We start from the raw sequence: 57671 nt of genomic DNA on the forward strand, positions 1-57671 counted from the left end.
ACTTTAGGCGGTGGATTAAAAGCCCCACGCGGAACGGTTAACAGATAATCAGTATCACAATAATACTGCATAATCACGGACAAGCGTCCATAAGTCTTACTACCGACGTCAGCAGTGATACGCTCAACGACTTCTTTTTGAAGCATAAAATGCATATCTTCAATAACATCAGCATAGCTAAGTAAATGGAACAGTATCGGCGTAGAGATATTATAAGGTAAGTTTCCTACTACTCTTAGCTTGCCACGCTCACTGCTATATAACTCACGATAATCTACATGCATAGCATTAGCTTTGATGATCTCAAAGTTAGGGTGGCTATTGGCACCAATACGTATGCGCAAGCTATCGGCTAAATCACGATCCAGCTCAACCACAGTCATCGCATCGACTTCAGCTAATAAGGGCTCAGTCAACGCTCCCATACCGGGACCGATTTCGATTAAATTATCATCACGCTCAAGACGTATGCTATCGACGATTTGACGAATAACACTAGCATCATGCAAGAAATTCTGCCCAAAGCGCTTGCGAGGTTGGTGTTTAGCAGCACGTAGACTATTGGCAAGGGTTTTGGCATCAAACGAAGGTTTAGACATAAAGGTTTCTTACTTAATATAATAAAATGGTTTTTGCACTAACTTGCCTTCAAAAGCTTAGCAGTTATCGGTGTCAAATTATAACACAGCTCGAAAGCTGCCTGCATTGTAGCGAAACTATTGATTTATATATATCAAAAAATAACTATTAATGCAGCGCTAAGGCTTTATTTGCCATCTCATCAGCCATCACCAGCGCTTGATAAAGACTAGTAGAACTAGCACCGACACCACCAGCCAAATCAAGCGCAGTACCATGATCGACCGAAGTACGAATATAAGGCAGACCTAAAGTCAAATTGACGGTATCACCAAAGCCGTGCGACTTAAGTACAGGCAGTCCCTGATCATGGAACATGGCAATAACAGCATCACACTCAGCTAGATGTCTAGGCGTAAATAAAGTATCTGCCGGCATCGCCTGTGAGATATTAACCCCAGCAGCTATAAACTCTTGCAATACCGGATTGATAATTTCAATCTCTTCCATACCTAAATGTCCACCCTCGCCAGCATGTGGATTAAGGCCACAGACTAAAATACGTGGCGCTGCCAAACCAAATTTTGTGCGCATATCATCGAGAACGATTTGTACGGTTTGCCTGACATTTTGGCTAGTAATAGCAGCCGGTACATCTTTGAGCGCTAAATGGGTAGTCACTAAAGCGACTTTCATCGATTGATTGGCTAGCATCATAACGACTTTATCACAGCCACTTTGCTGCATAAAAAACTCAGTGTGACCGCTAAACATCGTACCGTCTAATAGCTTGATACCAGCATCGATCAAGGCTGATTTTTGCAACGGCCCTGTAACGATAGCCGCTACCGTATTGTTGATAGCCAGCTGATGCGCTATCTCTAACTGCCGTGCGACCATAATCGCATTATTAATATCAATTTGACCCGCAACAACTGGGGCACCGCAAGCGATGTCGAGTAAGATGAATGCACTATCAGTAGTCGGCTGCTGCGCTATCTGCGCTATCAGTTCCTCAGTATCTAATTTAGTGTTGCCTTCTGCCGCTACTGTCTGCCAAGACGGACAACGGCTTAGTACCCCAGCAGCTAGCAACTTGTCGGCACGGGCTTGCATAGCTTCCGCTTCGGCTGTTACCCAAATAGGTCGATCAAAATCTTGCAGCTTACCCTCTTCTGCTAATAACAGTACTACATCCATACCAATACCGGCAGGCTCGCCAGTGGTAATGAGTAACGGCAATTTTCTCATAAAAATAATCCTTATTTTTGCTATGTATAGTATTTTTTTAACTGGTTTTTATTCTTCTATATCATGATAGGCTTTAGAGTTTTGCCTTGAATAGCGAATCGCTGACCTATATAAACTTACTAACAGCAGGCTTTAAAATGGCATAATGTGTTAAGCTTTCGCTTTTGATTGTATCATCTATTAACAGCATACTAAGCGCTGTTTTGGTACAGCTATTATTGGTTTTTTAGAGTGACGTACTGCTTATTCTCTATAGTTCTAGCCGTACTTCAGCGCTAATAATGTTGCGAACGACTCTAAAAACCAACTATAAAAACTGAATTTAAAAACCGAGTCTAAAACTGACTCTAACAACTGGGCACTCATGGCAGACACTGATAAAACCGACGACTTACTCAATCAACAACCGCCACACAATATTGATATCGAAAAGGCGTTGTTAGCCTCACTGATGAGCATTGAAGAGGCTTATGACAAGATTGCAGATATCGTCACCAAAGACGACTTCTATGCTGGCCGCCATCAGCATATTTTTGCGGCAATTGCTCACTTAGCAGCGGTAAACGAGCCTTATGACACAGTGATGGTGCATGACTGGTTAGAAGCTCAAAAGCTACTCAAAAGTGCCGGTGGCGATAGCTATTTGGCCGATATATTGAGTCAAAGCCCAGCGACCCTATTTAACTTGACCGCCTATGCCCAGCGAGTTCGTGAGCTGTCCACTTTGCGCCAGCTGATAACCACTGGTAACGAGATGCTTAGCCTAGCGTACAATCCAAAAGATCAATCGGTTAGTGATATCTTAGATAGCGTTGAAGCCACTATCTTTAGTATTAACGAGCAACATAATAAACGCGCAGAACAGCGCGGACCAGTCGGTATAACCGCCGTATTGACCAACGTTATTGACAAGATTCAAGAGCTTAAGTCCAATCCTGATGGCATGATTGGCTTACAGACTCCTTTTACTGAGCTCAATAATAAGACTCAAGGCTTGCAGGCTGGTGACTTAGTGATTGTTGCTGCCCGCCCATCTATGGGTAAGACTACTTTTGCAATGAACTTAGCCGAAGGGGTATTATTTAACGAGAATCTACCCGTAGTAGTGTTCTCGATGGAGATGCCTGCCGAGTCTATCGTCATGCGTTTACTGTCCTCATGGGGTGCGATCAATCAGACTCATTTGCGTTCAGGACAGATGAACGAGGACGAATGGGCAAAGATGATGAACGCTATTCAACATCTACAATCCAAACACTTATACATCGATGACAGTACAGCGCTCCCTCCTTCGGAACTACGCTCACGCTGTCGCCGTATCGCCAAAAACCATGATGGCAAGTTAGGCGCCATCATTGTCGATTATTTACAATTAATGAAAGTCCCTAATCTAGACGGTAACCGTGTAGGAGAAATCTCGGAGATCTCACGGAGTCTTAAAGCCTTAGCACGTGAGCTTGAATGTCCGGTTATTGCCTTATCGCAGCTCAACCGTAGCCTCGAAAACCGTCCAAACAAACGCCCAATCATGTCAGATTTGCGTGAGTCTGGTGCTATTGAGCAGGATGCCGATTTGATTATGTTTATTTATCGCGATGAAGTCTATAACGAAAATACAGATCATAAAGGTGTCGCTGAAGTCATTATCGGTAAACAACGTAATGGTCCTATCGGTACTCTACGCTTAGCTTTTGAAGGTCAATACACACGCTTTACCAACCTTACTCCCGAGTACTATCAAGGGGTTGCTTTTGACGATGAATAATCATTAAAAGAAATAGTTTTGATCATAATTTATGGTCAAAACAAACAGCCATGATGATAGAGTTAGCTTTAGCGACACTCCATTTATAAACTCCATCTACCACCAGCAGTTGCTATCGAAAGTAAATCGCTGTCAACGAGAACAGCTTTGACTACCCGCTAGGTTAAAATACTGCAATACAAGAAGTCTACTATGCGTACTGCTACCGTAACGATCAAGCCTGATGCCCTAACCCACAACCTAAGGCAAGTGAGGAAACTAGCGCCAAAATCTAAAGTGTTAGCGATGGTAAAAGCTAATGCTTATGGTCATGGTATTGCGGTGGCACTGCCTGCATTACAGCAGGCAGACGGTATCGGCGTTGCTAGCTTTACTGAAGCATTAGAGGCTAGAGAGTTAGGCTGGCAAAAGACTATAGGCTTAATCGAAGGAGTGTTTAGCGCTGATGAATGGCAGCAGGCTATTGATAATGACTTTAGTTGCGTGATACATCATTTGCCTCAGCTTCAATGGGCACTAGAGAATGTGCCTGATGCCGATAGTCCTACGCGCACAGTATGGTTGAAATACAATACTGGGATGAACCGTTTAGGCTTCGCTGACGATACAATCGTTGAGATCGCAAAACAGTTGCACAGTGCAGGTTACCAGCTCATTTTGACTACTCACTTCGCCAATGCTGACAACAACGAGCATCCATTAAATGCTAAGCAAATACAGTGTTTTTCAGCAGTATTAGCAGGGTTAAAGCAGACCGTAAGCGCTGATATCAAAGCCTCATTATGTAACTCAGCTGGGATAATAAACTTCCCTGAGTATCACTATGATTGGGTACGTCCGGGCATCATGTTATATGGTAGCTCACCCGTAATTGATAAACGCGCTGATGAGCTTAGCTTGCAACCAGCTATGGATTTTAGCGCAAGAATTATGGCGATGCAAATTGTCAAAGCTGGCAGCGCTATTGGCTATGGTAGCCACTGGCTCGCCGAGCAGGATACTAAGACGGCGCTAGTCAGCATTGGCTACGGCGACGGCTATCCGCGCGTAGTGGCTGACTGTGCTGAGGTCTGCGTAATAGATGCCAGCAGCGGCAAAAGCTATCGCTGTGCTATACGAGGGCGAGTAGCTATGGATATGATCACTATCGATATCAGTGCTCTTCCTGAAAACATCGCTTTGGACAGTCGAGTGGTACTTTGGGGTGACGCTCCCCACGTCGATGAAGTAGCAGCATACGCTGGCACGATTGGCTACGAGCTACTATGTAGGCTTAGTTTACGTCCGGAACGACAAGTCTGTTCAAGCTTATAAATTGGATGTAAATTGGGCGTTTACATTAAAAGTAATTCCGCTATACTAAAAGTTTGTTATCGTTATAGTCCGGCTATATATTCTATGGCCACTTACCTGCAAAATGCTTAGGTTACAGGCTGACAGCTGCCGTAATTATTGACTACTGATAACCTTTTATTTCACTGACCGTGTTCGACTGCTAGGATTGCTATGAGCTTGCGCCATTTTTTGACCTTATCTGATTTGAGTAAACAAGAACTAGAAAATCTAATCATACGTGCCAGCGAACTGCGAAAAATGCAGCATGCTGGTGAGATTTATCAACCTTTCGTTGGTCGTACTCTAGGGATGATCTTTGAGAAATCCTCTACTCGTACTCGTATCTCATTTGAGACTGGTATGGGTCAATTCGGCGGTAGTGCGATATTTTTATCACCCAATGATACTCAGTTGGGCCGTGGTGAGCCGCTTGAGGACTCAGCTCGAGTCATCTCTAGTATGGTCGATATTATTATGATTCGTACCTTTGGCCATCAAAAAGTTGAAACCTTTGCTAAATACTCAAGTGTGCCCATTATCAATGCTTTGACCGATGAGTTTCATCCTTGCCAGTTGCTGGCTGACATGCAGACTTATTATGAGCATCGCGGTAGTATTGAGAACAAAATCGTCACTTGGGTTGGTGATGGCAATAATATGTGCGCCTCATTTATGCAAGCTGCCAATCAATTCGGTTTTGAGCTAAGAATAGCAGCGCCTTATGGTTTTGAACCTGATGCTGTGCTTATGAAACGCTTTTCACATTGCGTCAGCTTAGTCGAGAACGTACAAGATGCGGCAAAAGATTCCAATTTAATTGTGACGGATGTCTGGGCTAGTATGGGTCAAGAGTCAGAACAGAATACTCGCGCCCGTAGATTCGCCCCTTACCAAGTTACCCCGTCATTATTAGACAAAGCCGATCCTGAGGTGTTGTTTATGCATTGCTTGCCAGCCCATCGTGGCGAAGAGATTTCTCATGATATGCTCGATGACCCACGCTCAGTAGTTTGGGATGAGGCTGAAAACCGTCTACACGCCCAAAAAGCTTTGATGGAATTTTTATTAAAAGATAAGATTAAGTTGTCGGTATAAAGTGACCGACTAATACTGACAGCCTATAGATTAGTATTGGCACCCTATAAAAGTCCCAAGACAATATTTCAAGATAATGTTTCAAGACAATAATCTAGTCCAAAAATCCAGTACCATAAATAAAAAGGCAGACTATTGCTATAGTCTGCCTTTTTATGGTTTGAAAATTTTATATAAGACGTTTATTTTTATAAAATACTTAATGCCTTGTAGCCATAAAATACACAGCTTTAACGCGTTAAGACTTGTACCCCATTGCTACTGGCTTTTAATAAAACATCGGCTTGATTGGCCGCAAAGATACCGTTGCAGACTACTCCCACGATATTGTTTAGTTGCTGTTCAAGTGCGCTTGGATCACTGACATCTAAGTCATAAGTATCCAATATCACATTGCCATAATCGGTAACAAAGTCTTCACGATATACCGGTTCTGCACCCATCTGCACTAACTGCCTAGCGACATAAGAGCGTGCTTGTGGCAGTACTTCGATAGGGACTGGGAACTCGCGCCCTAGTATCTCAACGCTCTTACTGTCATCAACCATACAGATGAATTTTTTTGAGGCGGCGGCGACTATTTTTTCACGAGTCAATGCGCCACCTCCACCTTTAATCAATTGCAAATTGGCATTAACTTCATCGGCACCATCAATATAGACATCTAAAGTACCGGCAAAGTTTAAGTCAATAATATCAATACCAAGCGCACGCAGCTTGTCTTCGGTCACTTGCGAGCTGGCAACCGCACCGGCCAGCCTGATTGTAGGTAATAATTCAATCAGACAATTGACCGTACTACCTGTCCCTACACCCAATATCATATCTTCTTCGATGTATTGTAGTGCGGCTTTGGCAGCGGCTTGCTTTTGTGCGTGCTGATCACTCATGATAAGTCCTTGGCGGAATAGAAGGGGGATGAATGCTGTTGGCGAATTCTTGGCTATTATAACTGATAGCGATAAACGATGGCTACGCTTGATGTCAGCTCAATCTTCTAACGAACCCGCTATGATAAATAATTTTGTGCGCAAACCTTGCAACATGATAGGAATCAGCATAATCTAATCTATTTATTTTTTATACTAACTTATCGCCTGTTAATTCATCACTGAGATTAGGAACCACTATGCTGTCACATTGGGTACGAGCTATTTTACAAGCCACTGTTTATGATGTTGCCATCCAAACCCCACTTGAGGCTGCACCTAAGCTGACCCAGCGCTATAACAATGACATTCGCCTAAAGCGTGAAGACTTGCAGCCGGTTTTTTCCTTCAAATTACGGGGTGCTTATAACCGTATCAGTCAGTTGAGTGAACAACAAAAAGCGCGCGGCGTTATTTGTGCTTCAGCCGGCAACCATGCTCAAGGCGTCGCCTACTCTGCTCGCAAGCTTAATTTAAAAAATATTATTGTGATGCCAACCACTACTCCTGATATCAAAGTCGATGCCGTTAGAGCACTTGGCGGTAATGTCGACTTATATGGTGACAGCTTTGATGAAGCTAATCGCTATGCCATTGACCGTGCTGAGAGAGAGGGACTGACCTTTGTACCACCCTACGATGACGAGCTAGTGATCGCTGGACAAGGTACTATTGGCCTTGAGCTGACTCAACAATGGCGTAATATGGATTATGTCTTCGTAGCAGTAGGTGGTGGTGGTCTTATCTCAGGTATTGCCGCCTTTTTGGGCGAAGTAGCGCCACATGTCAAAGTTATTGCTGTAGAAGCTGAGCAATCCGCTTGTCTAAAAGCTGCTTTGGAAGCTGGTAGCCGAGTAAAACTCGAACAAGTCGGCTTATTCGTCGATGGAGTAGCAGTCGCTCAAATCGGTGAACTGCCTTTTGATGTTGTGCGTATGCAAAAGAGCGATAACTCAGGGCCAGTAGTAGAGCCTGAAGTGATTACTTGTACTAATGATGAAGTCTGCGCGGCTATCAAAGATGTATTTGAAGAAAACCGCAGTATCGTCGAGCCAGCTGGTGCATTATCTGTTGCTGGCATGAAGAAATATATCAAAGCTCATTACCTACAACATAAAAACTGCGTAGGCATTATCTGCGGCGCTAATATGAATTTCGATCGCTTGCGCTATATCGCTGAGCGTACTGAAATCGGTGAGAAAAAAGAAGCTATCTTTGCGGTCACTATTCCCGAAAAAACAGGGGCATTTTTAGATTTCTGCCGTAGCTTGCATGGTCGTAACATCACTGAATTCAATTACCGTGCTGATAATAGACAGTCACCAGACTCAATGGACCCTGCAGCAATCTTCGTCGGCATCGCTTTAAAAGAAGGCGAAAAAGAGCAGCAAATTATCAGAGCGCAATTTTTGGAAGATGGTTATAGCGCTCATGACTTAACCGATGATGATATCGCTAAATCTCATATTCGCCATCTGATTGGTGGCCATGCTCATGTAGAGAATGAGCAACTATTAAAGATTTCTTTTCCTGAGCGTCCGGGAGCTTTGCTTAGCTTTTTAGAAAAGCTGGGCAACGATTTTAATATTACTTTATTCCATTATCGCAATCATGGCGCTGCCGAAGGTCGGGTGTTAGTAGGCTTGCAAGCTTCAGAGAGTAACTCACGCCAGCTACAAGACGCCCTTCTCGATATCGGCTACGACTGCACTTTGCTTAACGATAACATCGGCTATCAACTATTCTTAAAATAGTCTTTGAAAATAGCTATTTATCTAAATATCTGAAGTGTTAATAAGTCTAGTGGATATATTTTTTATAAATTCTCTAGGCTTATTTTTGAGTTATCAATGCTAAGAGCTTAGATTAGTAATAATTCATCATTATTTTTAATAAAATGGATTTTTGAAAAGCGGTCCCTCTTTTAATTGCTAAATAAAACACCATTATGAATATAGTCTATTGATATCAATGAGGTTTTGATGAAAAAACATAATAAAAATCATGATCAGCCTAGTCATAGTCAACCTAATGAAGTACGCATGCGTATCGATAAGTGGCTATGGGCAGCGCGTTTTTATCGTACTCGTAACCTTGCTAAAGAAGCTATTGAAAGCGGGCGCGTACATTATGCAGGCAGCCGAGTCAAAACCAGTAAAGAGATTGCTGTTGGTGATGAGCTCCAGATTCGTCAAGGCTCTGCGACAGCTATGACTGAAAAGACGATAATCGTCGAAGCCTTAACCTTGCAACGTGGCAATGCAACTGCGGCGCAAGTGTTATATTCAGAAACCGAAGAGAGTGAAGAGCGCCGTGCCTATTATGCTGAACAGCGTAAGCTTGCTAACCTTGCTCGTCCTGACAATAAGCCCAACAAAAAGCAACGTCGTGATTTGCAGCGCTTCAGAAATGATCAAGACTAGCTTAATATCTGTTATTGACACTTTGTGTAGTTAATCCATTAGATTTTTAATAGGTTATCTATTAGCACCACCTGTTTTAGTAGACGTCATTTTTTAAGCAATAGCTTTTTTAATTAACAATACTAACGGTCTGAGTAGTTCAGGGCAGTCATCATTGAATACTATTGACTATTAAAGCGGTAACTTTGCACTCTCAACAAGCGCTATAAGTGACGCAATTGATTGCTAGCTACCCTTGCCATTGTTAGTATTAACCGTTACGCTAGGCATTCAATTTTAGGTAGGCAAACCACCTTGTAGATCTCGATTGTTTGCCGCCTATTTTTTATATGATTAGGGCTGGTTAAACATGCCTAAGTTTCAATAGGTTACTCTATGCTGATTAAAGCTTCTGCCCCCTCTTCTGTACTATTGGTTTGTTTAGGGAACATTTGCCGCTCACCTACCGCCGAAGAGATATTTCGTCAGCAGACGGCGATTGCTGGGCTGGATATGAAAGTTGATTCTGCTGGCACAGGCGATTGGCATATAGGTCACTCACCTGACATACGTGCGCAGCGTCATGCTAAGTCTAATGGCTATAACATTAGCAAGCTAGTGGCACGTCAAGTGACTAATGAGGACTTCACTAACTTCGATCTTATCTTAGCTATGGATACGCAAAACTTAACAGATTTGCAGCTAATAAAAGATAGCATTGAAGCCAGTAATAGCGCATTAAAAAAGCCACTAGCACGCCTCGCTTTATTTAGTGAAGAAGACCCTATTTATAGTGGCGATGATGTTCCAGACCCCTATCAAGGTGATGCCGATGCCTTTGAAGAGGTTATCAGACGTATTGAGTCGAGTTCTCAAGCTTGGATTGAGAGTTGGAAAACCAGTTAAATCCAATCCTGTTCAGCACTGATGCATTGATCATTAATAAGTAAGCGCTTATTGAAGTAAGTGCTTATAACCATAAATATCTGTTGTCACTGCATTTAACACTCGAGTGCTATAGTTGTTCTATCAGCGCTCTATTTTTTGCGGCATATATGCGCTATAACAGGCTGGAAAACTTACCACGATAGCCCATCTTTATAAATGGCGCTATTTTACTTTAGATCGTCTGTATAATACTCGACGTTAGCGTTTTTACTTATCGAACAGGTCGCCTTATGATCACTGCTTTGTGCTCTGACTCTACTGCTCAAAACATCAGCACCGATGCTGACTTGTCACAGCTCAATACTATGGCATTAGCTTGTGTGGCTGATACTGCGGTGCTTCTCCACACTGAAACTCAACTCGACCAGTTTATGGCCAGCTATACTGTAAATAACCAAGCAGCGCAATCGCTATTCGTGTTGTCTGGTGGCAGCAACGTACTGTTGCCTGATCGACTCAATGCTATTGTATTACGGCCTTTAATGACTGGCATTACTGTACGGCACAGCAACGCAGAATATGTCGATATCGAAGTAATGGCTGGTGAGAACTGGCATGACTTAGTCGTTTATACTGTCGATAAAGGCTGGTATGGACTGGAGAATTTGGCCTTAATACCAGGCTTAACTGGGGCGGCCCCAGTACAGAATATTGGCGCTTATGGCGTACAGTTAGAAGACTGCATGCTGTCTGTACGCGCGTATCATCTACCCACTCAAACTTGGCATGATTTGTCAGCAGCTGACTGCCAGTTTGGCTATCGCGACAGCATATTTAAACGCGCCCCCAACACTTGGCTTATCAGTCGGGTAAACTTTCGACTGCATACTGATGCGACTAAGGTTTCTGCTAGCTATGGCGATGTAAAAACTGTCGCACAAGATTATGCTCAGCAGCAAGGACGACTGCATCCTTCGCCACTAGATGTGATGAAGGCTATCATCGATATTCGTCAGTTAAAGCTTCCAGATCCTAAACAACTCCCCAATTGTGGCAGCTTTTTTCAAAATCCAGTCATTGGGCAAGCCCAATTTACTGAGCTAAAAGCTAGCTATCCTACTATCGTTGGCTACTCATTACCTGATGACAAAGTGAAAGTAGCTGCCGGTTGGTTGATCGAGCAAGCAGGGCTAAAAGGTGGCGGTATCGAGCCTATCCTTACTCATCAGAAGCAAGCCTTAGTACTAACCAATCACCGCCCCTATCTGGCTACTCAGACTGAGGTAGCTCAAGCTCAGGCTTATATCGCCGACTCTATCTATCAAAAATTTGCTATAACTTTAGCGCGTGAGCCTGTCTGGGTTGAGGCTGATGGGTCAATTGGATCTAGCGATCATGAGGTCTAAATCCCTTTGGTCGCTGCGTTTATGGCGCTATTATCTGCGTTCAGCTGAGCGTACTATCAAGATATTTCGTATTATTAATATCACCTTTGTGCTCGGCTCTACTATTATCATTATTGTCCTAATCAGCTTATTTACTCCTTTGTTCTCAAGAGCCGTGGTTTATCTATTGCAGCATTTACCACTGCCTACTATGAAGGGAGCCGCGATGAGCTCACCTCCGACTGCCTATGTAATACTTGGTGGCGGCCTGACCAACGATGCCGATAACGACATTATATTGAATCGTTATAGTCTTAATCGGGTACGTACATTAGCTAGCGCTTATCATGACTTGCCTCTGCCTGTAGTGCTTAGCGGTGCTGAATCACCTTGGATGGGACAGTGGCTTATAGAGCATGGTATTGATGGTTTAATCAGTGAAAATGCTAGTATGAATACTTGCGAAAATGCTCGCTTTACCGCCAAACGCATCCCGCTAAATCATATTTATCTGATCACCGATAGCTATCATATGGCACGTGCACGACGTCAGTTTGCGCTCAATAATATAAATAGTACGCCGATCAATGCGCCCCTACCTTTGCCTCGTGATTGGATGCAACCGGCACAGAACTTAAGTCATTCAAGACGTGCTGTCTATGAAATTGCCGCTTATTTACGTGACTTATTACGTCCACAGTCTAACTGCCGTAGCGCTGAAGAAGTCAGTATTCAGCAGCTACTAACCCCTAGAGGCAAGGCTACCAAACCTCTGTCTGAAACTCTACTCTAGGCAAGAGACTTCTTTTACTTAGCTCATTTCATCAATCAGCAGATAATAGGCGTATAATACAGATTATCACTTATAGCTGAATGGCTATCCAAAAGGACTATTATGCTCAGTATATTCTTGTTAATACCTTTGAGCTTGATGCTATTTGTAGTGGCTATTTGGGCAGTGCGCTATGCGGTCAAATCCAATCAGTTCGAGGATTTAGACAATGCCTCGCAGCGTATTATCCTAGATGATCGTCAAGAGCGTCGCCAGACTATGCAAATGCATACAGCAACTACTGATAAAGATGTTGACTCTAATACTCAACAACCCACATTGCAACACAACGATATTCAGCCAAAAAAAGCTGATAATGATAACGATTAGCTGCAATATTACTCCTACCACCCTAGTTTATGATAAGAGATATGCCCTATGACTACTGCTTTACTGATCGCGGCATTATTTATGGGGTTTTTTGGTTCGCCCCATTGTTTAGGTATGTGCGGCGGACTAGTCGCTGCTTTTAGTTTGTCCATGAAAGAGGTCAGCCCTGCCAAGCGCCGAGCTTTGATTGCCACTTATCATATTGGTCGTCTGCTCAGTTATGCCTCTTTAGGATTGATTGCTGGTCTTTTAGGTACTGCCGTATTACAGCCGTTAATGGTAGGTAATAATATTCCCCGTATTCTACTAGGGTTAGTCTTAGTTTTCGTTGGCATGACTATGCTTGGCTTGCCCTTCTTGACTAAGCTTGAACGCTTTGGCATGCGCTTTTGGCAGGCCCTAGCCCCCCTACGCAAAAAGGTCTTCCCTCTGACTACTTTCCCACGAGCTTTGACTGCTGGTCTATTGTGGGGGTTCTTACCTTGTGGTTTAGTATATGGCGCTCTACTCATCGCGGTTGTCGGTCATGACCCGTTGACTGGGGCGGTATTGATGTTTGTCTTTGGTTTAGGCACCGTCCCTATGTTGGTGGCTACTCATAAAACCGTAGGCTGGATGCGCAACCAAATTGGTCGTTTGCGTTTGCGTCAGTTGAATGGTGCTATCATGGTAATATCAGGATTGGCAGTCGTCGTGATACCTTTGGCTATGACTACTATGCATGGAGGCCATGATATGTCTTCTATGTCTGACTCACAAATGGCAGATATGCCTATGCATGATGGTATGGATATGCATGAGGGCATGGATGCGACTATGGATCATAGTAACCATAATATGCCAGCCACTGCTGATGCTAAGCAAGATATGGACCCGAATATGGATCACAGCATGCACGATATGCCTGATGACAGTATGACTCACGACCATATGAATAATGAAAAATAAACCCTTTAACTTCTATTGCTGCTCTCATAAACAATAGCTGCAAAAAGCAATATCTCGCAAAACCACAAATTTAAAAAATAATTTTAAAAAAAGCCGTCAACGTCATCAGCAACGTTGAGGGCTTTTTATTAAGTTAGCGACTGGATTTAGTTTTCAGTATCCATAGATTACTATTCTTGCCACTGCTCAAGAGTGAACTTAGTATCCAAGTGCTTTTCAAGGGCTGGAATATTAAAAGCATCATCTTCACTAACGAAACTGATACTAATACCTGTCTGCCCAGCTCGACCAGTACGACCAATACGATGGACATAGTCGTCCGGCTGATCAGGTAGAGTGTAGTTCACTACATGACTAACATCATCAACGTGGATACCACGTCCAGCCACGTCGGTAGCTACTAAAACTGTGGCGTGACCATCTTTAAAACGCTGTAAATACTTTTCACGCTTTTGTTGAATCACATCCCCTGATAGCATCACTATATTATAGGCTTGACGCAGCTTATGATATAAGCGCTTAACTTGATCCTTACGATTGGCAAAAACGATTACTTTTTCCACATCTTGGTCATTAATAATCCGTTCTAGGGCGGCCAATTTCTCACTCTCTGCCAGCAAATAAAAGTGCTGTTCAACTAGCTCGCTAGTCTTATGTTCAGGCTCAATCTCCACGAACTGTGGTTCGTGTAACCAGCGATAAGCCAAGTTCATCACATCTTGATTAAAAGTGGCGGAAAACAATAAGCTTTGACGCTCAGTATTGGCAGGCATACGCCCTACTAAACGCTTGATATCAGGAATGAAGCCCATATCGAGCATACGATCTGCTTCATCAAGCACTAGAACTTCTACTCGATCTAGGTAAACCATACCTTTATTCATCAGATCAATAAGGCGTCCAGGAGTGGCAATTAAAATATCAACATAGTCACGCTCTAGCTCGTGCTGTTGAGTCTCATAATTAGTGCCACCCATAATACAGATACTGTGTAGAGAAGTGTATTTGGTTAGCTGCATACAGTCATCAAAGATTTGCTGAGCCAGCTCACGCGTAGGAGCCATAACCACAGCACGCGGCTCACCTAGATAGCGTTGCTCATCACTAGTAAATGGGCGGTTGAGCAGCGCTTCCATGATAGTAATCAAGAACGTGGCGGTCTTACCAGTACCTGTTTGCGCTTGTCCAATGGCATCCTGATGAGCCAGTGTGTGTGGCAATATTTGCGCTTGAATAGACGTCAATTCAGTAAAGCCCAAATCACTAACAGCACGTAATGTTGCATTTGAGAGTGGCAAATCGGTGAATGTGGTAAAATTACTCAAAAGTTTTCCTTATTTATTCAATAGGCTCAGCCCTAGTAGCACTTATCTAACGTAGCGCTTACCTAAAGCCAAAAAAAAGCCGAGCCCAACTGTCTGTAGATCATTAAAAAGGCAGCAATTATTGCTACCTTTCTAAACTAAGACAGGCTCGACTCAGTAGTATAGCAGTAGTTTGGGCCAATATTAGGGCAAAACGGCTATGACCACTAAATAGATTATTCTTCTACTTTTCTAACTTCTTCAGCTTGTAAGCCTTTTTGACCTTCGACTACATTGAACTCAACTTTTTCGCCATCTTTTAAAGAGCGATAACCATCACCTTGAATAGCGCGGAAATGGACAAAGATATCTTCACCGCTATTGCGCTGAATGAAACCAAAACCTTTTGAGTCATTAAACCACTTGACGATACCTTGTTCGCGATCTGACATAATATTACTTCCTAAAACAGTGCTTAGCCCCAAATTCCTTTGCAACATTGCATATAAACGGGGTCCAAGATTATAAGATAAAAATTAGGAATGCTTACTTAAAAATAACTGACTTTGAGTAAACACTTTAAAAACTATACTGACACCTGCTTTTATTGTTAATAAATCAACGTAAACAGCTTCTCAATGATGAGAGGGTATGTTCTACCGCCTTTATTAATGACCACTTAACCCTTTATATAAAGGCCTGCAGCTTATCAGTAACAAACTTGCAATATTTATTGCATAAAAAATATCATAGCACGGGTTTTTAGTAACATAAAGTCTTTTAACATGATTTAAGATGAGTTAGTAAATTTTCCTGTAATCTTTTTATGCTTGGCTAATTGAGCTGTTATTATAAGCAGTCAAAAACGTAAATAGCCCTTACACCACTCTGTAACCCGTTTATTTATCTATTGAGTGCTAGCAATAACCATTATCTCCCTATTGCTTTTTTTTAACACTGTTGTAATTGTCTTGAGCACAGCTGAAGCATTAATAAGCGCTTTTAAATAGCGAACTTACTTATAACCTCCTCGATATCACTGTATGGATACTGATATGCCCAAACTGAACCAAAAACTACTATTAATCAACGGCGTCAACCTCAATCTATTAGGCAAACGTGAGCCTGAAATTTATGGTCATACCACTTTGGCGCAGATTGAAACAGCTTTAACAAGCCTTGCTGCAGAGCATAATATTGAGCTCATTTGTATTCAGTCTAATCACGAAGGTAAGCTAGTCGATGATATCCAACATCATGGCTTACTTACTGATGCTAAGATGCAAGTGGATGCCATTATTATCAATCCTGCCGCTTTTACTCATACTTCTGTTGCTATACGAGATGCATTATTGGCAACTCAAAAGCCATTTATTGAAGTGCACTTATCTAACGTTCACGCGCGTGAGAGCTTTCGCCAGCATTCTTATCTGAGCGATGTAGCTGTGGGTGTTATCAGCGGTCTTGGCTCACTAGGCTATCAGATGGCTCTAGAGTACTGGCTAACTAACTTATACCCGCTAAATTTAAAGCCCTAATAAATTCAATAATTTATTCTTTATTGGTGCTGTGCTGTATTGATTCTTAACTGGTCCGGCAATGAACTTGCACTGAACTCTACTAGTCAACGGGCTAAAGGCTGACTAAACTAGCTAATCAATTAAATAATGGCTAACTAAAAAATATCTAAGTTTGTCCTTGTAATGACCTTGCTAGGTCTGCACTTATATAAAGCGCAAAGCCAGTGGATGAACATTAGCTCTATCAAAGCTAGTTATTGCCATGAGTTTAGCGCTCCCAAAAAAACGGTATGCTGCAAGCTAGCAACTCTATAATTAACAACCCTCTATATGGTGATATGAATGGCAAAGTCGTCTGGAAAACGCTTTATGAAACTCGCTGGTATGACTGCAAGTATTGCAGGTAAAGCGGCGAAGAACTCATTAAAGCACCTCTCTAGTGACGAAGAGAAGCGCTTGCAAGCACGCTCAGAGTTGATGCAGGATGTGGGTGTTCAGATCGCCCAAACCCTCGGTGAGATGAAAGGTGCGGTAATGAAGGTGGGTCAAATCGCATCACAGTACAAAGATGTGTTTCCACCTGAAGTGGCAACAGCACTGGAAAAGCTGCAAAAAGATGCGCCTCCTATGCCCTACTCGCAGATCAAAGCGCAGGTTGAGCGTGAGCTAAAAGCGCCTATCAAAGATCTATTTATCGATTTTGAACAACAGCCTTTTGCCGCAGCTTCCATTGGTCAAGTGCATAAAGCCACCTTACCTTCTGGTCAAAAGGTAGTCGTAAAGGTGCAATACCCTGATGTCGATGAAAACTGTGATAGCGATCTAAAACAAGTACGTATGGCCTTAAAAATAGCCGGCGTCCTTAATATGAGTCGTGAATTACAAGATAAGCTGTTCAATGAAATTCGCCAAAGTCTACATGACGAGCTTGACTACACTAAAGAAGCTCACAACCTACAAGTATTTGGGGCTTTTCATGCTAATGATGAGGGCCTTATTATTCCTAAAGTGATCGATAGCCATTCGGCTAGACGCGTGCTAACTTTGACTGAAGAGATGGGGGAATCTCTTAGCGTAGCGGCAACTTGGGATAATAATATCAAGCAAAAAATTGCCACACGCTTATTTCATTTTAGCGCCGGTCAGTTGTTTGGCTTATATCGAATGCACTGTGATCCGCATCCTGGCAACTTTGCTTTTCGCGAGGATGGTAGTGTGATTGCTTATGATTTTGGCGGTATTCGTAGCTATAGCGACAGTGAAGTGAAGCTATTTCGCCGCTTTGCTCAACATGCTGTGTCGAGCGATGTTACGGCTCTTGAGCAAGACTTAATCGCTCTTGGTGTTCGCCGTGATGATGAAAAAGACGTTCCAAGTGAGTTTTACCAGACTTGGCTAAGTATCGGCCTTAAACCGTTATCTATCCCCCCTTACCAAGAAGGGCCGTTTGATTTCGCTCATAGCCAAGTACACCATGAAGCTATTACCCAAATGCGTAGCTCATTAAAGTACTTCGGTCAGTTCCAGCCTTCAGCGACTACTATGATGCTAGATCGCACGGTATCAGGACAGTATTGGAATTTAGTCAATTTAGGAGTAGAGATTGATCTATCATCATTGGTTGTCGAATATCTTGATAACCCTTAATAGCCGTATGCTTTGATCACCCTCAAGGCAACCCAGCTAGCCACAACTCTATAGTGATGACGGTATAGCTCTATTAGGGATGCCTGACTGGCAGGCTAAAAAACATTAATAAGCATGAATAACTAGCATGACTATTAGCTATAATTATTGATAACTGCTTATACGTGTAACGCATGGCCACAGCGATCACAAAACTCGGCATTTATTGCATGACCAAATTTACCGCAGTTAGGACAAGCAATAGGATTTAGCTGTGGGCGCATATTACGTGCCAGCTCAGCCGTAAAAATACCTGTCGGTACGGCAATGATTGAATAACCCGTTATCATTACCATAGATGCAATCGCTTGCCCGATTGGGGTCTTAGGTGACATATCACCATAGCCGGTGGTAGTTACTGTCACGACTGCCCAGTAAATAGATACAGGTATACTAGTAAAGCCATTTTCCGGCCCTTCTACTACATAGATAATCGAACCAAAAATAGTCACTAACAGGACTAAGGATAAGAAAAACACGGTGATTTTTTGTTGGCTAGTCTTTAATGCAGAGGCCAAAAATCCAGCTTGTTGCATGTAGGCTTTAAGCTTAAGGACTCGAAACACTCGTAGAATGCGCAATATTCGAATGACTAATAGATACTGCACGCCTACGAATATCAGACTTAAATAGCTCGGCAATACTGATAGTAAATCCACTACCCCAAAGAAGCTAAACATATAACGAAAACGATTGGGGGCAGAAAACAGTCTCAACCCATATTCAATAGTAAATAGAATAGTAAAGAACCATTCTGCATAAAAGAATATAGTGCCAAATTGCAAGCGCATATATAACACGCTGTCGAGCATTACCACCGACACACTAGCTAAAATGGCAATTAATAATACAATATCGAAAAACTTACCCGAATGAGTATCCGTTCCTTCAATAATGATATGAATGCGATTGCGCAAATGGGTAATGGCTTCAGTAGTCGGCTGCTTCATAGAATAGTCAGTAATCTCATAATATCAGAGTCTTGATGATATTGAATGATGTGAGTGGTCATCGATAGTCATGACCCATTTCAATAGGTCATAGTGGTCAAAACACCCAAAAGTGGTTTATAATATTGAGCGCTTTTATTGATAAGGGCAATCATATTGTGAGCTCATTTGCCACAGTGTAACAAAAAACCGCTTGCAACAATATACAAATCGTTAACTCAAGCGTAAGCTTGTGAAAGAAATAAGTACCACCACTGCTTTTAGATTAGAAATATAATTAACGCCTCAATTCTCATTAAGGCTATCTAAGCAGCTATTTGTATAAGTATTTTTATAAGTATAAGTATAAGTATCACTATAAATATAAAACCTCGAAACAGTTGAGCTCTTGTAGTTAACTGTTATCGCAAATGAATTAGTCGCCTCTCCTGATCTCGCATTGAGTCAGGCAGACGTCTTCTAAATAAAGTAAGGATATCGTATGGCAGGTCATTCAAAATGGGCAAACATTAAGCACCGTAAAGCCCGTCAGGACGCGGTAAAAGGTAAAATATTTACTAAGATTATCCGTGAAATCGTCTCGGCAGCTAAGCAAGGCGACCCTGATCCTGATAAAAACCCACGTCTGCGAGCGGTCATCGAAAAAGCACTGTCAGTTAACATGACTAGAGATACCATCAATCGAGCGGTTGATCGTGGTACAGGTGGGGGTGACAATGAAAACATGGAAGAAGTCAACTATGAAGGCTATGGAATCGGTGGCGTAGCCGTATTAGTAGAAACCTTGACCGACAATCTCAATCGTACTGTTAGTGAAATACGCCATGCTTTTACTAAGCATGACGGCAATCTGGGGACTTCAGGCTCAGTCGCTTATTTGTTTAATAAGCGCGGCGAGATTAGCTTTGATGACATTAGCTTAGAGGATGAAGTCATGCTAGTGGCTCTGGATGCTGGTGCAGTAGACATTGAGAACGATGGTGAGAGTCTGTTGGTTATTACTGAAGTAGAGAGCTTTGGCTCAGTAAAAGATGCCCTTGATGCAGCGGGCCTTATCTCCAATAACGCTGAAGTAACTATGTCACCGGCAACTACTGCGGAGATTGATAACCTCGATGATGCTGAAAAAGTGATGAAAATGATTGATATGTTAGAGGACATTGATGATGTGCAAAACGTCTATACCAATGTCAATTTCTCTGATGCTGTCATGGCAGAGCTTGAAGAGTAATCATTGCCCTGTAGCAAAAAAGCCAAACGTCTATACAACGTTTGGCTTTTTTTATAATCATCTTTAGTCAATAGTCATTTTACAGCTTACAGCTAACCCCCTCTAGCGCTAGCAAATGCTGTTTTTTATCTAAGCCACCAGTATAGCCACCAAGCTTACCGTCACTGGCAATAACTCGGTGACAAGGAATGATGATACTTAGCGGATTTTTGCCATTAGCATTAGCAACCGCCCGAAACCCTTTTGGATTATCAACATTCTGCGCAAGCATCGCATAACTAATGGTTTCGCCATGCTTGATATCAAGCAAAGCTTGCCAGACTTTTTGCTGGAATGGAGTACCTAAGCTGGTATCAAGCGGCAAATCAAAAGCCTGACGCTCTGCTTGTAGATACTGCTGCATTTGAGCAATAGCCGTCAACAATAATTGCTGCTCTAGATCACTAGCCTTTAACTGCTGTGCAGCTATAAACTCAACCTTCAAGCCAGCGAGATTATAGCGCTTTGTTAAAGTGCTTAACTTTATACTGTCCTGCCAGCTCTCATCTGCTGCTAGCCAAGTACAGCAGATAAGCTTTGCCGTACCGTCTATTGTATGACTGGCCAGCAATAAAGAAGATTCAGGGAAAGCTACTTGAGCTTGGTCTTTGCCTGCTAACACTATGCTGGTTATGATCATAATCTTCATCCCTATTGATGATAAATGAACAGCTTATTAAACGTTGACTAGGCTACTAAAATTAGACATCATCAGTTTCAAACAACGCAGCCACAAACTGTTTAGGACTAAAGGCGCGTAGATCATCGATTGACTCACCGACCCCGATATAACGAATAGGCACATCCGTGGTTTCAGCGATATTGAATACTACGCCGCCTTTAGCCGTCCCATCTAATTTAGTAATAGTAATTCCTGTTAGAGGAACCACTTTATTAAACAGCTCCACTTGATTAATAGCGTTTTGACCCGTGCCTGCATCGAGGACGATCATGCCTTCGTGAGGCGCAGTAGGATCAGCTTTACGCATCACACGTACTACTTTTTCTAACTCATTCATAAGATAAGTTTTATTCTGCAAACGCCCAGCAGTATCAGCAATCAACACATCAATGTTTTTTGCTTTGGCTGATTGCATAGCATCAAAAATAACTGAGGCACTATCAGAGCCGTGACCTTGTGCCACCACCGGAATATTATTGCGATCTCCCCAAATCTGTAACTGCTCAGTAGCAGCGGCTCGAAAAGTATCACCAGCAGCTAGCATTACTGACTTGCCCTCACCTTGCAGACGTTTGGCAAGCTTACCGATAGTAGTCGTTTTACCCACCCCATTGACTCCAACCACTAAAATAACAAAAGGCTGTTTGCTGCTGTCTATCACTAGTGGAGCTACTTTAGGAGTCAAGATATCGACTAGCTCATTTTGTAATGCTTTATATAATGAGTGGGCATAAATCAAATCACCACGATTAGTTTGTTCGGTCAAATTTTTGATAATACGATTAGTGGCATTGACCCCAATATCAGCGACCAATAGCTGATCTTCGACTTCTTCTAACAGTTCATCGTCGATTTCTTTACCGCCGATAAGTATATTGACCATCCCACCGGCTAAGTTTTTACGGGATTTGGCCAGTCCGGACTTCATGCGATTGAACCAGCTGCCTTTTTGTCGACCTTGGGATTCATCGCTCGTGGCATCGCTCTGCATTTCTGGTGCTGTGGTTGAGCTTATAGCGCTATTACTGTCAGTATTGCTATCGGTAACGCTATCAGTAACGCTATCAGTAACGCTGTTACTATTACTATTACTGTTACTGTTACTATTACTGTTACTGTTACTATTACTATTACTATTACTACTAAGATTATCCCCAAGCTGCGCTTGCAGAGGCATCTTCGGTATAGCCGCTTGAGTAACAGCCGACTGTACAACATTATGATCGCTAATCGCTATCTCTTCAGGCTTGCTGTCGAATTCAGGAGCTATTAGTGGCGCGCCTAAAGCGATGTTGCCTACCACCGTAGCACTAGATAGGCCTCTATCAACAAGTGCTTGATTGTCACCATGATTGCTATCACTAAGGTCTGTATCAATAGCAGCGGTACTAGTAACACTAGTGTCTGATGCAGACAGTAAGGTCGGCTCACTCAGCGCTTCATCGACAATAGCTACTGATTGGGTGGGCAAACTGGGTAAGGTGATATCATCGTCATCTAAATCATCAAGACTGCCATCGAGATTGATCACCACACGATTGCTGTTGTTCGGATTATTCATAAATTTGCCCTACAAGTTAGCATTATTATTAATGGGTTTATTCTAAAGTGGTTTTCTACGCTATCGGAGCTATAGCTAATAATTTTGCCTAGTTTAGCATAATTCAGCTGGCGCTCATTTTTGACAATGCTAATCTCATAGGTATTTTATAAGCTATATTTTTAACCTCAGCCTAGTTGGCTGACTAGTGAGTAAACCGCAGCTAGCTAATTAGCTAACTATTGAGTATGCACTGGGTTATCAAGATAGCTTCTCTTAAGATTCAGACACAAAAATAAGACCTTGAACATGCTAAACTTCGCCTATGCTAGTTAAGCCCTTATTCTATTGAGAAAACTTATGTCATTAACCATTAATTTTTGTAAAAAACTCAATCATCTAGGTTTGGCGCTTTTGCTAACAGCAACGGCTCTATCCGCTACAGGCTGTAGCACTACTCACGAGTTTAAGCCGACGGCTAGTGTCATAGTCGGGGCACATAAGTCGTTATAAGTCGCCTTATAAACTCAGTTACAAAGTTTATTTTTAGAGCTTCAAAATACTATCTTATATCAACAGGATTGGTCATGTCATTCACGCCTCAACGCTCTTTACTAAGACCTCAGTCAAACTATGCTCGTGCTAAAGCATTTAGACGGCAACCAACCAATCATGACCAAAATCAGTACAGCAAATCTAATAAGCTAATATCTAGCTTTATTATTGTAGCTTTGTCTGCTTTAACCGTAGGTTGTAACACTTTGCAAGCGCTTGAACCAACAGCTATTTTGATTTCTGACATAAAAAACTCTTTATGATATTGTATTGAGCGGATCATCATACTTAGCTAGATTTATTTTAATCGTCATTTTATAAGTAGAAAACACTATGTCCTCCTCTTTAACTTTACGTATTGCTTGTGCTCTAGCGCTGGCTACTAGTCTTGCGGCTTGTCAAACCAGTCAACTTAATGCAAATCATCCCGACTATCAAACTATTCATCAAAAAGTAGCACCACCAGATGTTGGGTCATCTGCCTTAGCTATAGACTTATCAGGACGCCACGAGTATCAGCTAGATAATGGTCTAAAAATCATTGTAAAAGAAGATCACCGTGCGCCCGTCGTTATGACTCAGATTTGGTACAAGGTGGGCTCTACCGATGAGCCGTTAGACAAAGGCGGCATCTCACACTTACTTGAACATATGATGTTTAAAGGCACCACTAAAGTTTCGAGCGATGACTATGAGCGCCTGATTGCCAAGTTTGGCGGGGTTAATAATGCTTTTACTAGCTACGATTATACTGGCTATTATGAGCTATTCCCGGCTAATCGTTTGCCGTTAGCGCTAGAATTAGAAGCCGATCGGATGCTAAATCTGCGTTTTGATGAAAACGCTTTTACCAAAGAGCATCAAGTAGTTATGGAGGAGCGTCGTCAACGTACTGATGACAATCCACTAGCCAAAGCTTACGAATCATTTCGCCTGCTAGCCTTACCTGATAGCCCAAAAGGGGAGTCGGTAATTGGGCCGATGAACGAGCTACAATCTATTAAGCTTAGTGAGTTAAAAGACTGGTATAAGACTTGGTATACGCCTAATAATGCAACTTTAGTAGTCGTTGGCGATGTCGAACCAACAGAAGTCTTGGCGCAAGCAAAACGCTACTTTGGTGATCTCAAAGCCAGTAAGTTACCGCAGCGCCCAGCAGTCCGACAAAAAGGCTTTCGTGGTTACCAGCAGGTAGAGTCAGAGCAAGCGGTGCAAGTACCAGTATTATTGATGGGCTATAATGTACCAAGCCTATTAACTATTGGGGCAGCTAACGAAAAGCAAGCCTACGCCCTATCATTGGCACAAGACGTATTGGACGGTGGTCTATCTGCGCGTCTAGAGAGTCGACTAATACGTGAGCAAGGCTTGTTAACTTCTATTGGTACTTCTTATGACTTATTAGATCGCGGTGATGGGCTGTTCTTGATCCAAGCGACACCAAGAGAAGGCGTCAGTTTGGCACAAGCGCAGCAAGCTATCACTGCTGAAATTGACAAACTAGCCACGGATCCAATAGCCCCTGACGAAATCAGCCGTGCCAAGACTAATACGGTTACTAGCTTAGTTTATGCACAAGATAGCATGGAAGGACAAGCACGGATGATAGGCTCACTGCAAGCTATTGGCTTAGATGATCGCTTACTATCAAGCTTGCCTGCTAAACTTGATAGCGTATCAGTTGCCGATATTCAAGCGGCGAGCAAACGATATCTAGTCAAGAATAACTTGACGGTTATGCAGGTTATACCGCCTAAAAAATCCGCTAATAAAGCAGGCTTGGTGGATAATGCTAATAACTAACCAAACTAGGCAAACTAGGCAAACTAAACAACATTTTGCTTTACTTTAATGTAGAAACCAAAGCAAAGCTTATGCCCGTTAAAAGCTATGAGGCGACCCACATAATGACAGTAATGAAAAATACAAAAATGACCACAGCATCCACTGTTAGTATGGCAGTGCTAATAGGACTTACAACTTGGGCCATACCAGCGCAAGCAGAAGAGGCTACAGACTATCGAGTGCCAGCGATGATCGATAACAGTGCGCCTATTGCGGCCCTATCTACGCTCACTAGCATCAATAATGCCAAACCGCTGAAAGTTACTGTACCAAGTATTGTGCACTTCAACACCAAATCTGGCGTTCCTGTGTCTTTCGTACGGGCAGCGGCTCTACCGATCGTCGATATTGATTTACGTTTTAATGCAGGTAGTGCGCGGGATGGTAGTCTACGTGCAGATGGTTTTGGTATTGCTAGTATGACCGCTACTATGTTGACGCAAGGGTCTAAAAAGCTAGCTGAGAATGACTTTACTCGGGCGGTCGAGACGTTAGGTATCGATCTAAGCAGTAGCGCTTATAAAGACATGTTTACTATCTCCCTGCGCAGTCTCTCTGATGATGAACATTTATTGCCAGCTGTTGATTTGATGACCCAGATGCTCACTGAGCCTAGTTTTGATAAAGCTACTTTAGCGCGTAATAAAGCGCGATTGTTAGTCGGTCTTCAGCAACAAAAACAAGATCCCAGCAGTCTTGCCAGCTTAGCTTTTAACGAGGCATTGTATGGTAAGCACCCTTATGCTCACCCCTCCTCTGGCACCCTTACCAGTGTACCTAGTATCGAACAACAAGACTTAATCGCTTTTAAAGATCGTTATTTAGTAGCCGCTAATGCTTCGTTGGCCATAACTGGTAATTTGAGCATAGATCAAGCCAAAAAGCTCGCTGAAGATATTACCGCAAACTTACCTAAAGGCCAAGCAGCCAGCGTATTAGCTGAACCTAAGGCTTTGACCAAAGGTCAGCATATTCATATTGACTTTCCTAGTAGCCAAACTACCGTCCTAATGGGACAGCTGGGCAGTAAGCGCGCCACTGATCCTAAAGAACAACAGCAACAAACTAACTTTGCCGTCGGTAATGAAGTACTAGCAGGAGGCGATTTTAATGCTCGATTGATGACTGAAATTAGACAGAACCTTGGCTATACTTATGGGATATCGGGCTCGATGAGCCCTATGCTCACTCGTGGACCTTATCAAATAAGCTTTTCGACACGTAATGACAAAGCGCGTATGGCTATAGATGCTAGTTTGAAGGTGATTAATGAGACTTTAGCGCAAGGTATAACGGCTAGTGAGATGCAGCTGACCACAGACAATCTAAAGAATAGCTTTCCGATGAGCTTTGCTAGTAATATTGGTATCAATGGTTTGCTGGGGACAATGAATTTCTATAAACTGCCTGATGATTATTTAACCAATTATATGAGTCGGATCAATAATGTGCAGCTCGCTGAGGTGAATAAGACCTTGCGTGATACTTTAGATCCTAATAACTTTTTGATCGTCACCGTAGGACAGGATAACCCTTGGGACCAAGCTAGCGCTAAACCTCAATAGGGGTTTAACGCTGTTTGATTGAATAGTCATTTAGTCTATAAGCTTAATGACTACGTCATACATAAAATGCTCAGGCTTATAGGTAGCTCCGTTATAGGCTAAACGGATCACATGCTTATCATAAGAGAGTACTTTATAGTCGCCGTCAGCGAAATTATGTAACTCGGGTACTACCAATAAAGCTTCGATTTTATCATCGCTGAGCTCGACGGTTATACGTTGATCGACTTTTGGATATAGATAATATTCACAATAGTCATCGACCATGACTTCCTGCACTCGCTCTATAACATTAGTATCAACATCCTTTTGCAGCAACTTGGGGCAGATATCAGCACGTCTAGCGGCTAAAAGTGCATAGGAGTTATCAATGCTGTTTTTTATCTCCTGCATATTTTGCTTTCTTTGTTGTCCGAGTGCAGCTTCATTATCGACAACTTTGCCCTTATCCTCTGGTAAACAACCAGAAGTTGCCACTAGCGCTGATACTATAATCATCTGTAAACTTAAACGCAGTGCTTTGGCCTTTAATAGATAATAGTTTTGTTGCTGATGCACGGTTTTATCAGCCAGCCCTAAGCTTAATACATTCATGGATATCACTTATTATAATTGTAATCAAATGACTCTAAGGTCAACAACTCTATTAATAAAAAATACTTATTACTAAGCTATAACTATAAATAAAACTTAAAAAAATAGCCCATTATTGCGGGCTATTTAAACACATTTGTTTGAAATATTGATAGTTATATATGACTTATATGTCATTGTGACCCTTTAATGGCATAGAAAATAACTTCTTGATATTAGGTAATAATAGTCAATACCGACTGTTCAGTACTAAATATCTGTTAATAAATTACTAATATATACATCCTGAAAAACTGACTTAAGTCTATGATTTATATTATGAATCTCAATCATGGTGGCAGCCAAATAGCGGTACTCAAATAGACAGCTACTCTCCTATAACTATGGCTAGAGTTAGTAGCTTTCACTCACTCACTCACTAGTAACGACAAGCTGAAGCGCTGCTGGCATGTTGAAAACCCCACTTTCGATAGCCTTCAGTATCTAAATGGATAGCCCCTGTTGAATATAATCCTAAACCAAAGTTATAAGCATTGCCTTGATACTGCCAAAACTGACACAGACCGTCCTGCATACTACTAAGACGCCACGGACTACTCTCATACTCAGGCACCCAGATGTCCATGGCACCTGCAGTCATGTGCTTGCTGCCGTCAGCACCACCCGCACAAGCATTAAGGCTTGGACTACGATATACCGACCGTATCTCAGTGCCAGATGGCAAGACACCTTGAGCTTTTAGGTCACTATAGAGTCGTAACGTCGGTACTATGTTTGACCACAACTCTTGCGGAGGTAGCTGATAAGGCTCATAGCCACATTTGTCCCAGCTACGAGCTGTTGTCAATAACTGCTCAAGTGGCGGAACATTACGTGCCCCTAGTCTTGAGATAAGATAACTTTTATAGCTGGCTACTTGTTGCGCACGCCAGCTGTTGCTATTTAGCCAGCTATTGAAATCCATGCTACTAAAGTTGTTATAGCTAGTATTATAACTATTATTAGTGGTGCTATAGCTAGTATTGTAGCTAGGGGTACGCGGGTTAACATTTACCCGCTTACTTTCTTCTATTGATACCTTGGCATCGAATTCATATTGGCGCTGTTTTTGTTCAATAAGGCCTTGCATGTTATCGCCAGTTATCTGCTGGCGGTATGGTGCAGGGGTTATATAAGCATTGCTAGTATCATTATTACCCTGACGAACTTGTATCCGGCGTTCGTTATCGACACTCAATACCGCCGCATAACTACTGACACTGGTGGTACAGACTAAAAAGGCTAACGCAGCACGCGCAGCTAGTCCTGTTGGCACTTGCCAAACCATTGATTCATTAATTCCACTGTTTACATTTTTCATTGACGGTAACTACCACTAAAAACATCTCATCGATATTATCAAATTTTTCACAGGCAGGCTAAACTATCGCCAGTTAATTAGCCTTAGAGGGTTTGTTATTAACACTAATGCTAATAGGTTTTATAATGACGTTACTTTATTACGCTAAAGTTACTTTTTAGGAGGATTTAAGCTCGAGCGTATAGGGGTTTTTTACGGTTTACCCAATTTTACTGTTATGCTCTCAATTGACTACGTTTTGGTTAATACGCTCTTTGTATTGACTTCACTTTTTTTATAACCATATTTTAAGCTAAATTTTGCCTATGTCTTCTAACCCGCAATACAGATTTTCTCGTCAAAGTCACCATCTTGGTCAACATTCTGAGCCGACTTTGTGGCAAAGGATTCACATAGATCCTTGGTTGACGTTGTTGTTACTATCCATCTGCTGCATTGGTTTGACGATTTTATATAGCGCCTCGATTCAAGACAATGCTATGGTCTTGCGCCAAATAGTTAGTTATGGTGTAGCCTTCATAGTTATGTTCGTTATGGCCCAGATTCCACCTAGCGTTTATCGTACTCTAACCCCTATCTTTTATGTATTGGGTTTACTACTGCTAGTACTCGTAGATATTATTGGTGAAGTTCGCATGGGCGCGCAGCGCTGGATAAACTTGCCAGGATTTGGCAGTGTACAACCCTCAGAGTTTATGAAGCTGGGTATGCCTATGATGTGTGCTTGGTTTTTATCCAAACGCGATCTACCGCCAAGCTTTTCCAGTGTGGGGATTGTTCTAGTACTTATTATCATACCAGTGTTATTAATAGCTAAAGAACCGGATTTAGGTACTTCACTATTAGTAGCCGCAAGCGGATTGTTTGTATTATTTTTGGCAGGTTTATCTTGGTGGATGATCGCTGGTGCCTTGGCTTTATCTGTACCCATAGTCACTATTGCTTGGCAGTTCTTATTACATGACTATCAGCGCACTCGCGTATTAACGCTCTTTAATCCTGAAGGTGATGCTCAAGGTGCTGGCTGGAATATCATCCAATCCAAAACCGCTATAGGGTCAGGGGGTCTGACTGGCAAAGGCTATTTAGACGGTACTCAATCGCATTTGCACTTCTTGCCCGAAGGTCATACTGACTTTATCATAGCGGCATTTTCTGAAGAATTCGGGCTATTGGGGGTAATATTACTAATGTTTTTTTATGCCTGTTTACTAAGTCGTTCGCTATATATCGCCTTTACTCATCCTGATACTTATAGCCGATTATTAGCAGGAGCTGTCGCTATGTCGTTCTTCGTTTATGTCTTTGTAAATGTGGGCATGGTTGGCGGGATTTTACCAGTAGTAGGCGTTCCACTGCCCTTCATAAGCTATGGTGGTACTGCTATTGTCACCTTAATGGCAGGCTTCGGATTGCTAATGTCCATCCATACTCATAGGCCTGAGTAGCTCTACTCATCCCCCTAAATAGCTGCTATTTTTGACTATTTCCCCGTTAATTAAACAGCTGCTTAAGTCGCTATTTAAATAGAGTCATGTTGAACCTTTACAAGTCAAAAAATCGGCTATAAGTGTATTTAAAACTGGGCTTTTTTGTTAAAAAATGGTGATAAAAGATTTTTAGTCATTTTCTGAGTGCTTAGCACTAAATATACTATGGGCTTTTTGTTGTAAATATATATACATATTGCCAAAAAAACTCTATATAACCTGCTTATATTTGGAGCCATTTCATAGACATAACTTAATAAATTCAATTACTTAGCTATGAAAACTATTAATCATTAACAAGATAAATTATCTTAGTAGCTTTATATTAATATTAGTCGTATGATGATCTTTGCTCAGCGCACCAGCATAACCAATAAAACTATTTAGACCTTTATTGGTATTAATATTTATTGAATTTGTAAGCGCCTTTTCACTCTGTTTTTTTCGTTATTTTTTCAGACAAGTTGTTGTTATTATTCACTTTAGATAGTACTTACTCCTGCTGCAATTCATCGGTTTACTATTTATTGTTGATTGATGCTTGTAGATTCTAAAGCTTGTTATTTACAAAAAATTGCGTTAACCTCTGTTAGAGTATTTAGCTACAGAACCTATACAGATCTACTAATAAAGTTAGCAATTAATTATATTCAAGTCAGAGCTCATCAGTATAGTTAGCCTTTGAAATTTCTCAGAGTTTAACTAATCAAGCGTTTATAACGGCAGTAATATAAGCAGCAATACTGGTTTTTATACGATTGATGATTTAGCAACATCGATGAGCGAATTATAAAACTTACCTAAAAGTTAAAACTAATTATATTTTGTACTCTCTATCTATAAACTTAATCGGTGATGGTTAGAATAAAAGTGCAGAATAGCTCAACTTGTCCTACATAATAAGTCATAGCTGATCATTAATTAGAATTTATAATCTAGGTTACAGAGGTATATATATGAATAAGCGTTTATCTGGTCTTCTTACCGCGTCAGTATTTTTGTTCGCTGGCTCAACAATGGCGTCTAGCGCTAATGCCGCCGAAGCAAAAACTACGCTTGCCAACTTTTCTCAAGATAACGCCTCGCATATTGATCGTGTACTCGGTGAACTTACTCGCCAGCATGACAATGCATCAAGTTTAGTAAAATCTGCACGTCAGCCAAGCTCTTTGGCTCTTAATAGTTCACTATTGGCCAGTAACTCCACTGGACTCAGCAATGATGAAGATGTGTTGGAACGTCTGACAGCAGTTGCGTCTAATTCAGTGAGTAAATTTAAGCAGACTGGTCTCGCTTCTTGGTATGGTCGTAAATTCCATGGTCGTAAAACCGCCAGTGGTGATACTTTTGATATGAATGGTTTGACTGCGGCGCATCGTTCATTACCTTTGAACTGTTATGTCAAAGTCACTAACAAAACCAATGGTAAGACTGTAGTAGTAAAAGTTAATGACCGTGGTCCATTTAGTGGTAACCGTGTGTTAGATTTATCTTATGGTGCTGCTAAACAGTTAGGTATCACTAGTAAAGGGGTTGGTAACGTTTCTATTGAGCGTGTTGCAGGACCCTAGTCTTTAGACTATTAATATTTTTATATTATTAATATTTTTAGACTGTTAATAAGTGCTAATAGCAAAGTAATACTTAAAGAAAAACCGCCAAGCTTAGAGAAAAGTTTGGCGGTTTTTGTGTTTTAAGACCTTATCTAATAGTAGTCGCTATCGGACAAGTCCTTAAAGCATTACTTATAAAAGCTAGCAACAGTGGAACTATAATCACTACAGCTCAAAGGCCTTTTCTATAGCATCATCCAAGCGCTCTACGGCGATAATAGTGATACCTTTAAATTGGGCTGAATTAGCAGCTGGTGCATTAGATTTGGGCACGATGGCATGAGTAAAGCCATGTTTCATAGCTTCTTTTAAACGCTCTTGACCATTAGGTACTGGCCGTATCTCGCCAGATAACCCTACTTCACCGAATACTGCTAGTGAAGAAGGCAGCGCTCGCTCTTTGATGCTAGAAGCGCAAGCTAATAACACTGCCAAATCAGAGCCTGTTTCTATAACCTTTACCCCACCTACTACGTTCACATAGACATCTTGCCCGCTAGTATGGATACCGCCGTGACGGTGCATAACCGCTAACAACATCGACATGCGCTGAAAATCAAGCCCCAAAGCCATACGTCGTGGCTGTCCTTGTGAGTCATCAACCAAGGCTTGTACTTCTACTAATAGTGGACGCGTGCCTTCACGACTGACCATCACCACTGAGCCTGCAACTGGCTTGTCATAACGGCTTAAAAATATCGCTGAAGGGTTAGCAACTTCTTTAAGACCCATATCCGTCATACCAAAGATACCCAGCTCATTGACCGCACCAAAACGGTTTTTTACCGCTCGAATCATTCGAAAGCGCGAATCAGACTGACCCTCAAAGTACAGTACAGTATCGACCATGTGCTCAAGTACTCTAGGTCCTGCCAGCGTACCTTCTTTGGTTACATGACCTACCAAGAATAATGCTGTGCCCGTTTGCTTAGCATAGCGAGTTAAGATAGCTGCAGACTCACGAATTTGACTCACCCCACCTGGCGCTGAATTAATGGCATCAGTATAGATAGTTTGAATAGAGTCGATGATAGCGATAGCCGGTTGCTCTTGCGTTAGAGCAGCACAGATAGTCTCTACATTAGTCTCTGCTAATACTCGCAATCTGTCCGCTGGTAGATCCAAGCGTTTAGCGCGCATAGCGACTTGCGCTAATGATTCCTCACCAGTGACATACAAGGCGCTACCCGCCAACGAATCAGCCTTGGCCATATTGGTTGCGGTTTGTAGCAAGATAGTAGATTTGCCGATACCCGGATCACCACCTATCAATACTACGGAGCCGGCGACTAAGCCACCCCCTAGCACCCGATCGAACTCACTGATACCCGTCGACATACGCGAATCTAAAGTGACGCTAACCGCATTCAGAGGCATGACCGCACTGTGAGTGCCTGAATAATTGCCAGTGGTTGAGCTATTAGCATCAGCATTACGAGGCGCTGCACGAGGTGCGGGTTTAGGGGTTTTTTTATTATGGTGCGGCATACTGACATTGGGTGCTTCGACTAAGCTATTCCATTCGCCGCAATCAGAGCACTGTCCTGCCCATTTACCAAAATGAGCACCGCAATGCTGGCAAACATAGCTACTAGTATTTTTTGCCATAGTCGTTAAGCCTTATAAAAATTATAAAAAATTAAGAAAGTGACAAATTAAGTAAAGCCACTTATCAAGCTATCTAGTCAATAAAATAATTAATAAGTATTGTGAGAGCAGCGATAAGGATATGACGCTGATAAAAACAGAAGGGTGAAGTTTTATGCGATGCTCAGCCTCTATAAGCTAGGCTGAAGCATCGTTTAGGATACTATTAACAAACCATCATAAAACTAGAGTTTGATGCAGAATAAAGTCAATGCAGTAAATAAATTTAGGCCTGAAAGTCTTTACCTAAGTAGACACTTTTTACTAGCTCATTATCCAAGATATCTTGTGGTTTGCCTTCAGCAATGATCGCCCCTTCTGAGACTATATAAGCTTTCTCACAAATAGCTAGAGTATCACGGACGTTATGATCAGTAATAAGTACCCCAATACCGCGATTTTTTAGCGCTAAGATCACATCTTTTATGTCACCTACTGAAATAGGATCAACCCCAGCAAACGGCTCATCCAATAGAATAAACTTAGGGTCAGCAGCTAAGGCACGAGCAATCTCACAACGACGACGCTCGCCTCCTGATACACTCATCCCTAACGATTTACGCACATGCTGTAGATTGAACTCGTTGATGAGTTTTTCAAGCTCTTCACGTTGAGCACTAGCGGACAGCTCTTTACGAGTCTGCAATATAGCTAAAATATTATCTTCAATAGATAGCTTACGAAAGATAGAAGCCTCTTGTGGTAAGTAACCAATACCAGCACGTGCGCGCTCATGCATAGCATATTTGGACAAATCCATCTTGCCCAAAGTGACACGACCTTTATCCATATTGACTAAGCCTACTACCATATAAAAGCTAGTAGTCTTGCCAGCACCGTTCGGCCCTAACAACCCTACTACTTGGCCTTGCTCCACAGAGAAAGAAACATCTTTGACCACCCAGCGCTTGTTGTAGCGCTTGCCTAAGTTTTGCATGACTAAACGTATGCGTGACTCGCTATTGTCATCGGCTAAAAGCTTATTACTATCCAATTGCTGTGTGCCCAGTTCAGATACTAAAGAATCAGGATGGCTAGAGAGGTTGCGGTCATCATTCATACTTATACTCATGCTGGTATTGATAATAGGACGTAAAACAGGGCAATATTAGCAGTGCTGCTGGCTGTAGCCTAGTAGCAAAAATCAAGTTTCAAGTTAACGTAAGCTGCTCTGACTACTATTAGCGTTAGGTGGGAATACCAACTCAACACGTTGATTGCCACCAGCCGTTGCTTCTACATCGCCAGCCTTGAGACTATAACGAATGACGTTACCTGCAAAACTAGCGCCGTTTTGTACTAGCTTAGCATTGCCTGTCAAAGTAACAATGCCATTGAGCGCATTGTAGTCGATGTTATTAGCTTGGCCTTTAGCCAACCCCTTTTCTTGAGTGACGACTTGCTGCATAGTCGCTGGACGCCCTGTGGCTACTGCTGAGTTGATGCTGCGCCCTTGCGATAAGTTGACAGTGATATTATCTGCCGTCATCTTAAAGGTACCTTGAGTAATAACCACTGTACCAGAATAGCTAGTAACCCCTGTACGCTCACTATAAGTCGCTTTGTCTGCTAATAGCTTAATGGGCTGATTTGCATCTGAAGGCAAGGCATGGCTATACAAAGGTAGTGTTAATAGCATGACTATTGACAGCGGGCGTGTAGCAGACAACATTGTTGATTTCATAAATGGTTACTCTTTATGTAATTGGTTCTGTAATTGGTTCTATAATGGATTCTGTAATTAGTAATGGGGTCTGCTAAGGTGATGCTAGTAGCTGTTTTTAGGCTGAGCTTTTAGTAAAAGAACGACTACTTACTTTAAAGACATTGTGTATCAAAATAGCGATTTGTCTTGACGTTTAGCTGGAGTGAATGTCACCGCTACTTGTCCAAATTCGTATTCACCTGTCTCTAAATTAGCGGTCATACTAGAGGCTTCAAAACGATTGAGTCCTTGCTCTACTTTCACCGGTTGCTCGCTATAGACTTGTCTTGATTTAGTATTGCCTTTTAGCGCTTGTCCTGTCACTTTGATCGGTTCGATCTTAGTAGTAGCAGTCTTATCTTCGCTAACTAAGCTAAAACCATTATATAAATGCAAATCACCAGATTCTTGACTGATAGTCGCGGTACCCGATTGGATAATATAGCGCTGCTTATCTGATGGCTTCCAGTTCATGGTAATTCCAGACATCACATCTTCATTGGTTTTGGGGTTATGAGTGAGTGAAGTAGCCTTCAGCTCATACTCTGTTTCCCCTTGATCATTAGTCTGCACCGCCTTTATATCCGTAGCTTCATAGTCAACTTCTGAGGCTTCTATATTCATCGGCGGTGAAATCTTGCCTTGCTGTTGGAAGAACCAACCAGCGATACCGGCGATGATCAAAGCTAAAACGATTAACACACGAGTATTCAAAACGGCTTATCCTGTATGTAGGCTTGGGTGATACTGTAGCCCATTCAAGTTAAAAATATATCTTATTAAGCGACTGCTAGTACTAATACTAGTACTGATAATAAGTGCCAATAGTTAGTACTCATAACCATTACAAATAACCTTGTAGTATCTACCACGCCCCTTATTAATAGCCAGTAGCATTTTCGCGGTTATCTACCCATGGTTAGCGATCATCTAAGCTAAACTGACCGATAAAGTCTTGGTAGTGACCGTGACCTTTTAATATTAGATCACAGACTTCACGTACTGCGCCGTAACCACCAGCGCGGGTGGTTACCATATCGCTACGATTGATCACCTCAGAGTGCGCATTAGGTACTGTCGCTGCAAAACCAACGGTTTGCATCGCTTTTATATCTGGCAAATCATCACCCATATAAGCACAGTCGGCTGCACTGATATTAAGCTGTTGATCTAAGCTTGCTAATAACTCAGTGAGCGCAATAAGCTTATCATCACGGCCCTGCACCACATAATCAATGCCTATTTCAGTAGCCCGTTTATTAACCATTGGGCTATTACGTCCAGTGATAATCGCTGTCAAAATACCGTAGCGTGCGAGCGACTTAATGCCAACACCATCTTGTACTGAAAACGCTTTAGTCTCGACACCATTAGCATCATAAATTATCTGGCCGTTAGACAGTATACCATCGACGTCTAGTACCAACAGCTTTACCTGACCAGCTTTTTTGATTAAATCCTGCATAATTCGTCTCTTATAATTGTAATTATAGTTAGCAAAATAAGCTATTAATAGTAGCGGTTATTATCATGTTAATGGCTGCCCGCATAAATGCCTGTCTAGGCACTACATCACTACTTGACGCCCGCTTGCAGCAAATCATGGACAGTAATGATCGCCTCTAAATGATTCTGCTCATCCATCACCAACAGCTGACTAATAGCATTCTCATTCATCAAGCTCAAAGCATCAGAGGCACGCATAGTTTTATTGACTTGGCGTGGCTGAGTAGTCATCACTGTACTCACTGGGGTATTTAGAGTAATCCCTCTTTCCAGTCCACGGCGTAGATCACCATCAGTAAACACTCCGACGACCTTATTATCATCATCTGTCACTACTGTCATGCCCAAACGACAATTACTCATAGTGAATAATGCCTCTTGTAGTAACGCACGCTGATTAACTAAAGGTAAGTTCTCAGAGCTAGGATGCATCAAGTCTTCAACTCGAGTCAATAGCTGACGACCTAGCGCTCCTGCTGGATGCGATAAGGCAAAATCCTCTGAGGTAAAACCACGCGCATGAACTAAGGCTACTGCCAAAGCGTCACCCAATGCCAAAGTCGCCGTAGTACTCGAAGTCGGCGCCAAATTGAGCGGACAGGCTTCTTGTGAATGACCTAAAGTGAGCACAATATCAGCCGCACTAGGTAACATCCCGCGCTGATCTCGACTAATGCTAATCAGCGGAATACCTAAATGTTTGACCACCGGTAATAAAGTTCTTATCTCATCAGACTCACCAGAATTAGAAATGGCTAAAAGCACATCCCCTTTGACTAGCATGCCTAAATCACCATGACCCGCTTCGCCAGGATGCATAAAAAATGCTGGAGTACCTGTAGAAGCAAAGGTTGCCGCTATTTTGCGACCGATCAATCCTGATTTACCCATACCAGTGACTACTACTCGGCCAGTGCAGTCTAAAATAACATCACAAGCTTGAGCAAAACGATCATCTATCTGCTCAGTCAAAATGGTTAGCGCTGCACGCTCAGTATTGATAGCTTCAATGGCGGTAGTAATATATTGGTCGTGGCTTAAAGATCGATTCGGATAGCTCATAAATTAACTCAAGATTTATTAGTGATCGATAGTGTATTTTACTATAATCACGCTAATATAAATAGCTACGGATATTAGAGTAACTATATTTAGATACTGTGAATGCTCAACATGCTCTAAGCAAAGAACAAAAAAACCTACTATTACAATAGTAGGTTCAATGCGTACAATTATTAGGTTAACCGCTATGCAGTTTTGAAAGCTACTAACTATTGTCTGAGCCTGGAGAATTATTATCCAAGCTGTCATCAGGCTTGTTTTCAAATCCTGAATCATCTGCAGGACTTTCAAAACCGCGCTCTTGTCCGAAACCGCCACGCTCAAAACCACGCTCTTGCCCAAAACCACCGCGCTCAAAACCGCGATCTTGTCCTTGATTAAAGCCACCGCGATTAAAACCACTACGATTAGAGCCAAAGCCACGCTCTTCAAAGCCATTACCGCTATTACTTGCAGGAGTGCTAGGACTACTGCCACGTTCAAAACCACTACTAGGATTACTACCTTGATAGCTGCTAGTTGTACTTGATGGTGGCACACTACCAGTAGTCGTGGTGGTAGAAGTACTAGTACGTGGATTGCGTGCTGGCACTACTGTAGAAATGGCATGCTTATACACCATCTGACTCACCGTATTCTTCAATAACACTACATATTGATCAAACGACTCGATTTGACCTTGTAACTTAATACCATTAACCAAAAAAATAGAAACAGGAATGCGGTCTTTGCGCAGTGAGTTCAAGAACGGATCTTGTAAAGTTTGTCCTTTTGACATGAAATCTCTCCTAATTATTATATAATTATATTGTGAATACTCAGTTTCGAATGCTAATCATTAAGTACCAAAGCTGAACAATGCTTCTGATATCATATTTAGAGGATGATTACTAAATAACAATAATCGATATTAATATTAAATAGTTATTAAATAGTTATTAAATATCAATTATCTTGAATATTTTATAGCCCTGCACTAGTAATTATAATGGTTATACGTATCTAACAAAATATTTTTTATAGGTAAATCGTATCTAAATAAGCAAGTACTTTTTTATATCCTGTTGAACCTTAAATAATAGCAGTGACTATGGTTACGAGCTACTATAAATAGGAGCTACTAAAACTAACTGCCTCTATTTTTGAGAATTGTGTAGCTAATTCAGCTATCCATACTAAACAGAGCGTCAATTCACTTGCACTTTTTCTGCACTATAGCTTTGCTAAAAATATAGTTTTGCTAAAATAGTAACACTGGCTATTTTTAAGCCCCTATTTGTAAGCTGTTATTTTTCAATGCTTAATAGAGCTTAAGCTAGGCTACTCTATCGTTAATATAATACTATTGTAAGGGTATTAAGTAACCACTTGTTTCCAGCTGCTATTGCCATCTAGCAGTCGATAGTATTTATTAGCTCATATTATAAGCAGATAACAAAATACTGCTAGTTGAGTCTTTAAACGCTGATAATTATAACAGCTGTTAAGGCTCTTATTTGCAACTTCTTGTCCGCTTACTATCACGAATTAAAGCATGCCGTATCAGCGCCAATGTATTAACCAGCCTTGCTCTCACGCCTTATGCAAGCTAGCGGCAGCCTGTGCCATGTTACTAAAAACTTGTATATTTATTCTCAGCTCACTCTCGCTAGTAGTGGACTGTAACTGAGTCAATTTACGTAGCCAAGTGTACTGGCGCTTTGCTAGTTGTCTTGTGGCATATAATGCCTTATTTTGCATTTCTTGACAAGCAACTGCCTCAATCGTAGCCTCTAAGGCCTCGGTATCGTTCTCAGCTGTAGGCAATAAATCCGCTGTTATTAATAGCTGATTGGCATCGTTTTGCTCAAAGGCCTGATAAAACTGATTTCGGTCCAAATGTGCTTGAGACAATACTGGGTGGTCGATACGTACCAAATACTCGAGCACTTGCCGATAGCCAACACAACGCATAGCAGGCATGCTTGGGGTTAACGGATAGCGCTCAAGCAAGGCAATCACTTCAGCGACTAGTCCGTCATTCCACATGATATCGAGGCGTTGACCGATGCGCTGATGCAACCACGGACGATCAGGCATCACTGCTAGTACTTGCCACTGTTGCTTGGGATTGTCTGCTAACGCTTGCTTAGGCTGTTGTTGCCATTCACTGATCGGTATATTAGTCTGTTGATAAACTTCAAGCGCCCGAGTAATACGTTGAGTATCGCTAGGCTTTAAACGGGCGTGCGTCACAGCATCTACCTCGCCTAAGTAGGCATACAACGCCTCAATCCCCGCCTCCTGTCGCCATTGCTCAACTTGCTGACGTACTTTGTCATCGCTATCAGGTACGGGAGACAATCCTTCGAGTAGCGCCATGTAATACATCATAGTGCCGCCAACCAATAACGGTATCTTGCCAGCTTGATGACAGGTATCGATGAGTCCAGCGACGTCGCTGACAAATTCAGCCACGCTATAACTTTGGGTGGGATCAATGATATCCACTAAGTGATGCGGATAGCGCTTTAGCTCAGTCACTGTAGGCTTAGCGGTACCGATATTCATATCTCGATATACTAGTGCTGAGTCCACTGAAATCAGTTCATAGCGCCCACTGTCATAGAGCTCATACGCCAACGCTGTCTTACCACTCGCCGTCGGCGCCATCAAACAAACTACGCTGTTATTAGGCAACGCCGTCAAGGCGGTATTAGCAGCTGTACCAAAACTGGTGTGGGATGAATTGGCAGATAAAGGGTGCATAAGCTTGCCTTTGCAGGTCATAAAAATCGATTAACAGGAAGGAGATGATAGCATCAATGCTATTAATTGCGAGCGCTCTATAGATTTTAGCGCTTGCAAAGTAACTATCTGCTCAATATCGACTTTAAAGGCTAGCGCGTCTGCCTGCGACATTTGCTCAATATAATAAGCTAGTTGCTGATTAACACTAGCAGCGTCCGCTAGTACAGGATAGCTTGCAGATGAATGTGAGCTGAACAATAGAGCTAAACTAGCTTGCCATTGCCGTTGACTAACCAAGGTTAGTTTACCTTTGGTATAAAATAATAGCCAAGGTTGTTTACTTAGGCTATTATTTTCATTTAGGACCCGTTGTTGCTCAACGTTATCGATAACGTCTAAACATTGCGGTAAATCCACAGGCTTGCTTGTAGTAGCTGCGGTAGTAATAGGTGAATTAGTAGTAGATAAATCAGTAGTTACCGTCGCTGCTGATGACAGTGGTGCTTGCGAGTGCTGATAATACGCTGTCGGCTCTTGCACAAGCTGTGCTGATGATTGTTGGAACCATAACGGCCCTATCGAACCATTACCTTTTGCAGGGTATTTAACAGGATCTCGATCTGCGGAAATTGTTAAATGGCCAGTTAAAGACTGCGACTGAGTTGCCGATTGCTTAGTATCTAGTTTCTTAATGGCAAGAGAACCACTGCTACTAGAGCGAATGCCTTTGAGTTTTAGGCTTATAGCATGACTCAGATGCGCCATGATGTTATTCAAAGAGCTAATCTTAATACGCTGTTTAGTAGGATGAACATTAAGGTTGAGCCAATGCAGGGGCAGCTCAAAGTACAGTGCATAACCAATATGATTAAACTGAGCGCTTTGCGCAAGCTGACGTAACTGATTACTAATCAGCTGCTCTTTGACTAAACGACCATTGATATACAACAGCTTTGGCAAGGAGTTATTAAGAGCGTCACTCTCGCTAATGGGCCATAACCAACCATTAATACTTGCTGACTGCTGCTGCGTAGATGCTGAAGTCTGTTGAACGAGGGCGGTTAAATCAACATTAACTTGCAGCGCATCATCAGTCAGGGCTATGCCAAGCGCCTGCTCAAGTCTAGCTAGAGGCAGACGGCTATGAGTACTGCTGATAGAGCTTAAGCTAGAGACTGGACTCGGGCTTATACTGGTACTATTACTGGTACTAGCCGATAGCGACAAGCGTTTTTTGTGGTCATGAAATAGATTGAGCGTAACATCAGCATAAGCTAAAGCCACCTCACGGACGATAGTCTCGATATGGGCAAACTCAGTCGCAATAGACTTAAGATTGCCACGCCGCGCTGGCACGTTAAAGTATAGATCTTTAACTGTGATGGTGGTACCGCGATTGTGCACTACCGGTAATAGCTTAGGCGCTTGCGCTAATACTCCTGTAACTTGCAGCTGGCGACCTACTCCGCTGTCATCGTGACTACTAATCAAGGTTAAGCGCGAAACTGCAGCTGTTGCCGCCAATGCCTCGCCACGAAACCCTAGGGTACTAATACCTTGCAGATTAGCAATATCAGCGACTTTGCTAGTGGCATGACGGGTGATCGCCATCACCATATCATCAGGATGGATGCCAACGCCGTTGTCCACGACTTCGATCATACCCATACCACCTTGAGTGATACGCACCTCAATATGAGTGGCCTTCGCATCAATGGCATTCTCTAGCAGCTCTTTGACTACTGCTGCCGGACGAGTGACTACTTCACCAGCGGATAGTTGATTAATCAACAGCGGTGATAGCTTTTTGATGCGTGTACTTGAGATAGTGATATTTAACGGATTATCTAACATATTTATCCAATAGCGTAGTGACCTAATAGCTAGATCTTTAACAGCGATAAATCCAGCCCTTGCGTCTGCCCTATTTTTGATAAGCGTAGCTCGACTTGACGTGCTTCTTTACTGTCCTGCGTAGCGCCACCTTGTACTATATCTATAAACAAGCTTGGCGCTGGCAAATAACTGTCCGCACGACTTGCCCACTCAATAATGACTAGCGCATTTGGCTCATCCAGATACTCATCAAAGCCAATAAAAGACAGCTCCTCTGGATCTTGTAAACGGTATAGATCGGCATGATAAACCGGCTTAATAGCTCCATCACTTTGGCTGATATGATAAGGCTCAACTAAAGTGTAAGTGGGGCTTTTTACTGGCCCTTGATGACCTAGAGCTTGTAGCCAATAACGAGTTAGAGTGGTTTTACCAGCTCCTAAATCACCAGCCAGCCAAACGCTGCCTACTAACGGTAACTTAGCCAATTGCGCCGCTAACTCTTTAGTATCGGCTTCTGAATGCAGCGTTACCGATATTGAGTTTTTATTCTCTGTAAACTTAGGATTAGACATCAGACTCATCCAGCTGTACTTGCATAGTGACTTGTGGGTTAATGAAGCGCTCCCCGCTAATGAGCTTGGCATATAGCTGTGGATCATGCCACTCACTACTGACTTGCTCGCTAAACTCAAAGTCACTCAATACTAATTTACCCATCTGATCGTTAGCCACATCAGCAGCGAAACACTGCGCATAGCCAGTCGCCGTTTCATGAGCAATGACCGAATAGACACTGACATCAGCTTCGCCGTTTTGCATTTGGGTTTGTTGTAATATTTGCTGCGCCCAAAAGAATATCACTCGGGAGAATTGCTCAGCAGAAGGGGATACGGGTAGACTTATCCAGCGGGCGCTGAACTTCTTACAAGCTTCAATATACTCAGGATCATCTTTACTCCAAAAGCAAATAGCGTGGTCAAAGCTGTCGATAATATCTTTGATTGACGACTTTAGTAGGCCAAAGTCATAAACCATTTGTCCATGATCTAGACGCTGCGCCTCCAGGATCAACTCAATCTGATAGCTGTGACCATGAATAGAATGTTTACAACGCTCTGAGCTACAATTACGGACGATGTGAGCATTTTCAAATTTAAACAGTTTACGAATACGCATAATAATTAATTAACCAAAATAGTGAAAAGTATTAGCGGTTAGTGCAAATAACCACCAATACATTAGTGAGCACCGAAACTAATAGCCGGCTTACCACGCCTATTATAGCAAATCGCTAGGTATCCGTAAGTAAGCGCTTACTTACACTATCGTCAGTTTAGGATAACTTGATGATTGGCCTAGCAATAAAAATATTAATAAAAGCCGTATCCGTTGATAAAGATATAACTATCTAATCGTTACCCTTAAGGCTACACTGTAATAGTTAATAATACCTAGTTATCACTAGCTTAACTAAGCTTAAACCCTCGCTACTTGGCGGCAAGCCATTTCGATAGCTTGAGCGTTCAACTTTATCCAATAGGACTAAATCATGAGTAAAACACAAGACAGTAAAAAGAATGTCAAAAAGAAGCCGTTACTGACTGCAAAAGAGAAAAAAGCGGCTAAGCAAGCCAAGAAAGAAGATAGCGGTAGCATTCTGGGCAAACATTAATCCAAGCTGTGCTAAAGCGCTAGCTTAGCTGCTTTAGCCCAACTCAGCTGTAATTACTGGTTTTCATTAAAAGCACTTATCAGTGAGCCGTTAGCTTTACTAACTTATAGCTAAGCACTATTAGCTAAGAGCTGCGGGGTGCAAACATAATGATAGCCATGCCTAATAGAGCAACAGCAGATCCAACGATATCCCACATCGATGGTCGAATACCATTAACCGCCCATAACCACATAATAGCTGTAGCAATATATACCCCACCGTAAGCGGCATAAACTCTGCCAACAGCCGTTGGATGCAGAGTCAGCAACCACACAAAAGCCATCAAACTCAGCATGCCAGGAATAAGCAGCCAAATGCTTTTACCCTCGCGCAGCCAAAGATAAGGTAAGTAGCAGCCAACAATTTCTGCTAGTGCGGTCAAAAAGAAAAGACTAAGGGTTTTTAACTCAGGCACTACATCTTCCTTTTAAACGCTAATGATACCAGTCATATATTGCACCGCATTACCAGAGATAAGTACTCTATCCCCTACTACTACACAGTCCAAAACCCCACCTCGACTTGAGGCTTGATAAGCCATCAGCTCATTTTTACCTAAGCGCTCTGCCCAAAGTGGGGTTAACCCCGTATGAATTGATCCGGTCACTGGGTCTTCACTAGCCGTAGCTAACACAAAATATCTAGAGATAAAATCGTATTTATCAAAAATCTTGCAGTCCGCCAGACAAGTCACAACCAAATTTAATGGTGCAAGCTGCTTTAAGGACTGATTATCAAGAACTACAGACAGTACATCAGACTCAGCGTTGTAAATAACAAAATAGGCTTGCAAGTTACGATAGACTTCAACAGGAGCGATCGATAGACCCGCTAATAAGCTCTCAGGAATATCTTTAATCCTTTCAGGTTTAGTATTTGGAAAATCCATTTGTATTTTGCCAGTTGCTGTCTGGACGATAGTCAATACTCCAACCGCTTTGGCTGACAGACTTATGCTGCTCAAACTAGGATATTTACTAAACAATACAAAAGCTGATGCCAAGGTAGCATGACCACAAAAATCAACCTCAGTCAGGGGTGAGAACCAGCGGATATCGTAGGCAGCCGTGTCTTCAGAGCTTAAATATTCTGAATGACTCGCTACTAAAAAGGCGGTTTCAGCTAAGTTATTCTCCATAGCTATAGACTGCATTAGCTCAGCGCTCAGCCAATTGTCAGTAATAATCACTGCCGCAGAATTACCTTTAAAAACACTATCAGTGAAGGCGTCAATGACGTTGATTTCGAGTTGCATATTGATGATTTCCCTTATTTTTATACAGTACTTTTTTTCGGCTTAGTAAACCTCGCTTATCTTAACTAATCCTGTCTATCCAGCAGCAGACTCTTAAAGCTTCCAATAGTTATCAATCAACAATAAATAGCTTAGCGCCATCTTTAGTTGAAGAACGATGCGCTATAGTATTATCTGCCACTTGATAAGTCATGCCGGTAGTTAAAGTAAAGCTACGACCATCTTTTAATTCCGTGTTTAGCTCGCCTTCGATACACAACAATATATGGCCTTTATCACACCAGTGATCGGCAAGATAACCGGCTGAATACTCAACCATATGTACATTAATAGTGTCAAAATCCAGAGTTTTCCAGTAGCCTACCCCTGTTTCACCTTTGACTTCGACAGCGGGTACTTGGGTCCAATCGGTAGTAGCAAAAGGTATGTTTTTCATATCCATGACATTATCTCCTGATTTAATTATTTAATGAATTTGCTAGTAAGCTGGGAAGGTTGTAGACATCCATTACCTTTAACCAATAGCTACTGTCTGTATTAAACCAATCCATCATCAAGCAGCCAACCTGCTTGCACCGCTGAATTAATATTAGCAAGCATCCAACAGTGAATCTCAGGAAAATCCTCAGCTATAAAGCCATGAGCTTGTAGTACTTGCGATTTCTTCACCCCTTGCTCACGCCAAGTCTTGCCTTCACTATTGATATTATGTAAAAAAGGCAATAACCTATCGACCACTTTTAGCAGTTTAGTCTCTAAGCTATCGCCAGTCTCTTGCTCCTCCCATAACTCACAAAGATCACCAACCCCATTGCCTAGATGGCTCTGAAGACGTTTAACCCCTTCTCGTTCAGCATTATGAGCTGTGCTTCTATTAGTGTCGTAGAGAAACGTATCACCCGCATCAATCTCACCTAAATCATGGATGAGTGCCAGCTTTAGGAGCTTTTCTTCTGATACCTCAAGCTTAAAGCTTCTAGATATCGACCAGCAAGCCATCGCTAAATGCCATGAGTGCTCAGCTGAGTTTTCAACACGCAATCCACCATCAATATAAGTACGGCGATTAATAAGCTTTAGTGCATCCAGCTCAAGTAAGTATTCGGTGATTGCGGTTAAATCGTTTGGCAAAGTAAGCTCCTTAATTTATTAGCCTGTTGTAGTTATCTATTATGGCATGCTACTGTATTTGATTGATTTGAGTGATTTGTGTAGGAAGGAAGGCTGAACATGATGCACAGCCTATTAACTATTTTTTCTTATTAACCTTCTACAATAGTAGTGAGATCACTTATCAAATTTGACGTTTTGAAGAACAGTTTCACCGCGGCTATTAGTGACAAACTTCTCAATGATAACGACACACTTTCGACCGAACACACCTGTTAAACGATAGTTGCTGTTCGCTTCAGGGTTAAATGTGCCCTCTACACTACAAGTACTAAAACTGTCTCTACCTCTAAATCTAATGGCAAAGGGCTGATTGGGAGCAATGTACCTTTCTGTCACTGTAAAATTCGGAGAAGTGCTAGCAGTCAGACTATAAAGACGTTTTTCTTCGACTGTAGGCTTAGGCATATTTAAATTATTTTCATAGATAAATAATTTCTCTTTATCGGTATAAGGGAGAATTGATAGTTTTGCTAATCCTTTAGGATTTAAAGATCCATTCATTGCTAACACTCCGCCTGCACCTGATTTTTTCGAGCTACGGTATTCTTTAGAGTTTGGTGTAACACTAAACTCACCACCCCAATCGGTAACTATCTGAAGCTTAGTTGATGAGCTCTCAGGTAACTGAGCAACATACATATTATCTGTTATAAGATTTACGGATTTTTGCATAGTTTGACAACCAGACAAGGCTGCACTCATTACTCCTACTGCAGCTATACCAATCAATACATTTTTCATATGTTTCCTTAAAATAATAATCTCAATTAATCGCTAAGTATTTACAAACTACTAACTTTAGTTTGATATTGCATATTGTACTAATTATTAAACAAATACCATATATTTGAGATACTTAGTGAGCTAAATATGAGCATAGAAACCTTGAGGTGAGTAAAAATCATAAATGATATACTTTAACCAATAGCTCGCTTAGTTTTCTATAAGAATACAACCACGATAGATATCAATAAATGCGCGAGGTCACTGCTAGCCCCGACAGTAGCGGCTATCCTACTCATTATCTAGTTACCCCTATTACTCCTTACCCACTATAGGCGTAGCCGTCGTCAATGCTTCATCGCTCTGCACAGGCGCAGTCAAAAAATTCAGATAAGCTTGGTATTGCTCAAGCACATCATCGATGACTTGCTGCTTATTTAATCCGGTCAAATCGTAGCCACCCGAACCTGTTTGAGTAGTGACCTCAAGTCGATAATACACATCGCTATCAGCGGCCATTTTGCCACTAAAAGTAGGCGCTGGAGTCTTAACCATAGACACTTGATAATAAAAGTCGTTCATAGCAGCCGTCGATAACCGTAGTAACGGCCCCGAGGCGGCGATAATATTAGTATTACCAATAAAAGCCGTTGCGCTTGCCGCATTCTTATCATGATCGGCATTGATACGCTCCACATCATAGCCTTGACGGCGGAACTCATTGGCGACATCGTCGAGCGCTGGGCATACAGTACGCTCCAAGAACTTGATCGACTCACGTTTGGATGGATAAGTCAGCATCTGCCCCAAACGCTGCGTCCATGAGCGCTCTGGTATATGACCACCACTAGGTGCAATCGAAGGACGGCGTAACACCTTACCCTCGCTCTCGGCTTGCTCTATTTTTAGCGCTTTATAAAAGGAGAACATCACTAGGTAAACGATGATAGTCACCGGCAGCGCAAAGATAAGCGTCGCATACTCCATAGTAATAACACCACCAGCTAACAGCATTGAGATAGTCAAAACCGCCGTCAGTACTGCCCAAAAGATACGCAGCCATTTCGGACCATCCTCGCTTGGGTCTGGAATAGAGGCGGAGAAATTCGACATCACCATTGCCCCTGAGTTGGCGCTAGTAATATAAAACAGCAATCCTGAAAAGGTCGCTAACATAACTAAGAACTTCGCGCCGGGGAACATCTCAAGCAAGGCATACCAGCCACGCTCAGGGCTTTGAATAGCCAGTTCGGCAAAGGCAGTATTACCTTGTAATACTTCATAAAGGGCTGAATTGCCGAAGAAGGACACAATAATAAAATCACATAATACTGGCACAGTAATAGCAGCGATGACGAACTCACGTAAAGTACGGCCACGGGAAATACGGGCCAAAAACACGCCAACGAACGGCCCCCAAGCCAACCAAAACGCCCAAAAGAATAAAGTCCAACTGCCCATCCATTCGCTACTACCAGGCACGTAAGCAAAGGTTTTAAACATCCGCGCAGGCAAAGTGACAAAGAATTGACCTAAGTTTTCAACCAGCGCATTCAATAAGAAAGCGGTTTGGCCGGCGATGAGAATAAAAGCCATCATCGCCACTGCGCTCCATAGATTCAGCTCAGATATCCAGCGAATACCACGATCTAAGCCTGAAGTAGTCGCCAAGATAGTCAAGACTACCGCCCCGATAACTATGGCTCGTTTAATGGATGCTAGCTTGCTAGGTCATCTTTGGAAGAGTTATCGTGGTTTACTTCGTTGCTCATGTCTGTACATTCCTTACACTTTACTTATAGGGCATAAGTGAGTGCAGTTTTAGAGGGTAGGATATTTTGGGAGAAAATGATGAGCGCATAGTGTCATAGTCTAGCGCACGAACATTATTGGCAAGGATGAGCCGCTCATCAGCGCACCGCTATGGATAAGGCTTTAAGATAATGCTGATAAGTTAAGTAATAGCTAGAGTTTAGAGCAGTAGAGGTACTTTTTATTAAGCGTTTATTTTGAGAAAAACTGGCTACAGCCATCAGGGCTCACATTTGACTTTGTTAAATTGCCAACTCATAGCCCCTGTCTTTTTCGCTACTAACATATCGCTCGCCGATAAAAATAAAACCCCTTCGATATTTTCAAAATCCTTACCTGTGCAAGTATGATAGCTGTAGAAATCAATGTTTACCGCAAAGGCTTGAATCATAACGTCGCTATACTTAGATATTCGGCCTACGGCTAACAAACACAGCATCACAGTAAGGGCAAAGAGTACACCTGATAATAATTTGCTAGTTAGTTTTTTAGTCGATTGATTAGTAGCGCTTGTAGCATCAATATTGCCATTACTAACATTATGACTAGCAGCATTGCCATTACTAACAGCACTGTTATCTGCGCTGTTAGGCGCTTGGTTGTCAGAATCTCGATATAAAAAGTACAAGCCTATAGCGATAAAGTAACCGCTTAATAAAGTGATAATACTGTATTTAAAAAACTCGATAGCGGTCAGTAGCGTTGAGGTCAAGGCTAAATTACTAGGATTGACTTGGAATATCCTGTTAATCTCGCCTGTTGCCCACAAATAGGACGATACGCTCATCAACGCCACTAATAAATAGATAATAATTTGACCACAAACGCTGTTTTTTAGGTATTGATAAACGATGTTTTCGATAGCAATCATGATTAGCATGATAAACAGTACTGCGGCGATCATACCAACGATTAAATAGCTGATATAGAGTGGCCGATTAAGCGCATTGGCTAACAACAAGGCTAAAGCCAAAGCTATCAAGATAATTGCAAATTTGGCAAAAATCTGTGTAGTGCGTATCAGCCAGTCTCTAATACTGTCCAGATTAACTTCCTGGTTATCCGCAGCTTTATTATCAGATTTTGTCATAGATAGGGAGTTCCAAATAGGCTGTTGATTGTCAGGCACTGATGATAAGGACTAAGGGCATCAACCACTAGTCAGATCACCACAAGGATAGAATGCCTTATTCATTGGCAAAGGGGCACCATTAAAAATAGCGAATGGCTTATAGCGCAGAGCTCTGTTATAAAAGTAGAGGCTTTACCTCTATTTATTGATGCATGGTTATTTAGTGGTACATGGTTATTTGTTAATGGCTAATTATTTATCGATATAGTTATTTGCAGACACATTAGCTTTTTGTGAAACGCTTGATTGAATTTACAATTATTATCGAGCTATTGGAATTTTTGGGATAATGCCTGTCATAAAAAAGCATCCTATCAAGCCGAAACTTAATAGGATGCTGTTATTTGCTTATCGATAGAAATTCAGCAAAATGCTCTAGATATCGAACTCTAGTGCTCTATCGCCATCAGCATCTTGAATACGCGTTGGCAAGCCAATTTTATTTAGCAAATTAATAAATGGCTTAGCATCGAGCTCTTCGACGTTGACCATCTTGCCTGCATCCCACTCGCCAGTAGCAACCAACATAGCCGCAGCGACTGGTGGCACGCCAGCGGTATAAGAGATGCCTTGACTACCCATAGCCTCAAACGCTTCTTTATGATCAGAGATATTATAGATAAATACTTCGCTATCGACGCCGTCTTTTTTGCCTTTAACTTTATCACCAATACAAGTCTTACCCGTATAGTTGGCAGCTAATGAGCTTGGGTCTGGTAGCACCGCTTTGACGACTTTTAACGGAATAACTTCTAAGCCTTCAGCGGTAGTCACTGGCTGCTCAGATAATAAGCCTAGGCTTTGTAGCACGGTGAAAACATTGATGTAATGCTCACCAAAGCCCATCCAAAAGCGAATGTTTGGCACATCTAAATTAGCCGATAACGAATGGATCTCGTCATGGCCGCTGAGGTAACTGTTCTGCATGCCAACTACCGGTAGATCATCGGTACGCTTGACTTCGAACATCTTATTCGACTGCCACTTACTGTCCTGCCATGAATAAACCGTACCAGTGAACTCACGGAAATTGATTTCAGGATCGAAGTTGGTAGCGAAGTATTTACCGTGGCTGCCAGCGTTAATATCGATAATATCAATATCAGTTACTGACCCTACATCCATCATGTCATAGCCAAGACGAGCATAAGCATTGACCATACCAGGATCAAAACCTGCGCCTAAGATGGCAGTGATATTATTATCCGCACAACGCTGCTTACGCTGCCACTCATAGTTATTGTACCAAGGCGGCGTCTCGCAGATCTTACGAGGGTCTTCGTGAATAGCGGTATCGATATAAGCCACGCCAGTCTCAATACAAGCTTCTAATACGCTCATATTCAAAAATGGTGAGCCGACATTGATGACGATTTGGATATTAATATCTTTTATCAGGGTCATTAATGCTTGTGTATCGAGCGCATCGATTTGATGGGTGTGCAAAGTTGCAGGCTGCTTAAAGCTGTTTTTATCCTGTACGCTTTGGGCGATAGCAGTACACTTATCTAAAGTACGTGATGCGATATGAATCGCACCGAGCACATCGTTATGCATCGCACATTTATGAGCGACTACTTGAGCGACGCCGCCAGCACCGATGATAAGAACATCTTTTTTGGCTTGCTTAGTGTTTTTGTTATGTTGAGTTGTGTTCAAGGCAACAATCCTCCTTTGTGTCCCTGCCGTCGTCATTGTTATTGACCAATCGGAACAGAAACTAGTGAATGATATGCGTGAATTAAAAAGGAAGACCGAGGAAAACCCACGCACCCGATGAACAAAAACCACTGTTTTTGCCCGAGCCGATTATAACAATTTTTACTACCCTTTCGGCAATAATTAATAGCTAAATTAAAATAGCCCCATCAACCCTAACTGGCATGCGAACGTCTTAGCATCAATGATTAAGACAAACTTGCTTTATATTCCTGATAATCAAACTCACGCTGCACATCAATAGTACCATCAAGACGACGTATCACAATAGCTGGCATATTGACCCCATTAAACCAGTTCTTTTTTACCATAGTATAACCAGCAGCATTAGCAAAGGCTAACTGATCGCCTATCTGCAAAACAGCTGGCAGCTGATACTCACCAAAAATATCTCCTGCTAAACAAGAGCGACCATAAATGATAGTGTTGTCAGCTGCTGCTTGCCCCTTTGTCTGAGCGTTATCAGTAGGATCAATATCGAGAGCTGCGATATTAATTGGCTGATTATTAATAGCCGCTATTGGTGCTGACTCACGGTAAATCAGCAAATCGAGCATATGCGCTTCAATAGAGGAGTCTACTATCGCTAAGTTTTTTTGGTTATACATAGTATCTAATACCGTAGTGACCAAAGTTCCAGCGCCATGAATACTGGCTTCACCCGGCTCTAAATAGACTTGTAAGCCGTATTTTTCACTAAAGCCTTTTAGACGTTGAGCCAATTGCTCAAGGGGATAATCAGGAGCGATAAAGTGAATTCCGCCTCCTAAACTTACCCATTCTAACTGTTGAAAAACATCACCGAACTTAGCTTCGATATCAGCCAAACTATCACTAAAAGCCTGATAACTGTCATTTTCACAGTTATTATGAATCATCACTCCAGTGATATCTTTCAGTACCGCGACGATACTGTCTTTATCATGCTCCCCAAGGCGACTAAACGGACGAGCTGGGTCAGCGATAATAAACGAGGAATTACTGGTTCTAGGGTTTAAGCGCAGCCCTACCGGTATGTTTTTAGCAGCCGCTTGCTCTTTAAAAGCAGTTAATTGCGAGATAGAATTAAATATAATCTTATCAGCATATTGTAGAACTTCAGGGATTTCATCGGCACTATAAGCCACGCTATAAGCATGCATCTCTTTTTTATCAGCACTTTTAAGGGTTTCAGTGCTATTAACATTATTGTGTTGAGAGTTATGGCCAAAAGTCTCATAGCCCAAGCGCAATTCGTTCAATGAAGATGACGTTGTGCCGTGTAAATAAGGTTGCATGACTTCAAACACCCCCCAAGTGGCAAAGCATTTTAGTGCCAATAGTGCCTTAGCACCCGACAACTCACATAGTCGAGCAATAATTTGCATATTGGCAACAATGGCCGCTTCGTCGAGTAAATAATAAGGGGTTGGCACGGATATGGATTGATGAGCAAGTGGAGTAGTCATGTTTATTCACCTAATAGCATACGATAATAGTAGTTAGTGATATTTTTCGCTATAGTAGACTAAACCTATACTAAATAGAATAGCTTATGTCACTATCAACCGATTATTCGCGCTCTTCAAATCCACCTGATTTTACCCAGCTTAATTTGCCTCAGCTCGATGTTAATGCTCGTGAAGTATTAGAATTTTGGTTCGATGAGGATAATAAACAGTACTGGTTTATACAGGACAGCAGCTTTGACAAGCTGCTTGCTGATAAATTTGGCAAGCTCTGGCAACAGGCAAAACAAGGTGAATGTGCTCCTTGGCGCTATGTCGAAGAACACCGGTATTTGAACAACTCCAATGCTGAACTGGCTGGACGTTTGGCTGAGATTATTGTCTTAGATCAATTCTCACGTAACTTGTGCCGCAATCAGGCAGCGGCTTTTGCGCAAGACGCTATGGCTTTAGTGTTAGCCCAAGAAGCTATTCGCCAATTTCATTTTAATAAGCTCCCTTGGCAATGGCGACAGTTTATGATCATGCCTTTTATGCATTCTGAATCCTTAGTTATTCATCAACGCTATCTCCCCTTGTTTGAGGAGCTCAATAATGCCAACACTTTGAGTTTTGAGCATCGGCATCAAGAGATTATCCAACGATTTGGACGCTATCCGCATCGTAATGAAGCTTTGAATAGACCATCTACTATCGAAGAAAGGAAATTTTTACAACAACCTAATTCGTCGTTTTAACTTTATCTCAATGCTAATGTGAGCCATCAGCACTAACGCTAGCATTGATTTAATGGTTAACGTCAATGCGGCTATTACTATCGTTTGCCAGTTCCCAAATGTCTTAATAAAAAATAGAGCAAAGCAGCAGGGTTTACTTATCAAGGTTCAATAGGCCCTAATAACTTACCTCGCCAGTACTAAAGGTAAAGTCTTTAGTTATTAAGGTCTTATTATCGACTAATACATCAAAGCTCACTTGATAGTTACTATTACCATACAGGCCACAGTTGCCGCCTTTATTACTACCCTGCTCACAGCTTTTTAGATTATCAGTAAGCGGTAAAATAAACGCTTCGTTGGCTGCTAGCTGATAATTAGTGCCTTTATACGGGTCTTGATAAAAATCAAGCAAAGCAACTTCTACCTTTGTTTTGCGCTGCACATCATAGAACTTAACGTTACTAACTTTGATCGTCTGAGCTGATGGCATGTTGATATAGATAGGTTGTCCTATAGGATCTGTTCGCAAATCACGACCCGTGCCTTTAACTGGACTTGGTGATTCATTATATAGTGCGGTCACTGTAGCGCTGACATCTTGACAAGGATAAGTAAAGATACCTTTAACGCTATTATTTTTGGCTGCTGGCGTCGCTGCGGCATGGGTAACCAGCACATAGCCTTGATACTTACTTGCCTCCCTATTAAATGGCTTATAAGCACTGATACCTGTACCGATCAAATTTGAATTCGGTAGCATCAATGCGCGTAAATGATAAGGCGCAGCAAGCAAGGACTTAGTCATTGCCGTTGCGGCAATATCCGGCGCCACTAAGTTACCTAATGAGTTAAAGTATAAAGTCGAAGCAATGTTTTCGGCCACCCCATTACTGGTATTGGCATAATTTGCCTTAGCCAGGCGCTTAGTAAAACTATCAGCGCTAAAAAACGGGTTGCTGTTACCTGTGACATCAGCAATATCACTGATCTTGTTTTCCACATGCGGATTAAAACTGGTTGGGGTACTATTAGCAAACACATAATTAATGTAATTGGCATGTTGAATAGCGACTTTTGCAAGTTCTAGATCAGCAGATACCTCACTGAGACCACAGCTAGACCGGGCAAGGCTAATTTCATTATCTACCTTTACAGCTGCTAGTGCATTATCATCAGCTCTAGCGTCAGCGTTATTTACTTCCTCATCCTCTGTTCCCTGTTCATTGCTAGCCTTAGACTTAGAAACGATTGGATTTGAGGCGGTTGTAGCAGAGTTTGCTGATTCTGATTCTGTCTCTAGCTCTATGGATGTAGGGGCATTATTGACTGTTGCGGTATTATCTGCATCGCCTCCATCACCACAAGCACTTAGAACCATAATTGAAAAAATGATAGGGACTGAGCTTTTTACAGAGGTATTGAGGGTCATTTTCTATCCTATAAAGTAATAAATTAGCTGACTAAAGTTCAGCAATAATTATGCCAACTTATTAGCGCTAATTTATTAACGGCAACTAGTTATTACTATAAAAAATTCTAGCTACCAATAAATAGAATATAAGACCTGCAAGTAGTGCTTATTGAGGCGGGATCACTATATAAGATAATTCAAAATTCAAAATTCAAAATAATTTATCATTTATAATGAACAACGCTTAGGCTATTTTTCTAAAAGTGCCCGTTTCACTGGTGCGAAACTACGTCTATGCTCAGGTAGCACCCCATAATCTACAATAGCTTGCATATGCGCTGCAGTGGGGTAGCCTTTGTGCTTGCCGATGCTATAGTCAGGATATTGAGCATCCAATTGATACATTCTATGATCACGGCTGACTTTTGCTAAAATACTAGCGGCAGCAATACTAGTATGACGAGCATCACCTTTGACCCATGCTTGACAGTCAATAGTCGCCTGTTCAATACCTACCTTGGCGAGTGTTGGGTAGTCCAATTCTGGGCAGCGGTTACCATCGTATAGTATTTGGGTCGGCATATGACTACAAAGGCTAGCAAAATCGATGGTTAGCTGCTGATATATCGCTATTAGTAGCTGCTCAGTACATAAACGCATGCCAAGCATCGTTGCCTGTAGGATATTGAGCTGATCGATCACCGCTGCTGGGATATCAGCAATAACATAGCCTAATGCATACTGCTGGACTAAAGGATAGAGGATATCGCGCTTCTTTTCACTGAGCTGCTTGGAGTCAGTTAGGATAGCTAAAGGGGTCGTCAATAAGGGCTGATCCTCAATCAAACCTGACCATTTACTTGGCAAAATGGCAGCCGCTACGTTGACACTACCTAGCAACGGCCCCCGACCTGCCTCATCGACTCCTATCTGTAACGGTACTGATGATAGATCTTGCAAGGAATGGCTGTGCCGCTCAGCTAATAATTCAGCAACTTTTAGCTCACCTGTCAGCTCAATAGGGGCCGCTAAATTAATGTACTGACCTTTTATATCAATAGATCTAATAGTAATTTTCATAGGTTTTATATACTTGTTTAGACAGCAGTATTAATAGCTTTTACGCTGGTTTGTGACTTTGGCTATTTATTATTGGCTGTTCATTGTTGGCTATCATTCTTTATGTACCATTGCTCAATCACACTACTAGCTGGGTCATGATTGCTTTGTTGTTGCAGAGTTTTCTTAGTGTCAATTAGCGCATTTAGCTGTTCCTGATAGGCGCGCGGCTGTAGCAACTGCATCACTGTCCGGCAAATATTGTCACCACTAGCCTGCTCTTGGATGAGCTCTGGCACTATGGCATGATCGGCTAAGATATTAGGCAATGCCACATAAGATACTTTTACAAGACGTTTAACGATGCGATAAGTCAGCTGATTGAGCTGATAAACCACTACCATAGGACGCTCAAGTAACATCGCTTCAAGGGTAGCAGTACCTGAGGCTAGTATGATGATATCTGAAGCCGCCATTGCTTGTTGGCTAAAGCCAGGTTGACTTTCATCATAGACCACTACAATAGCTGCCCGTAGCTGCTCAGAGCACTTATCTATCACTTCCTGTACGATATATTGATGGTTTTGATCAACGGTTGGAATGATAAAACATAGATCCGGGTCCAGCACTACTAATTTTTGCATACCATCAAGCATCAATGGCAAAATGGCCGTAATTTCCCCGCGCCGTGAGCCTGGCATTACACAAACTAGCTGACTAACCGCAGCAAAGCGCTCGATAAAAAACTGTTGCAGCCCATTATTATGCCAGACTAGTTCACTACGTAATTGAGTGATAGGAGTATTTTCTAGACGATGCTCGATAGTGCGTAACAAGGGATGTCCAACACAGATAGCTGGATGATTATGCCGCTCATATACTGGCAGCTCAAATGGAAATAAGCATAGCACTAAGTCAGTCGCGGCTTTGATGCCATGAATACGGGACTCACGCCAAGCCCAAATCGAAGGGCTGACATACTGAACGCAGAACACCCCTTTTGGCTTAAGTTTTTTGGCGACCCGTAAATTGAAGTCAGGGGCATCGATCCCAATAAACCAATCAATGTTGGCATTTTTAAAGGCAGTAAGTAACTCACGCCGTGCCTTGAATAGATCAGACAATTGGGCTAATACTTCCACTAAGCCCATCACCGCTAGACGTGATAACGGAAAGATACTTTGCAGACCTTGTGCTTGCATCTTAGTGCCACCGACGCCAACCCAGACAATATCATCGCGCAGATTATTCATCTGCTGCATAAAGTCAGCCCCTAAGCTATCACCGGATACTTCACCGGCTAC

54 protein-coding genes (2 of these 54 running past the window's edge) are annotated in these 57671 nt (G+C 42.1%); 21 read left to right on the forward strand and 33 right to left on the reverse strand.

Annotated elements, in window-relative coordinates; genetic code table 11:
• On the reverse strand, nucleotides 1-599 hold the 5' portion of the coding sequence (gene rsmA / locus KZA12_RS06740; RefSeq protein ID WP_201622048.1) for a 16S rRNA (adenine(1518)-N(6)/adenine(1519)-N(6))-dimethyltransferase RsmA. 286 nt of this gene lie to the left of the window's left edge; the window shows 599 of its 885 coding nt (coding positions 1-599); it begins with the start codon at nucleotides 597-599; the stop codon falls past the left edge of the window.
• Nucleotides 600-747: 148 nt separating this feature from the next.
• Nucleotides 748-1830, reverse strand: coding sequence for a 4-hydroxythreonine-4-phosphate dehydrogenase PdxA (pdxA, locus tag KZA12_RS06745; protein ID WP_218689695.1), 1083 nt, complete (start codon nucleotides 1828-1830; stop codon nucleotides 748-750).
• A 364-nt stretch (nucleotides 1831-2194) separates the two neighbouring features.
• Here pdxA and dnaB point away from each other — a divergent pair, with 364 nt between their 5' ends.
• The 3 genes from dnaB to argF all read left to right on the forward strand — a co-directional run bounded on the left by dnaB (nucleotide 2195) and on the right by argF (nucleotide 6025).
• On the forward strand, nucleotides 2195-3595 hold the full coding sequence (dnaB, locus tag KZA12_RS06750) for a replicative DNA helicase (protein ID WP_218689696.1): 1401 nt from the start codon (nucleotides 2195-2197) through the stop codon (nucleotides 3593-3595).
• A 192-nt stretch (nucleotides 3596-3787) separates the two neighbouring features.
• Nucleotides 3788-4909 carry an alanine racemase gene (alr, locus tag KZA12_RS06755; RefSeq protein WP_218689697.1) on the forward strand — a complete coding sequence of 374 codons (1122 nt, stop codon included), beginning with the start codon at nucleotides 3788-3790 and terminating at the stop codon, nucleotides 4907-4909.
• 192 nt (nucleotides 4910-5101) lie between these two features.
• The gene (gene argF / locus KZA12_RS06760) at nucleotides 5102-6025 is read left to right on the forward strand and encodes an ornithine carbamoyltransferase (RefSeq protein WP_201622052.1); all 924 of its coding nucleotides are present in this window, start codon (nucleotides 5102-5104) and stop codon (nucleotides 6023-6025) included.
• A gap of 230 nt (nucleotides 6026-6255) precedes the next feature.
• Here argF and rpiA read toward each other — a convergent pair whose 3' ends face one another.
• Nucleotides 6256-6915: a ribose-5-phosphate isomerase RpiA gene (gene rpiA / locus KZA12_RS06765; protein ID WP_218689698.1), complete on the reverse strand. Its 660-nt coding sequence runs from the start codon at nucleotides 6913-6915 to the stop codon at nucleotides 6256-6258.
• Between the two features lie 239 nt (nucleotides 6916-7154).
• Here rpiA and ilvA point away from each other — a divergent pair, with 239 nt between their 5' ends.
• From ilvA to KZA12_RS06800, 7 genes are all read left to right on the forward strand, one after another.
• On the forward strand, nucleotides 7155-8708 hold the full coding sequence (gene ilvA / locus KZA12_RS06770; protein ID WP_218689699.1) for a threonine ammonia-lyase, biosynthetic: 1554 nt from the start codon (nucleotides 7155-7157) through the stop codon (nucleotides 8706-8708).
• A gap of 228 nt (nucleotides 8709-8936) precedes the next feature.
• Complete coding sequence (locus tag KZA12_RS06775; RefSeq protein ID WP_201622055.1) at nucleotides 8937-9377, forward strand: RNA-binding S4 domain-containing protein; 441 nt, start codon at nucleotides 8937-8939, stop codon at nucleotides 9375-9377.
• Nucleotides 9378-9752: 375 nt separating this feature from the next.
• Complete coding sequence (locus tag KZA12_RS06780) at nucleotides 9753-10262, forward strand: low molecular weight protein-tyrosine-phosphatase (protein ID WP_218689700.1); 510 nt, start codon at nucleotides 9753-9755, stop codon at nucleotides 10260-10262.
• 272 nt (nucleotides 10263-10534) lie between these two features.
• On the forward strand, nucleotides 10535-11650 hold the full coding sequence (gene murB, locus KZA12_RS06785; RefSeq protein ID WP_218689701.1) for a UDP-N-acetylmuramate dehydrogenase: 1116 nt from the start codon (nucleotides 10535-10537) through the stop codon (nucleotides 11648-11650).
• Complete coding sequence (locus KZA12_RS06790; protein WP_201622058.1) at nucleotides 11640-12422, forward strand: YdcF family protein; 783 nt, start codon at nucleotides 11640-11642, stop codon at nucleotides 12420-12422. Before murB ends, KZA12_RS06790 begins: the two co-directional genes overlap by 11 nt.
• 102 nt (nucleotides 12423-12524) lie before the next feature.
• Complete coding sequence (gene ccoS / locus KZA12_RS14860) at nucleotides 12525-12791, forward strand: cbb3-type cytochrome oxidase assembly protein CcoS (RefSeq protein ID WP_256932858.1); 267 nt, start codon at nucleotides 12525-12527, stop codon at nucleotides 12789-12791.
• Nucleotides 12792-12839: 48 nt separating this feature from the next.
• On the forward strand, nucleotides 12840-13739 hold the full coding sequence (locus tag KZA12_RS06800; RefSeq protein ID WP_218689702.1) for a sulfite exporter TauE/SafE family protein: 900 nt from the start codon (nucleotides 12840-12842) through the stop codon (nucleotides 13737-13739).
• A 170-nt stretch (nucleotides 13740-13909) separates the two neighbouring features.
• On the opposite strand, the gene KZA12_RS06805 is transcribed toward KZA12_RS06800, so the two are convergent.
• Together KZA12_RS06805 and KZA12_RS06810 are read right to left on the reverse strand one after the other, a co-directional pair.
• Nucleotides 13910-15064 (reverse strand): DEAD/DEAH box helicase, encoded by a 1155-nt coding sequence (locus tag KZA12_RS06805; protein ID WP_218689703.1) that lies wholly within the window; start codon nucleotides 15062-15064, stop codon nucleotides 13910-13912.
• Nucleotides 15065-15279: 215 nt separating this feature from the next.
• A complete protein-coding gene (locus tag KZA12_RS06810; protein ID WP_201622061.1) occupies nucleotides 15280-15495 on the reverse strand; it encodes a cold-shock protein in 216 nt (71 codons plus the stop codon).
• 603 nt (nucleotides 15496-16098) lie between these two features.
• Between KZA12_RS06810 and aroQ the strand changes: the two genes are divergently transcribed.
• Both aroQ and KZA12_RS06820 read left to right on the forward strand, forming a co-directional pair.
• Entirely contained in the window at nucleotides 16099-16581 is a 483-nt protein-coding gene (gene aroQ, locus KZA12_RS06815; RefSeq protein ID WP_256932859.1) for a type II 3-dehydroquinate dehydratase, read from the forward strand.
• Nucleotides 16582-16905: 324 nt separating this feature from the next.
• The gene (locus tag KZA12_RS06820; RefSeq protein ID WP_218689705.1) at nucleotides 16906-18210 is read left to right on the forward strand and encodes an AarF/ABC1/UbiB kinase family protein; all 1305 of its coding nucleotides are present in this window, start codon (nucleotides 16906-16908) and stop codon (nucleotides 18208-18210) included.
• A gap of 158 nt (nucleotides 18211-18368) precedes the next feature.
• Here the strand turns inward: KZA12_RS06820 and KZA12_RS06825 are convergent, their stop codons facing one another.
• Entirely contained in the window at nucleotides 18369-19199 is an 831-nt protein-coding gene (locus KZA12_RS06825; protein ID WP_201622064.1) for an ion transporter, read from the reverse strand.
• Nucleotides 19200-19680: 481 nt separating this feature from the next.
• Between KZA12_RS06825 and KZA12_RS06830 the strand changes: the two genes are divergently transcribed.
• Nucleotides 19681-20430, forward strand: a complete 750-nt coding sequence (locus KZA12_RS06830; protein ID WP_201622065.1) for a YebC/PmpR family DNA-binding transcriptional regulator — start codon at nucleotides 19681-19683, stop codon at nucleotides 20428-20430.
• A 79-nt stretch (nucleotides 20431-20509) separates the two neighbouring features.
• Here KZA12_RS06830 and KZA12_RS06835 read toward each other — a convergent pair whose 3' ends face one another.
• Both KZA12_RS06835 and ftsY read right to left on the reverse strand, forming a co-directional pair.
• Nucleotides 20510-21109 carry a methylated-DNA--[protein]-cysteine S-methyltransferase gene (locus tag KZA12_RS06835; RefSeq protein ID WP_218689706.1) on the reverse strand — a complete coding sequence of 200 codons (600 nt, stop codon included), beginning with the start codon at nucleotides 21107-21109 and terminating at the stop codon, nucleotides 20510-20512.
• A gap of 61 nt (nucleotides 21110-21170) precedes the next feature.
• Nucleotides 21171-22142, reverse strand: coding sequence for a signal recognition particle-docking protein FtsY (ftsY, locus tag KZA12_RS06840; protein ID WP_218689761.1), 972 nt, complete (start codon nucleotides 22140-22142; stop codon nucleotides 21171-21173).
• A gap of 909 nt (nucleotides 22143-23051) precedes the next feature.
• On the opposite strand from ftsY, the gene KZA12_RS06845 reads away from it, so the two are divergent.
• The 4 genes from KZA12_RS06845 to KZA12_RS06860 all read left to right on the forward strand — a co-directional run bounded on the left by KZA12_RS06845 (nucleotide 23052) and on the right by KZA12_RS06860 (nucleotide 26656).
• A complete protein-coding gene (locus tag KZA12_RS06845) occupies nucleotides 23052-23204 on the forward strand; it encodes a hypothetical protein (RefSeq protein WP_218689707.1) in 153 nt (50 codons plus the stop codon).
• 74 nt (nucleotides 23205-23278) lie between these two features.
• Complete coding sequence (locus KZA12_RS06850; protein ID WP_218689708.1) at nucleotides 23279-23509, forward strand: hypothetical protein; 231 nt, start codon at nucleotides 23279-23281, stop codon at nucleotides 23507-23509.
• A gap of 70 nt (nucleotides 23510-23579) precedes the next feature.
• The gene (locus KZA12_RS06855) at nucleotides 23580-25049 is read left to right on the forward strand and encodes a pitrilysin family protein (protein ID WP_218689709.1); all 1470 of its coding nucleotides are present in this window, start codon (nucleotides 23580-23582) and stop codon (nucleotides 25047-25049) included.
• A 113-nt stretch (nucleotides 25050-25162) separates the two neighbouring features.
• A complete protein-coding gene (locus tag KZA12_RS06860; protein WP_256932860.1) occupies nucleotides 25163-26656 on the forward strand; it encodes a pitrilysin family protein in 1494 nt (497 codons plus the stop codon).
• Between the two features lie 30 nt (nucleotides 26657-26686).
• Here KZA12_RS06860 and KZA12_RS06865 read toward each other — a convergent pair whose 3' ends face one another.
• Nucleotides 26687-27250 carry a hypothetical protein gene (locus tag KZA12_RS06865; protein ID WP_201622069.1) on the reverse strand — a complete coding sequence of 188 codons (564 nt, stop codon included), beginning with the start codon at nucleotides 27248-27250 and terminating at the stop codon, nucleotides 26687-26689.
• 418 nt (nucleotides 27251-27668) lie between these two features.
• A complete protein-coding gene (locus KZA12_RS06870; RefSeq protein WP_256932861.1) occupies nucleotides 27669-28610 on the reverse strand; it encodes a D-Ala-D-Ala carboxypeptidase family metallohydrolase in 942 nt (313 codons plus the stop codon).
• 305 nt (nucleotides 28611-28915) lie between these two features.
• On the opposite strand from KZA12_RS06870, the gene rodA reads away from it, so the two are divergent.
• Together rodA and KZA12_RS06880 are read left to right on the forward strand one after the other, a co-directional pair.
• Nucleotides 28916-30058, forward strand: a complete 1143-nt coding sequence (gene rodA / locus KZA12_RS06875; RefSeq protein WP_201622070.1) for a rod shape-determining protein RodA — start codon at nucleotides 28916-28918, stop codon at nucleotides 30056-30058.
• A gap of 998 nt (nucleotides 30059-31056) precedes the next feature.
• Nucleotides 31057-31671, forward strand: coding sequence for a septal ring lytic transglycosylase RlpA family protein (locus KZA12_RS06880; RefSeq protein WP_201622071.1), 615 nt, complete (start codon nucleotides 31057-31059; stop codon nucleotides 31669-31671).
• 207 nt (nucleotides 31672-31878) lie between these two features.
• Here the strand turns inward: KZA12_RS06880 and radA are convergent, their stop codons facing one another.
• From radA to KZA12_RS06935, 11 genes are all read right to left on the reverse strand, one after another.
• Entirely contained in the window at nucleotides 31879-33321 is a 1443-nt protein-coding gene (gene radA / locus KZA12_RS06885; protein WP_218689710.1) for a DNA repair protein RadA, read from the reverse strand.
• 265 nt (nucleotides 33322-33586) lie between these two features.
• Nucleotides 33587-34297 (reverse strand): LPS export ABC transporter ATP-binding protein, encoded by a 711-nt coding sequence (lptB, locus tag KZA12_RS06890; protein WP_201622170.1) that lies wholly within the window; start codon nucleotides 34295-34297, stop codon nucleotides 33587-33589.
• A gap of 219 nt (nucleotides 34298-34516) precedes the next feature.
• On the reverse strand, nucleotides 34517-35044 hold the full coding sequence (lptA, locus tag KZA12_RS06895; RefSeq protein WP_201622073.1) for a lipopolysaccharide transport periplasmic protein LptA: 528 nt from the start codon (nucleotides 35042-35044) through the stop codon (nucleotides 34517-34519).
• A 150-nt stretch (nucleotides 35045-35194) separates the two neighbouring features.
• Nucleotides 35195-35779 carry an LPS export ABC transporter periplasmic protein LptC gene (gene lptC, locus KZA12_RS06900; protein WP_218689711.1) on the reverse strand — a complete coding sequence of 195 codons (585 nt, stop codon included), beginning with the start codon at nucleotides 35777-35779 and terminating at the stop codon, nucleotides 35195-35197.
• Between the two features lie 205 nt (nucleotides 35780-35984).
• Nucleotides 35985-36530, reverse strand: coding sequence for an HAD family hydrolase (locus tag KZA12_RS06905; RefSeq protein WP_201622075.1), 546 nt, complete (start codon nucleotides 36528-36530; stop codon nucleotides 35985-35987).
• A 110-nt stretch (nucleotides 36531-36640) separates the two neighbouring features.
• Nucleotides 36641-37633, reverse strand: a complete 993-nt coding sequence (locus KZA12_RS06910) for an SIS domain-containing protein (RefSeq protein WP_218689712.1) — start codon at nucleotides 37631-37633, stop codon at nucleotides 36641-36643.
• Between the two features lie 205 nt (nucleotides 37634-37838).
• Nucleotides 37839-38411: an RNA chaperone Hfq gene (gene hfq, locus KZA12_RS06915; RefSeq protein WP_218689713.1), complete on the reverse strand. Its 573-nt coding sequence runs from the start codon at nucleotides 38409-38411 to the stop codon at nucleotides 37839-37841.
• A 794-nt stretch (nucleotides 38412-39205) separates the two neighbouring features.
• Nucleotides 39206-40285: a tRNA (adenosine(37)-N6)-dimethylallyltransferase MiaA gene (miaA, locus tag KZA12_RS06920; RefSeq protein WP_373416597.1), complete on the reverse strand. Its 1080-nt coding sequence runs from the start codon at nucleotides 40283-40285 to the stop codon at nucleotides 39206-39208.
• A 126-nt stretch (nucleotides 40286-40411) separates the two neighbouring features.
• Nucleotides 40412-42217 carry a DNA mismatch repair endonuclease MutL gene (gene mutL, locus KZA12_RS06925; RefSeq protein WP_218689715.1) on the reverse strand — a complete coding sequence of 602 codons (1806 nt, stop codon included), beginning with the start codon at nucleotides 42215-42217 and terminating at the stop codon, nucleotides 40412-40414.
• Nucleotides 42218-42246: 29 nt separating this feature from the next.
• Entirely contained in the window at nucleotides 42247-42774 is a 528-nt protein-coding gene (gene tsaE / locus KZA12_RS06930; RefSeq protein WP_201622080.1) for a tRNA (adenosine(37)-N6)-threonylcarbamoyltransferase complex ATPase subunit type 1 TsaE, read from the reverse strand.
• The gene (locus KZA12_RS06935; RefSeq protein ID WP_216580303.1) at nucleotides 42767-43378 is read right to left on the reverse strand and encodes a 6-carboxytetrahydropterin synthase; all 612 of its coding nucleotides are present in this window, start codon (nucleotides 43376-43378) and stop codon (nucleotides 42767-42769) included. Before KZA12_RS06935 ends, tsaE begins: the two co-directional genes overlap by 8 nt.
• A 373-nt stretch (nucleotides 43379-43751) precedes the next feature.
• Here KZA12_RS06935 and KZA12_RS14865 point away from each other — a divergent pair, with 373 nt between their 5' ends.
• Nucleotides 43752-43874, forward strand: a complete 123-nt coding sequence (locus KZA12_RS14865; RefSeq protein ID WP_256932863.1) for a hypothetical protein — start codon at nucleotides 43752-43754, stop codon at nucleotides 43872-43874.
• 124 nt (nucleotides 43875-43998) lie between these two features.
• Here KZA12_RS14865 and KZA12_RS06940 read toward each other — a convergent pair whose 3' ends face one another.
• The 9 genes from KZA12_RS06940 to KZA12_RS06980 all read right to left on the reverse strand — a co-directional run bounded on the left by KZA12_RS06940 (nucleotide 43999) and on the right by KZA12_RS06980 (nucleotide 53178).
• Nucleotides 43999-44331 carry a YnfA family protein gene (locus KZA12_RS06940; RefSeq protein ID WP_218689716.1) on the reverse strand — a complete coding sequence of 111 codons (333 nt, stop codon included), beginning with the start codon at nucleotides 44329-44331 and terminating at the stop codon, nucleotides 43999-44001.
• A gap of 12 nt (nucleotides 44332-44343) precedes the next feature.
• On the reverse strand, nucleotides 44344-45171 hold the full coding sequence (locus KZA12_RS06945; protein ID WP_218689717.1) for a PhzF family phenazine biosynthesis protein: 828 nt from the start codon (nucleotides 45169-45171) through the stop codon (nucleotides 44344-44346).
• A 112-nt stretch (nucleotides 45172-45283) separates the two neighbouring features.
• Nucleotides 45284-45613, reverse strand: a complete 330-nt coding sequence (locus KZA12_RS06950; RefSeq protein ID WP_218689718.1) for a DHCW motif cupin fold protein — start codon at nucleotides 45611-45613, stop codon at nucleotides 45284-45286.
• Between the two features lie 95 nt (nucleotides 45614-45708).
• On the reverse strand, nucleotides 45709-46302 hold the full coding sequence (locus tag KZA12_RS06955; RefSeq protein ID WP_256932864.1) for an HD family hydrolase: 594 nt from the start codon (nucleotides 46300-46302) through the stop codon (nucleotides 45709-45711).
• A 156-nt stretch (nucleotides 46303-46458) separates the two neighbouring features.
• Complete coding sequence (locus KZA12_RS06960) at nucleotides 46459-47085, reverse strand: hypothetical protein (protein ID WP_218689719.1); 627 nt, start codon at nucleotides 47083-47085, stop codon at nucleotides 46459-46461.
• A gap of 297 nt (nucleotides 47086-47382) precedes the next feature.
• Entirely contained in the window at nucleotides 47383-48747 is a 1365-nt protein-coding gene (locus tag KZA12_RS06965; protein ID WP_373416594.1) for a BCCT family transporter, read from the reverse strand.
• A 352-nt stretch (nucleotides 48748-49099) separates the two neighbouring features.
• A complete protein-coding gene (locus KZA12_RS06970) occupies nucleotides 49100-49969 on the reverse strand; it encodes a hypothetical protein (protein ID WP_218689720.1) in 870 nt (289 codons plus the stop codon).
• 417 nt (nucleotides 49970-50386) lie between these two features.
• Nucleotides 50387-51670, reverse strand: a complete 1284-nt coding sequence (locus KZA12_RS06975) for a saccharopine dehydrogenase family protein (RefSeq protein WP_256932865.1) — start codon at nucleotides 51668-51670, stop codon at nucleotides 50387-50389.
• Between the two features lie 248 nt (nucleotides 51671-51918).
• A complete protein-coding gene (locus tag KZA12_RS06980; RefSeq protein ID WP_218689722.1) occupies nucleotides 51919-53178 on the reverse strand; it encodes a carboxynorspermidine decarboxylase in 1260 nt (419 codons plus the stop codon).
• A gap of 86 nt (nucleotides 53179-53264) precedes the next feature.
• Between KZA12_RS06980 and KZA12_RS06985 the strand changes: the two genes are divergently transcribed.
• Nucleotides 53265-53915 carry a DUF924 family protein gene (locus KZA12_RS06985; RefSeq protein WP_218689723.1) on the forward strand — a complete coding sequence of 217 codons (651 nt, stop codon included), beginning with the start codon at nucleotides 53265-53267 and terminating at the stop codon, nucleotides 53913-53915.
• Between the two features lie 157 nt (nucleotides 53916-54072).
• Here KZA12_RS06985 and KZA12_RS06990 read toward each other — a convergent pair whose 3' ends face one another.
• From KZA12_RS06990 to lpxB, 3 genes are all read right to left on the reverse strand, one after another.
• Complete coding sequence (locus KZA12_RS06990) at nucleotides 54073-55326, reverse strand: CAP domain-containing protein (RefSeq protein WP_218689724.1); 1254 nt, start codon at nucleotides 55324-55326, stop codon at nucleotides 54073-54075.
• 231 nt (nucleotides 55327-55557) lie between these two features.
• Nucleotides 55558-56388: a ribonuclease HII gene (locus tag KZA12_RS06995; RefSeq protein ID WP_218689725.1), complete on the reverse strand. Its 831-nt coding sequence runs from the start codon at nucleotides 56386-56388 to the stop codon at nucleotides 55558-55560.
• An 80-nt stretch (nucleotides 56389-56468) separates the two neighbouring features.
• Nucleotides 56469-57671, reverse strand: the 3' portion of a protein-coding gene (gene lpxB, locus KZA12_RS07000; RefSeq protein WP_201622092.1) for a lipid-A-disaccharide synthase. Its footprint extends 108 nt past the window's final position; only the last 1203 of its 1311 coding nucleotides appear in the window; its start codon lies off the right edge, out of view; its stop codon occupies nucleotides 56469-56471.

The organism is Psychrobacter sp. BF1, assembly GCF_019279065.1.
GTDB lineage: Bacteria > Pseudomonadota > Gammaproteobacteria > Pseudomonadales > Moraxellaceae > Psychrobacter > Psychrobacter urativorans.

What these genes read in the sequence shown, in the direction of transcription:
- pdxA (WP_218689695.1), bottom strand. Translation starts at nt 1,830, where the DNA reads ATGAGAAAATTGCCGTTACTCATTACCACTGGCGAGCCTGCCGGTATT.
- dnaB (WP_218689696.1), top strand. Translation starts at nt 2,195, where the DNA reads ATGGCAGACACTGATAAAACCGACGACTTACTCAATCAACAACCGCCA.
- alr (WP_218689697.1), top strand. Translation starts at nt 3,788, where the DNA reads ATGCGTACTGCTACCGTAACGATCAAGCCTGATGCCCTAACCCACAAC.
- argF (WP_201622052.1), top strand. Translation starts at nt 5,102, where the DNA reads ATGAGCTTGCGCCATTTTTTGACCTTATCTGATTTGAGTAAACAAGAA.
- rpiA (WP_218689698.1), bottom strand. Translation starts at nt 6,915, where the DNA reads ATGAGTGATCAGCACGCACAAAAGCAAGCCGCTGCCAAAGCCGCACTA.
- ilvA (WP_218689699.1), top strand. Translation starts at nt 7,155, where the DNA reads ATGCTGTCACATTGGGTACGAGCTATTTTACAAGCCACTGTTTATGAT.
- KZA12_RS06775 (WP_201622055.1), top strand. Translation starts at nt 8,937, where the DNA reads ATGAAAAAACATAATAAAAATCATGATCAGCCTAGTCATAGTCAACCT.
- KZA12_RS06780 (WP_218689700.1), top strand. Translation starts at nt 9,753, where the DNA reads ATGCTGATTAAAGCTTCTGCCCCCTCTTCTGTACTATTGGTTTGTTTA.
- murB (WP_218689701.1), top strand. Translation starts at nt 10,535, where the DNA reads ATGATCACTGCTTTGTGCTCTGACTCTACTGCTCAAAACATCAGCACC.
- KZA12_RS06790 (WP_201622058.1), top strand. Translation starts at nt 11,640, where the DNA reads ATGAGGTCTAAATCCCTTTGGTCGCTGCGTTTATGGCGCTATTATCTG.
- ccoS (WP_256932858.1), top strand. Translation starts at nt 12,525, where the DNA reads ATGCTCAGTATATTCTTGTTAATACCTTTGAGCTTGATGCTATTTGTA.
- KZA12_RS06800 (WP_218689702.1), top strand. Translation starts at nt 12,840, where the DNA reads ATGACTACTGCTTTACTGATCGCGGCATTATTTATGGGGTTTTTTGGT.
- KZA12_RS06810 (WP_201622061.1), bottom strand. Translation starts at nt 15,495, where the DNA reads ATGTCAGATCGCGAACAAGGTATCGTCAAGTGGTTTAATGACTCAAAA.
- aroQ (WP_256932859.1), top strand. Translation starts at nt 16,099, where the DNA reads ATGCCCAAACTGAACCAAAAACTACTATTAATCAACGGCGTCAACCTC.
- KZA12_RS06820 (WP_218689705.1), top strand. Translation starts at nt 16,906, where the DNA reads ATGGCAAAGTCGTCTGGAAAACGCTTTATGAAACTCGCTGGTATGACT.
- KZA12_RS06825 (WP_201622064.1), bottom strand. Translation starts at nt 19,199, where the DNA reads ATGAAGCAGCCGACTACTGAAGCCATTACCCATTTGCGCAATCGCATT.
- KZA12_RS06830 (WP_201622065.1), top strand. Translation starts at nt 19,681, where the DNA reads ATGGCAGGTCATTCAAAATGGGCAAACATTAAGCACCGTAAAGCCCGT.
- KZA12_RS06835 (WP_218689706.1), bottom strand. Translation starts at nt 21,109, where the DNA reads ATGATCATAACCAGCATAGTGTTAGCAGGCAAAGACCAAGCTCAAGTA.
- ftsY (WP_218689761.1), bottom strand. Translation starts at nt 22,142, where the DNA reads ATGCAGAGCGATGCCACGAGCGATGAATCCCAAGGTCGACAAAAAGGC.
- KZA12_RS06845 (WP_218689707.1), top strand. Translation starts at nt 23,052, where the DNA reads ATGTCATTAACCATTAATTTTTGTAAAAAACTCAATCATCTAGGTTTG.
- KZA12_RS06850 (WP_218689708.1), top strand. Translation starts at nt 23,279, where the DNA reads ATGTCATTCACGCCTCAACGCTCTTTACTAAGACCTCAGTCAAACTAT.
- KZA12_RS06855 (WP_218689709.1), top strand. Translation starts at nt 23,580, where the DNA reads ATGTCCTCCTCTTTAACTTTACGTATTGCTTGTGCTCTAGCGCTGGCT.
- KZA12_RS06860 (WP_256932860.1), top strand. Translation starts at nt 25,163, where the DNA reads ATGAAAAATACAAAAATGACCACAGCATCCACTGTTAGTATGGCAGTG.
- KZA12_RS06865 (WP_201622069.1), bottom strand. Translation starts at nt 27,250, where the DNA reads ATGAATGTATTAAGCTTAGGGCTGGCTGATAAAACCGTGCATCAGCAA.
- KZA12_RS06870 (WP_256932861.1), bottom strand. Translation starts at nt 28,610, where the DNA reads ATGAAAAATGTAAACAGTGGAATTAATGAATCAATGGTTTGGCAAGTG.
- rodA (WP_201622070.1), top strand. Translation starts at nt 28,916, where the DNA reads ATGTCTTCTAACCCGCAATACAGATTTTCTCGTCAAAGTCACCATCTT.
- KZA12_RS06880 (WP_201622071.1), top strand. Translation starts at nt 31,057, where the DNA reads ATGAATAAGCGTTTATCTGGTCTTCTTACCGCGTCAGTATTTTTGTTC.
- radA (WP_218689710.1), bottom strand. Translation starts at nt 33,321, where the DNA reads ATGGCAAAAAATACTAGTAGCTATGTTTGCCAGCATTGCGGTGCTCAT.
- lptB (WP_201622170.1), bottom strand. Translation starts at nt 34,297, where the DNA reads ATGCAAAACTTAGGCAAGCGCTACAACAAGCGCTGGGTGGTCAAAGAT.
- lptA (WP_201622073.1), bottom strand. Translation starts at nt 35,044, where the DNA reads ATGAAATCAACAATGTTGTCTGCTACACGCCCGCTGTCAATAGTCATG.
- KZA12_RS06905 (WP_201622075.1), bottom strand. Translation starts at nt 36,530, where the DNA reads ATGCAGGATTTAATCAAAAAAGCTGGTCAGGTAAAGCTGTTGGTACTA.
- KZA12_RS06910 (WP_218689712.1), bottom strand. Translation starts at nt 37,633, where the DNA reads ATGAGCTATCCGAATCGATCTTTAAGCCACGACCAATATATTACTACC.
- hfq (WP_218689713.1), bottom strand. Translation starts at nt 38,411, where the DNA reads ATGTCAAAAGGACAAACTTTACAAGATCCGTTCTTGAACTCACTGCGC.
- miaA (WP_373416597.1), bottom strand. Translation starts at nt 40,285, where the DNA reads ATGGCGCCGACGGCGAGTGGTAAGACAGCGTTGGCGTATGAGCTCTAT.
- mutL (WP_218689715.1), bottom strand. Translation starts at nt 42,217, where the DNA reads ATGTTAGATAATCCGTTAAATATCACTATCTCAAGTACACGCATCAAA.
- tsaE (WP_201622080.1), bottom strand. Translation starts at nt 42,774, where the DNA reads ATGTCTAATCCTAAGTTTACAGAGAATAAAAACTCAATATCGGTAACG.
- KZA12_RS06935 (WP_216580303.1), bottom strand. Translation starts at nt 43,378, where the DNA reads ATGCGTATTCGTAAACTGTTTAAATTTGAAAATGCTCACATCGTCCGT.
- KZA12_RS14865 (WP_256932863.1), top strand. Translation starts at nt 43,752, where the DNA reads ATGAGTAAAACACAAGACAGTAAAAAGAATGTCAAAAAGAAGCCGTTA.
- KZA12_RS06945 (WP_218689717.1), bottom strand. Translation starts at nt 45,171, where the DNA reads ATGCAACTCGAAATCAACGTCATTGACGCCTTCACTGATAGTGTTTTT.
- KZA12_RS06950 (WP_218689718.1), bottom strand. Translation starts at nt 45,613, where the DNA reads ATGGATATGAAAAACATACCTTTTGCTACTACCGATTGGACCCAAGTA.
- KZA12_RS06960 (WP_218689719.1), bottom strand. Translation starts at nt 47,085, where the DNA reads ATGAAAAATGTATTGATTGGTATAGCTGCAGTAGGAGTAATGAGTGCA.
- KZA12_RS06970 (WP_218689720.1), bottom strand. Translation starts at nt 49,969, where the DNA reads ATGACAAAATCTGATAATAAAGCTGCGGATAACCAGGAAGTTAATCTG.
- KZA12_RS06980 (WP_218689722.1), bottom strand. Translation starts at nt 53,178, where the DNA reads ATGACTACTCCACTTGCTCATCAATCCATATCCGTGCCAACCCCTTAT.
- KZA12_RS06985 (WP_218689723.1), top strand. Translation starts at nt 53,265, where the DNA reads ATGTCACTATCAACCGATTATTCGCGCTCTTCAAATCCACCTGATTTT.
- KZA12_RS06990 (WP_218689724.1), bottom strand. Translation starts at nt 55,326, where the DNA reads ATGACCCTCAATACCTCTGTAAAAAGCTCAGTCCCTATCATTTTTTCA.
- KZA12_RS06995 (WP_218689725.1), bottom strand. Translation starts at nt 56,388, where the DNA reads ATGAAAATTACTATTAGATCTATTGATATAAAAGGTCAGTACATTAAT.